Genomic DNA, 54,985 nt, shown 5'->3' on the forward strand with positions numbered 1-54,985 from the left:
CCGGCCCCGCGTGGGGCCGGGGGGGGCCGGCGGCGCGGCGATCTCGGGGCGGGGGCCCCCCCCCCCCCCCCCCATGACTTCCGGCAAAGCCGGAAGCGGCCTGCGGCCGGCCCATGCGGGACCCATCCGAGCCCCCATCAGCGCAATCGGCGAAATCGGTGGCGAAAAATCTTTTCAGTCCGTGAAGGCGCTGACGCAGAGCGGGGTCCGCTCCTGGCGGCGGCGCTCGGTGATGCGGTTGCGCTCGTCCACGAAGACCACCTTGGGCGCCACGGTCTCGGCTTCCTCGGCGGTCATCCAGCCGTAGGCGGCGATGATCACCAGGTCGCCCTTCTGGACCAGGTGGGCGGCGGCCCCGTTGATGCCCACCTCACCGGAGCCCGGGATCCCCGGGATCACATAGGTGGACAGGCGCGACCCGTTGGTCACGTCGTAGATGTCGATCTTCTCGTTCTCCATGAAGCCGGCGGCCTCGATGAGCAACGGATCGAGCGTGATCGACCCTACGTAGTCCAGATCGGCCCTCGTCACGGTGGCGCGATGGATCTTACCGAGCAGGAAGTGGCGCAGCATGCATCCTCCGGTCCAGGCTCTCAAGGGAGTCCCGGCCAACGCATAAGGATGGACCCAGGTGTACCCTGGGTCCATCCTCGATTTTTACCTGATCTAGTTGAACAGCACCACGTGGAGATCCACGCCCAGCCGGGGCGGAGCCACCGGGGGCGGGGCCACGGGCAGGCGGAAGGCGCCTTCCAGGTCCAGGCGGGCCCGGGGGTCGCGGATCTGGCGGAGCACCCAGCGGCCCTCGATGAAGACGTAGCAGCGGGAGGGATCACCGGGCACCAGGGCCACGTAGCGCCGGTCGTCGCCGGGGCGCCAGTATCCGTCCATCCAGACCGGTGCCCGGTAATGGCGCGGCCGGCCGCGGTCGTGGTCGCGGTCATCGTCGTCGTAGCGGTGACGCTCGTACTTGCGCGCCTCCTTGTCCCGCTCCTTCCAGTACTTGCGCTCGGCCTTGTCGCGTTCCTTCCAGTACTTCCGGTCTTCGCGGTCATCCCGGCGGTCATCCCTGCGGTCATCCCGCCGGTCGTCACGCCGCTCCTCCCGCTCACCGCGCCAGCCCCGGTGGTCATCGGGCCGGGCCGTGGCGGGTGGCGCAGTCAAGGTAACGGCCGCCAGGAGGGCGGCGCTCATCATGTGGCGAAGCATCCAACCTCCTCGCTAGTTGAACAGGGCGACGTGGAGGTCCACGCCCACCCGGGGCAGGGGCACCGGCGGAGGCGCGGCGGGCATGCGGAGGACATCGCGCACCTCGGCCTGGACGCCCACGGAGAATCCCTTGCGGAGCTCCCAGCGGCCATCGATGAGGAACCAGGCGCGGTCGGTGTAGCGGGGGTCCACGGCGATGTAGGGACGCTCGGGCAACCGGGCGCCGAACTTCTTGGCCAGGCCCGGGGGCATGCCGCCCTTCTTGGCCAGGCCTGGAGGCACACCATCCCCTCCGCGGGCATGCCCCGGAGGGCCATCATGGCCGTGCTTCCCATGGCCGCGCCCCTGGGGCATGGCGATGAGAGCCGCGGAAATCAGGATCGGGACGAGCATGGAACCTCCCGGAATGCGTCTCCGGACAGTCGCCCGGAGGACGCCGCCATTCTAACCTCCGGCCATGAGGAACGCCCCCATCCATGGGAGGAGGCGCGGATAGTCCGAAAGGTGAGGGGCTTTCTTGGAAAAGATGTTCTCGCCACCGGTGGCGCTGGTTTCAGTGATTAAAAAACGATTCGCGTCTCCCAGCGCAGCATGGGCCGCAGGCCGCTTCCGGCAACGCCGGGAGCGGCCTGCGGCCGGCCCATGTGGGACACATCCGAGCCCCAATCAGCCCCATCTGCGAAATCGGTGGCTGAAATGCCTTTGCCGAAATCCGTTCAGGCGCCCTGGCCCCCGCCGGTTCCCGTTCCGTTCGCCGGGGGGGTCAGGAGGACGTTGTCGATGAGGCGGGTGCTGCCCACGTAGGCGGCCACGCAGAGGGCGGCGGAGCGGTCCACTGGGCCCTGCAGGGGCTCCAGGGTCTGGGCGTCCACCAGCTCCAGGTACTGGATGGAGTCCGCCCCGGTCATGAGGGTCCGTGCGAGCTCCAGCAGCTTCGCCGGTTCCCGCTCCCCCTCGTCGAAGGCGGCCTTCGCGGCCAGCAGGCCCTGGCTGAGGGTCAGGGCGCGCTTCCGGCCATCCTCATCCAGGTAGGTGTTGCGGCTGCTCAGGGCCAGGCCGTCCGCCTCGCGCACCGTGGGCACCACCACCACGTCCACGGTGAGGTTCAGGTCCCGGGCCATGCGGCGGATCACCGCAGTCTGCTGGAAGTCCTTCTGGCCAAAGAAGGCCAGGTCCGGCTGCACGATGTTGAAGAGCTTCGCCACCACCGTGGCCACGCCCCGGAAGTGGCCGGGCCGGTAGCGGCCGCAGAGGGTGTCGGCCAGGTGGCCGGGCTCCACATGGGTCTGGAAGCCCGTGGGGTAGATCTCGGCGACCTCGGGCATGAACAGCACCGTGGCCCCGGTTTCCAGGCAGAGGTTCTGGTCCCGCTCCAGGTCCCGGGGGTAGCTGGCCAGATCCTCGCCGGGGCCGAACTGCGTCGGGTTCACGAAGATCGACACCACCGTGGCGTCGCAGCGGGCAGCGCTCTGGCGGATGAGGGCCCCGTGGCCCTCGTGCAGGAACCCCATGGTGGGGACGAAGCCAATCCGCTTGCCCTCGTCCCGCAGGGGTCTCAGGAGGGCGCGGAGATCAGCAATGGAACGGACGACTCGCATGGACAAAAGCGGGATCCTTCAGAAAGCGCCTGTCAGTTTACCAAGGGCGCGATCAGGGGTGCCACTGGGTCAGAACCGGACGAACGGCTTCTGGAAGCGTATAGGATTCCCGGTCGTCGGGGAACCCTCCGGAGCGGACATCCTCGGCCCAGAGGGCCAGGGCGTCCCGCAGGTCTTGGAATCCTTCGGCATAGCGGCGCACGAATTTCGGCGAGGTGCCCGGCAGCAGGCCCAGCACATCGTGAAAGACCAGCACCTGGCCCGAGCACCGGGGGCCGGCTCCGATGCCGATGGTGGGAATCTCCAGCGTTTCCGTCACCCTGGCCGCCAGGTCCGCGGGGATGCCCTCCAGCACCAGGCTGAAGCAGCCCGCGTCCTGCAGCTTCTGGGCGTCCTCCAGCAGGCGGATGGCATCGCCCTTGTGCTTGCCCTGCACCTTGAACCCGCCCATGGGGTTCACGCTCTGGGGCGTGAGGCCCAGGTGGCCCATGACGGGGATCTCCGCATCGATGAGGGCGTGGATCATAGGAAGGCGCTTGGCCCCGCCTTCGAGCTTCACCGCCTGGGCTCCCCGCTGGAGGAAGCCCCCGGCGTTCCGCAGGGTGTCCTCCACGCTGAGGTGGAAGCTCAGGTAGGGCATGTCCGCCACCAGCATGGCCGTGGGCTGGGTGCGGGCCACGGCCTCCAGATGGTGGTTCATCATGGCCATGCTGACGGGCAGCGTGTTCTCGAAGCCCAGGCACACGTTCCCCACACTGTCGCCCACGAGGATGAGATCCACCCCCGCCGCGTCCGCGATGCGGGCGGTCGCGGCGTCATAGGCCGTGACCATCACGAGCTTCCGTCCCGCGTGGTGCCAGGCGTGCAGCTGGGGAAGGGTGACGCGGGTGCGCGCGTCCGCAGGCAGGTGGCTCATGGGGTCTCCGCTGGAAGGTCGAAGCCGTGGGCCTCCATGTAACCACCAAAAAAGCCGGAACAGGATGAACAGGTTTCCTGGGGAGGCAGAGGCACGTTCATTGCAAAGCTTTGTTCGCCACCGATTTCGCTGATTTCAGTAATTTAAAAGCGATTCCTGGCTCCGACGCAGCATGGGCTTCATGGGGGGCGCCAGGGCCGCGATCTTTTGGGGGCTCGCGACCCTGGCGCCTCCCATGACTTCCGGCGAAGCCGGAAGCGGCCTCCGGCCGGCCCATGCGGGACCCATCCGAGGCGCCATCAGTGCAATCGGTGAAATCGGTGGCTAAAAAGCCCTTCTCACGATCCGTGAACCAGTCTCCGAACCTGAAGGCTTGGCCCGAAGTTCAGGAGCAGGCACACGGGTTTTCCACTGGCCTTGAGGTAGTTGAGGCTCTGGGCCATGTGGGCGTCCAGGATCCCCGTGACTGCCTTCAGCTCCACGAGAACCCGGCCCTCCACGAGCAGGTCCACCTGGAACTCACCCACCAGGGCGCCGTCGTAGTGGACCTCCAGGCCATGCTGCTGGATCACCTCAAGTCCCGCCTTACGAAGCTCGTGGGCCAGAGCGTTCTCGTAGACCTTCTCCAGGAAGCCGTGGCCGAGGGTGTTGGCCACCGTGAAGGCGCAGCCAATGATCCGCTCCGTCAGGGGATCGTGCTCCTGCATTGTCTGTCTCCATGTTGGAAGGAGAGACAGCTTAGCCCAGGGCTCGGCAAATCCGACGCCAAAGAAAAAGATATTTTTTGCCACCGATTTAACTGATTTCAGTGATTTTAAAGCGAATCCAACCCCCAGCCAGCATGGGCTCCATGGGGGGCCCATCCGAGGCGCAATCAGCGCAATCGGTGAAATCGGTGGCTAAAAAGGCCTTTCGCCGGAAGAAGCCTCACTCCCCTTCCGGCACCACGGGCAGGTTCATCTGGGTGGGGGTCCAATCCTGGAGGGGGTCGGCGCGGTCGGGGAGGATCCAGCGGAGGCCGGCGGCTTCGACGGCCTTGCGGAAGCGGTGCAGGTCCTCGCGGCCCAGGAAGGCGGTGCCCTGGCTCTCGGGCAGGTGGGACCAGAGCTCCTGGAAGCTGGGGAAGGCGTCCTGGAGGCGGGCCTTGGCGCCCAGCTTCTCGCCGCGCTGGAGGAGGAGCTGGGCGCCCTCGGCGCAGGCCTCCACCACCTGGGCGGGGAACTGGAGATCCCGGGCCGCGGCCAGGACCTCGCTCCAGGCCTCCAGCCCCTCCTCCGCCACGGCCTCCGTCGCGGGCACGGTGGAGAGCAGCAGGGCGTGGGCCCGGTGCCACTCCAGCTCCAGCCAGCGGGAGCCGGAGCCCTCCACGGGGGCCTTGAGGTTCTCGAGGATGGCCCAGCCCTGCTCCGGGGCTTCCTGCCGGGTGCGCTGGGATTCCCGGGAGAGCACCTGGGCCAGCCGGAGCTGGGCCAGCCGGTGGCGCCAGAGCATGCCGGAGGCCTCGAACTGGTCAGCCGCGGCCTTGAAGAGCCGGGCCGCGTCCCGCCAGGCGCCGCGGAACCGGGCCACGTCGCCCTGGAGCAGGGTGTGGTCGCCCTGCTCCTCCGGGGCCAGCAGGAGGCGCTGGGCGCCCGAGGAGGGGCCCTGGGCCTGGAACAGGGCATGGTCCGCGGTCACGGGATCGCCCATGGCGGCGAAGGTGCGCGCGCGCCAGATCTGGATCATGGCCACCTGGGGCGCGTCGCCCAGCCGCTGGGCCTGGCCCAGGGCCCGGTCCAGGTGCGTCAGGGCCGGCCCCAGGAACTGCTGGAGGCTCCGCACCGCCCCCAGGGCCAGGTGGCTCTGGCTCTGGAGGCCGAGGTCGCCCTGCAGCCGGGCGGTCTGGAGGGCTTCCTGCAGCAGGGCGATGCAGGGGCCGGCCTGGCCCTGGGCGAGGCGGACCTGGGCCAGGCCGATCTGGGCCGGCACGAGGCCGCGGAAGTCCTGCCCGTGCTCCAGCAGGCGCTGGGCGGATTCGAGGTGGCCGGCCGCGCGCTGGAACTGCCCCTGGGCGGCCAGGGCCCGGCCCAGGGCGGTGAGCAGGGCCGCCTGGTCCTGGGGCTGGGACCGGCCGCCCTGGGGATGGAGGCCTTCCTCCAGGGCGCGGATGCCCTTGGTCAGGTGGCCCTGCAGCAGGTGGAGCTGGCCCAGGGCCAAGCGCAGGCGGGGCTGCTCGGGATGCAGGGGGTGGTCCTTCAGGCGGGCGGCGGCCCCCATGACCGGTTCCTGAGCCTCGCCGGGGCGGTGGAGGTGGAGCAGGAGCATGGCCCGCTTCCGCAGCACCCGGGCCTCGGCCAGGCGGACGCCCTCGTGGAAGGCGGATCGCCCCAGAGCGTCCAGGGCGTGGTCGAGGGCCTCCAGGGCGAGGTCCGCCACGGGTCGCGCCGGGGTCTCGCCATCCGCCGGAGGCCCCTGGGAGCCGGCGGCCCAGGCATCCGCCAGGTGTTCGTGCAGGCGCGCCTCGTCCCAAGGCCGGGGCTGGAGCTGGAGGGCCTGCGTCACCATGCGCTGGGCCTCCTGGGGTGGCGCGGGCGGGTGGTGGTCGAGGGCCTCCAGCACGGCCGCCAGCGCGGTGGCTTCGTCGGAGGCGAGGGCCTGGAGCGTCACCGAGTGGGCCACGGGGCCGCCCTGCTCCTGGATGACCGCCAGGAGGGCGCGGGCCAGCCGCTTGAGCTCGGCCTGGGGCGTGTGGGCGAGCACCAGCTCGCGCCAGCGGGGATCGGGCATGAGGGCCTGGCCGCCCTGGAGCTGGACCAGGCGCGAACCCAGGGCGCCCTGCTGGGCATCCTCCAGCGCATCGCCCGCGAGGCCCAGCAGGCGGCCGAGGGAGCCGGCGGGCACGGGCCGGTCCGCCAGGGCCAGCAGGCGCACCAGGGTGGCGGCGGCGGGGGTGAGCCGCTGGAGGCGACCCAGGAAGACCTGCTGCACGAGGTCGGCCTGGGCCTGGAGGGTCGCGGGGCGGTCGGGCGCCAGGATCCAGTGGTCCTGATCCCAGGTCAGGGCGCCCTCCTGCTGGGCCAGCTCCAGGACGTTCCGCAGCAGGCCCGGGTTGCCCAGGCTCTGGGCCAGCAGGTCCGCCACGTAGCCCGGGGGCAGGGCGTGGCGGCCCAGCAGGTCGTCCAGGATGGCGCGGAGATCCTCGTCCTCCATGCGGTTGACGCCCACCAGGGCGGCGGAGGCCTCCTGCCGCAGATCGGCGATGAGGGGCTTCAGCCCGGCGCCCTGGGCGCCCGTGGTGAGGGAGAGCAGCCAGGGAAGGTCCGAGCGGTGCACCAGCTCCCGCACCAGCGACAGCACCTCCGGCGCGGCGCGCTCCAGGTTCGAGAGGTGGACGAGCCGGGGATGGAGGAGGCGGGCGAAGTCCAGGACCTCGAGGGCCGCCTTCACCTCCTCGGGCTCGGGGCCGGGATCCTGGCGGTTCCGGTGGCGGCCGCCGGTGAGGAAGGCGAAGGCGGGCATCCGCAGGGACAGGGCCCGGGCGGTCTCGGGACGCTGGGCGTAGAGGTCCGCCTCGTTGCCGGCGAGCAAGGTCTCCAGCAGCCGGCCCAGGAACCGCCCTGCGGATTCGTCCGCGGAAGCTTCGAGGGGGTGGACCCGGATGCCCTCGCCCTCGGCCACGGCGCAGGCCCAGGCCGCCAGGTGGGCCTTGCCGATGCCCTCCTCGCCTTGGAGGAGGACGATGCGCTCCATGGGGATGGGGGCGTTGAGGCCGAGCATGAGGGACTTGAGGTAGGGCAGCTCCTGGCTCCGTCCCCGGAGGGGCCGGGCGATGAGCTCCGACAGGTCCCGGGTGTGGGTCCAGGGAAGGTCGTCGGAGAGGGCCGAGGCGGGAACGGCCTCGGGCAGGAGACTGGCGAGCTTCGGCAGGACCCAGGGAGCCCCGCCGAGGACGCGCGGGACCTGGGTGAGCCCGGCGCGGAAGGAGATGACCTCCGGGTGCAGGAACCGCGGGTGGAGGTCGCGCGCGAGCTCTCGTGCGAGGTGCTGCGTCAGGGCGGCGCGCTGGGCCGCGCCCCAGGCCGGCCAGAGGCGGGAGAGGGGTGTTCCCTGGAGGGCCTGGAGGTGCCAGGCCTGGCCGTCGTCGAAGCCGAAGTGGCCGATGACCGGATCCAGCGGGTCGGCGTCGCGGAAGCGGGCCAGGAAGGTGTCGCGCAGCTGGTCCAGGTCACGCTCCGCGGGCAGCGGCGACCAGATCTGCGCCAGGAAGCGCGCGCCATCGAGTTCCCGCTTCAAGAGCTGGAATGCGCAACCCTCGCCCTGTCCCAGGTCCATGAGCCAGGCGTAGCGGTGCGTCCCGAGGAAGCGCGTCACATCCACGGACGAGGCTTTCGCGCGGGTTCAGCGGGGCGGGGGGGCATGGCGGGAAGTGTACCGCAGGGATCCGGGGAATGAGTTGGCCGGTGGTTTCAAAAGCAAAAGCCTTTTCGCCACCGATTTCGCTGATTTCAGTGATTAAAAACGATTCCCGGCCCCAGCGCGGCATGGCGCCACCCATGACTTCCGGCCCAGCCGGAAGCGGCCTGCGGCCGGCCCATGCGGAAAGCACCCGAGGCGCAATCAGCGAAATCGGTGGCAAAAAAGCATTTCGATCCGGCCCCGGCCGGGTCGCCATCAGCGGCTGAAGAAGGGATCCAGGATGACGGCGGCGGTGAGGACGAGGGCGAAGAGGTTGATGTTCATGAAGACGCGGCGGTAGAGGGGGGCATCCTGGCCTTCTCGCAGCAGCGGCAGCGAGCCGGCGATGAGCCACGCCGCGCCCAGGCCCAGCATGACTTCGGCGGGCCAGGAGACCAGCACCCGGAACATCGGCAGCAGGCCGCAGGCGGCGGCGGTGCCGCAGGTCCAGGTGAAGGTCAGCCTCGACAGCCGGGGTCGGCCGAAGACCGAGACCAGCGTGGGGAAGCCGGCTCTCTCGTAGCCCTCGGCGTGGAGGCCCACCAGCAGCCAGAAGTGGGGGACCTGCCAGATGAAGAAGACGAAGGCCAGGGCCAGGACCGAGGGATCCGCCACGCTGCCGCCGGCGGCGGTCCAGCCGATGGCCGGGGGCAGGGCCCCGATGAGGGAGCCCGGCACCACAGCGAAGGCGCTCACGCGCTTCAGGGGCGTGTAGAAGCCGTTGTACCAGCCCAGCGCCAGGGCGCCGAGGAGGGCCGAGGTGAGGTTGTGGGCGGCCCACAGGAGGCCGAACCCGGCCACGGCCAGGGTCACGGCGAGGACCGTGGCGGAGCCGGCGGTGATGTCCCCGTGGGGGATGGGGCGCGAGGCGGTGCGGGGCATCATCGCGTCGTAGCGGCGCTCCTGCACCTCATTGAGGGCGCTGGAGCCCATGGCGAGGAGCAGGATGCCGATGAGCGTGGTGATCAGGCCCGCGTCCACGCCGCGCAGGAAGGCCACGTAGCCCGCCGCCGCCGTGAACGTGGAGGCCCCGGAGATGCGCAGCTTGGTCAGTTCGAGGAAGGTCGAGACCGGGCTGGGCTTGGGAACGGGAATCGCGGCCACGCTCAAATCATCGCTCCTGGTTCAGCCGGAGCCCAGCTTGGCTGGGCGAGGGCGCGGGGGTCCCGGGGGTGTAGGGCGCAAGCCCGGTCCCCCGGATCATTAGAGGGTCTTGAGGTAGCGGACGACCTCGCTGAGCTCCTGCTCCGTCATCGGCGTCTGGGGCATGGCGGGCGGATAGCCGCGGACCACCTGCTCCATGGGGTTGGTGATGGCCCGGCGGACATAGGCCTCGTCCACGGTGACCTGGCGCATGGCGCCGGCCACGAGGACCTCCTGCTGCTTGCCGAAGAGGGCCTTGAGGGTGGGGCCCACCTTGGGCTTGCCGTCCACGGAGTGGCAGGCCAGGCAGCCCTTGGAGGTCAGTACGGCCAGGCCCGGCGGCAGGTCCTTCAGGTCAGGATGGGCCTCGGCGGCTCGGATCGCCTTGCCGGGCTCGGGGGCATCCTCGCCGCCGAAGTACCAGGCCTTGAACTCGTCCTCGGGCACCACGATGACCTTGCTCAGCATGAGGCTGTGGTCCACGCCGCAGATGACCGTGCACTCGATATCGTACGAGCCCAGCTTGGTGGCCTGGAACCAGGTGGTGTTGGTGCGGGCGGGCACGGCGTCGATCTTGAGGCGGAACGAGGGGATGAAGAAGCCATGCACCACGTCGGCGCTGTGGACCTCCATCTTCATGGGCTTGTTGATGGGGGCGAAGAGCACCTTGCTCTTCTTGCCGTTGGGGTATTCGAAGGACCAGCTCCACTGGCGGGCGGTGACCTTCACGGCCATGGCGTCCCGGGGGGCCTGGCGCATGTATTCGTAGTTGGTCCAGCCGTAGTAGAAGATCGAGAGGAACAGGACCAGGGGAATGGTGGTCCACAGGATCTCGAGGCCCGTGTGGCCTTCGATCTGCTCGGCCTTCGGGTGGCGCTTCTTGCTGTAGCGCACCACGAAGTAGATCATCAGCGCCGTGATGAAGATGAGGAACGCGACGGAGAGGCCGAACACGTAGAAGAAGACCGCGTCGGACTTCTGGGCCGAGAGGGCGGCTTGGTTCATCCAGTCCATGGGTGCCTCAGTGGAAAGCGACGTCGGAGAAGAGCAGGGCGAAGAAGATCAGCAGCGTGCCCAGGGTGACCAGGACCACGATCTTGAGCAGCGGCCCTTCGTACTTCAGGTGCATGAAGAAGTAGAAGACCAGGCCCGCCTTGAGGGGCGTCAGCGTGAGCAGGCCCCAGACGGCGTAGGTCTGACCCAGGTGGCTCACGCCCACCAGGGCGCCCGTGAGGATCAGCAGGGCCACCCACACCTTGATGAAGGTGCCGTAGCCGGGGTGGTCGCCCAGGTGCTCGGGCTGCGGGACGGTGTTGAGATCGGCGGAATGCACGTGTTCGCTCATGTCCTTCCCTTACGCAGCCAAGTAGAAGAGGGGGAGGAGGAAGATCCAGATCACGTCCACCAGGTGCCAGTAGAGGCCGCCGTTCTCCAGGTGGATGTAGCGGTCCTGGCGGATGCGATCCGTGGCCACCCACCAGAGCATGACGGCCAGCACCGAGAGGCCGGCGATGACGTGGAGCCCGTGGAGGCCGGTCATCGTGAAATAGAGCCCGAAGAAGACCTGCTCCCCCGGCGGCAGCGTGGCCAAGTGCGGAGCGTTGGGATAGAGGCCGTGATGGAACTTGGCGGCCCACTCGAAGGACTTGATGACCAGGAAGGTGAGGCCCAGAGCCAGGGTGGTGCCCAGGAAGGCCATGGCCCGCTTCTTCTCGGCCCGCTGAATGGCCACGATGGCGAGCACCACCGTGAGGCTGCTGGTGAGCAGCACCAGGGTGTTGATGACACCCAGGGTGGCATTCAACTCCATGCCGCCGTGGTGGAACTCGACGGGGTACTTGTACCGCATGTACGAATAGCCGATGAAGAGGCCGCCGAAGAGGACGATCTCCGTCACCAGGAACAGCCACATGCCGAGGCGGGATCCGAAGTCGTCGCGGTGGACGTGCGCACTCATTGGGACTCCTGCTCGAAGTGGTAGGGGCCGCGGGTGATGGTGGGGATGGTCTCGAAGTTCTCCAGGGGGGGCGGGCTGGGGATCGTCCACTCCAGCGTCACGCCGCCCCAGGGGTTGTCCTCGGCCTTCTCGCCCTTGAAGAGGGCGTAGATGAGCGTTCCGAAGAAGGCGAGGAGGCCCAGCACCAAGAACCAGCTGCCGACGGTCGCCACGACGTGCATGGTGTGGTACTGGGGCAGGTGGACGTAGTAGCGGCGGGGCATGCCCATCATGCCGAGGATCAGCATGCCGAAGTAGAGCATGTTGAAGCCGATGAACATGGGGAACCAGGAGGCGTAGATGGCCTTCTTGGAATACATCTTCCCGAACATCTTGGGGAACCAGTAGAGCAGGGCCGCGAAGAGGGCCATGCCGGTGCCGCCGAACATCACGTAGTGGAAGTGGCCCACGATGAAGTAGGTGTCGTGGATGTGGACGTTGATGGCCAGGGCCCCCTGCATGACGCCCGTGAGACCGCCGATGGCGAACAGGAAGATGAAGGTGAGGGCGAAGAGCAGGGGCGGCTGGAAGTCGATGCTGCCCTTGTAGAGGGTGCTCACCCAGTTGAAGACCTTGATGGCGCTCGGCACGGCCACGATCATCGTCAGCAGCGAGAAGACCAGGGTGGCCAGGCTGCTCATGCCCGAGGTGAACATGTGGTGGGCCCACACGAGGCTGCCCACGCCGGCGATGGACATGCTGGAGAAGGCGATGGCGTGGTAGCCGAAGATGGTGCGCTTGGAGAAGGTGGGGATGATCTCGGTGATGGCGCCCATGGCCGGCAGGATCATGATGTAGACCGCCGGGTGGGAGTAGATCCAGAACAGGTGCTGGTAGAGCAGGGGATCACCGCCCTTGGCCGGGTCGAAGATGCCGATGCCGAAGAACCGTTCCAGGATCACCAGCACCAGGGTGATGGCCAGGACGGGTGTGGCCAGCAGCTGGATCCAGGAGGTGGAGTAGAGGGCCCAGCTCATGAGCGGCATGCGGAACCACTTCATGCCGGGCGCCCGGAGGCGGTGGATGGTGGTGATGAAGTTGATGCCCGTGAGCATCGACGAGAAGCCCAGGATGAAGGCGGCGAATACCGCCAGGCTCACGTTGGTGCCCGTCTTCAGGCTGAAGGGGGCGTAGAAGGTCCAGCCCGTGTCGGGTGCGCCGCCGCCCGTGAAGAGCGAGAGCACGGCCAGGATGGCCCCTGCCATGAAGAAGTACCAGGAGGCCAGGTTCAGCCGCGGGAAGGCCACGTCCTTGGCTCCGATCAGGATCGGCAGGAAGAAGTTCCCGAAGATGGCGGGCAGGCCCGGCACCACGAACAGGAAGATCATGATCACGCCGTGGACTGTGAACAGGGCGTTGTAGGTCCGGGCCGTGACGAGGTGCTGGAAGGGCGTCAGCTGCACCAGGCGCATGACGAAGCCGATGCCCACGCCCACGAAGAAGAAGCTGATCATCGAGACGAGGTAGAGCACCCCGACCCGCTTGTGGTCGGTGGACGTCAGCCAGGCCATGAGGCCCTTGCGGGAGCCCGTGTCCACGAGGTAGCTCGGCTGCGCCGCAGGGTAGCCAGGCTGGGCGGTGGCGTGGGTGGTCATTCAGCCTCCTCGGACTTGGTCTTGCGGCCCCGGCGGATGAGGACGAACACGAAGATCAGGGCCGCCAGGATGGTGAGGGTGGCGCTGATGGCCGTGGTGTTCAGGACGTATTTCCGTCCCGCGGGGTCATAGCTGAAGCAGAACTTCAGGAACTTGTTGATGGTGGGCTGGGCCTCGCCGCGGGCGGCCTCCTGGGCCGCCAGCTGGAGGTCCGCCGGCAGGTAGGTGACGCCGTACATGTAGCGTGTGACCTTGCCCTGGGGGCTGATGAAGATGATGGCCGCGGCATGGACGAAGTCGTCGCCCACCTGCTTGTACCGGAAGCCCACGGCGTCGGCCAGCGCGCGGCTGGCGGTGGCGGGACCCGTCAGGAAGCGCCAGGCCGCCGGCGGGAAGGGCCGGGTGAGCTCGCCCAGGTAGTTGGTGCGCTTCTGCGAGGCCATCTCGGGCGTGTCACGCTCGTCGAAGCTGACCGTGAGGACCTGGAAGTCCTTGCCAGGGATGGCCTCGGTGCGGTTCAACACCTCGACCACCCCGTTGAGCTGGGGCGTGCAGATGCCGGCGCAACGGAAGTAGTTCAGGGTGAGGATGGTGGGCTTGTCGATGAGCTGGCGCAGGGTGACGGGCTGGCCGTCCTCGCCCTTGAAGGCCAGGTCCAGGGGCAGGGTGGCGCCGAGCTTCTCGTCGATGCCCACTTCCTGGGGTGTGAAGGCGGGGGCGGCCGGGCCTTCGACAGGCGCGGGCGCCTGGGTGGGAGCCGGGGCCGGCTTGGTCGCCTGGGCTCCGGCCGGGAGGCACAGGAGCGCCGAGGCGAGGGTCAGTGCGGAGAAGGAGGCGTGGAGCGGGCGGAGGGTCATGGCCGGCCTTGGGGATGGGCCTCGGCGTACTCCCGGCAGAGGATGTCCACGGCGCGGGAGACGGGGATGCGGTTGGGGATAACTTCACCGGCGCTGGCGAAGAGCTTCTCCATCGCGGCGGTGGCTTTCGGATCGCTCGCGCCGTGGTCGAAGGAGCCCAGCGACTGCACCACGTGGACGAGGGCCATGCGGTCCCGCTTGGAGAGGTCCGTGTAGGCCACCATGGAGCTGCCCTTGATGCCTTCGTTCAGGGTCTTGTAGATGTCCTCGACGCGGGTGCCGTTCTTCCAGCCCGCGCTCTGGGTGAAGTTGCGGGGCGCCGGGTTGAGGCCCTTCCCCGCCGGGCCGTCGCCCTTGCCCTCGGGGCCATGGCAGCTGGCGCAGGTTTGCGCGAAGATCGCCTTGCCCCGGGCCATGAGCTCGGGATTGGGCGTCATGACCGTCTTGGGGTCGATGGGCGGGATGACCTGCCGGGCCTGGGCCGGGTATTCCGTGGGGTCCAGCCAGCCGGTCTCGCCCTGCACCGCCTGGACGGGCACGGCATCGGGCTGTGTGTGGGCCTGGTAGCGCAGGCCGGGCAGCACGGTGAAGCCGAAGAAGGCGGCGATGAAGATGAAGCAGATCACCACCAGCAGGGCGGACAGCAGGCGCTTCAGCTCGTCCGGGGAGAGGTAGTCTTGGATCTTCATAGCCGGAACTCCAGGCCCTCGCGGAGGAAGGGATCGCCGACGGGCATGTCCTCGCCCTTCTGCATGGCGCCGCGGGCCCAGAGGAGGATCCCGCCCAGGAAGAAGAGGGCGAAGCTGAGCTCGGGCCAGGAGAACCTGGGGCTGGCGCCGAGGATGGGGAAGATGAGCCAGTAGATGTCGAGCACGTGCGCCCCGAGCATCAGGTAGGCCACGCGGCGCAGGCGCCGGGGGTCCTTCTTCGAGTCCCGGGTCACCAGGGCGAAGAAGGGCAGCACGAAATGCAGGCCCGCCAGTACCAGCGTGACGAGGTGCCAGGCGCCCTGGAGGCGCACCTTGTACCAGATGACCTCGTCCGGCAGGTTCGCGTACCACATGAGCATGTACTGGGCGAAGCCGATGTAGGACCAGAACACCGTGAAGGCGAAGAGGAAGCCGCCCAGGTTGTAGAGGTGGTCGCCCCGCACGCCCTCCAGCCGTCCCTGGTCCTGGAGGTGCAGGACCGCCAGGGCCGTGGCCGCGAGTCCGCTGAGGAAGGCGCCGGCGAAGACGTAGACGCCGAAGATGTCGCTGTACCACTCAGGCGTGAGGCCGGAGATCCAGTCGAAGGCCACCAGCGTCACCACCAGCGCGAAGATGGCCATGAAAGCGGGGGCGAACTTGCGGGCCCGGAAGTTGAAAGCCGGGTCCTTCGTGGCGTCCTGCTTGAGCGAGCCGCCCACCAGCACCCAGAGGCCCAGGAGGCAGAGGGCCAGGGCCACGATGGTGCGCGCGGAGAAGAATGGCAGGCTCAGCCAGAAGGCCTTGCCGGCCAGGAGGGGATGGTGGGCCGCCTCGGGCCGGGCCCCGGGATAGAGCACCGGGATGGCGCCCAGGGCGATGAGGCCGACGGGGATCGAGGGGATCAGCAGGGTGGCCAGACGCTCGGGGATGCGCCGGATGGGCACGCTCCACTTGGCGTTGACCAGGTGCTCCAGCGCCACGATGAACAGCGAGCCCAGGCCCAGCGTGAAGAGGAGCACGAACCAGAAGACCCAGTTGGCCCAGAAGCGCTCGGGGCCTGCGGCGGCGTAGCTGCCGAGGACGCCCAGGGCGCCCAGGGCCACGGCGCCCCAGAGCCAGGAGGCGGGGAGGTTGGAGGCGTTCTTGTCCTGGCTCATCGCGTGGCCACCTTCAGATCCTCGTCCTTGGCGTTCTGGGCGCGCTGGAGGGCGCGCACGTAATCCACCACGGCCCAACGCTCTCGCTCGGAGAGGTAGGGAGCGTGGGAGGGCATGGCGTTCTTGCCGTTCACGATGGCCCAGTAGATCTTGCCGTCAGGGTAGTCCAGGAACTGCTGGGCCTGCAGGTTGGCGGGCTTGGCCCCGTAGGCGGCCGTCAGGCTGCCCACGCCGTTGCCGACGGCGCCGTGGCACACTTCGCAGCGGTTGGTGTAGACCTTCTTCCCGAGGGCGAAGACCTCCGGCGTGCGCGGCAGCGGGTTCACCAGGGAAGCGGCTTCCTCCTGGGTGCCCGTGGCCGTGGGCAGGTAGCCCCGAGCCACGGTGCCCGCCACCGGCAGCTGCATCCCGTGGCCGTCCTTGAAGAAGCTGGAGGCCTTCTGGGCGTTGAGGCGGGGCTGCTCCTGCATGTATTTCATGGGTGCCAGCACGGGGAACCACTTGGTGGCGAAGTACATCGCCAGGCCCGCCACCACGCAGGCGGTGAAGATGCCGCCGAGGGTGCGGAGAACGTAGTCGCTGGTGAGGAAGGGGCTGCGGTCCGGGGCGGGCAGGGCCTCGACCTCGATGGCGCCGGCGGCCTGGAGGGCCCGGGCGGCGGCGGTGCTGTCGAAGGCTTCGCTCTCGGCCTCCAGGGCCAGGACGTAGCGGTCCCGCGTGATGCCCTTGATGGACTTGGACGAGAGCACGGGGTGGCCGAAGAAGGGCAGCTTGTTCAGGAGGAACAGCATCCCCAGGCCCGCGGTGAAGGTGGCGAAGAGCACCGTCACTTCGAACATGATGGGGATGAAGGCTTCCCAGGAGCCCGCGCCCTTGCCGCCGGTGATGATCGGGTAGTCGACGGCGCTGATCCAGTACTGGAAGCCGAAGGCAGTGATGGCGCCCAGGATGCCCATGACCAGCACCATGCCGCCCAGGGGCGACTTGCGGAGACCCAGGGCCTCCTCGATGCCGTGGATCGCGTAGGGCGTGTAGGCCTCCACGGCGCCGAGCTTGGCGGCGCGCACCTGGGGGATGGCCTTCATGAGGGTGTCGGGCGTCTCGAAGACGCCGAGGACGGCGTAGGACGTCTCAGGCATGGTGGTCGTCTCCATGGTGAGAGGGCTGGGCGCCGGGCAGGATCGCCTTCACCTCGGTGGTGGCGATGACCGGCAGGACCCGGGCGAAGAGCAGCACCAGGGTGAAGAAGATGCCGAAGGTGCCCAGGAGGACGCCAAAGTCGATCATGGTCGGCTTGTAGATGCGCCAGGCGGAGGGCAGGTAGTCCTGGTGCAGCGAGATCACGATGATCACGAAGCGCTCGAACCACATGCCGATGGTCACGCCGATGGCCACGAGGATCATCCAGAAGTAGCTGGTGCGGGCCTTCTTGAACCAGAGGATCTGCGGGATGAAGATGTTGCAGCTGATGGTCACCCAGCCGGCCCAGCCATAGGTGCCACTGATGATGTTCATGAAGCCGTGGTGGAGATACTCGTTCATGGAGTACCAGGCCGTGAAGCCCTCCATCATGTAGCTGTAGCCCATGATGCAGCTCATGGCGAGGATCACCTTGTTCATCACGTCCAGGTGGCGCATGGTGATCAGGTTCTTGAGCTGCATGGTCTCGCGCACGACCACCAGCACCATCACCACCATGGCGAAACCGGCGAAGATGGCGCCCGCCACGAAGTAGGGCGGGAAGATGGTCATGTGCCAGCCCGGCACCACCGACGTGGCGAAGTCGAAGCTCACCACCGAGTGCACGGAGAGCACCAGGCCCGTGGCCAGGCCCGCCAGCAGCAGGTAGGCCTTCTCGTAGTGCTGCCAGTGGGAGGCCGCCCCGCGCCAGCCCATGGCCAGCACGGTGTAGAGGACCTTCCGGATCTTGCTCGTCGTCCGGTCGCGCATGGAGGCGATGTCGGGGATGAGGCCCAGGTACCAGAACATCAGGGACACGGAGAAGTAGGTGTTCACCGCGAAGACGTCCCACAGCAGCGGCGACCGGAAGTTGGTCCACAGGGCGCGCTGGTTCGGGTAGGGGAAGAGCCAGTAGGCCAGCCAGGGACGGCCCACGTGGATGAGGGGGAAGATCACGGCGCAGATGACCGCGAAGATGGTCATGGCCTCGGCGAACCGCGCGATGGCGTTGCGCCAGCGCTTGCGGAAGAGGAAGAGGATGGCCGAGATCAGCGTGCCGGCGTGGCCGATGCCCACCCAGAACACGAAGTTGATGATGTCGAAGGCCCAGAACACGGGGCTGGTGTTGCCCCAGGCGCCGATGCCGGTGACGAAGACGTAGCCGATGCAGCCGACGCCGATGAGGAGAGCCGTGAGGGTGACGGCTAGGCCGAGGTACCACTGCTTCGGGGGCTTCGTTTCGGGGAAGGCCAGGACCTGGTCGTCCAGGCTGCCGGGAGTGACCACGCCCACGGTGAGCGCGGGCTCGATCAGGGCCTCCGGGATGTCGCCGGCGGACGTGGCGGCATCAAGCTTCATGGTGACCTCCCTCGGTCGACGCCATGGGCATGGCGGGATTCTTCAGATCGGCCAGGTAGGTGATGGCGGGCTTGACGCCCAGCTCCTCCAGCACGCGGTAGGCGCGGCTGGCGGCTACCAGCTGGGAGACCTTGCTCTTGGGGTCCTTCAGGTCGCCGAAGACGATGGCATCCGAGGGGCAGCCGGCCATGCAGGCGGTGGTGATCTCGCCGTCGAGGATGGCGCGGCCATCTCCCTTGGCGCGGATCTTCACGTCGTTGATGCGCTGCACGCAGAAGGAGCACTTCTCCATGACGCCGCGGGGGCGGACCGTGACCTCGGGGTTGTAGGCCAGGGTCTCGGGTTCGGTCTTGTAGGCGGTGTACTCGAGGAAGTTGAAGCGGCGCACCTTGTAGGGGCAGTTGTTGGCGCAGTACCGGGTGCCCACGCAGCGGTTGTAGGCCATCTGGTTCAGGCCTTCGGGGCTGTGGTTGGTGGCGTTCACCGGGCACACGTTCTCGCAGGGGGCGTTGTCGCAGTGCTGGCACAGCATGGGCTGGTGGACGACCTTCGGATTCTCCAGCTCGCCCTCGTAGTAGCGGTCGATGCGGATCCAGTGCATCTCGCGGCCCCGGGCCACCTGCTCGGGCCCCACGGTGGCCACGTTGTTCTCGGACTGGCAGGCCACCATGCAGGCTGAGCAGCCGGTGCAGGCCGCCAGGTCGATGACCATGCCCCACTTGTGGTCCGGGAACTTCTGGTCCTCGTAGAGGGTCACCAGTTCGGGCATGTGGTGGTGCCCCTGGGGGTTGTGGGCGAACTCGTCCATGGTGAGGGAGCGGACGAGGTCGCGGCCCTCCATGCGGTGGTGGCTCTGAGTGCGGGAGAGCTCCTTCCGGCCGCCGGCCTTGGCCAGCTTCGCGCCGCCGCGGGCGTGGGCGCTGGCGGGGTCCAGGCCCACCAGCGGGAAGGCGTTGACGCCCATGCCCTTGGCCACGCCGCCGGTGGTGCGACCGTAGCCCAGCGCCAGGGCCAGCACGCCCGGCGCCTGGCCGGGCTGGATCACGGCGGGCAGCTTGAGGGTGGCGCCATCGAGGGCGAGGGTGACCCAGTCGCCCTCTTCGAGGCCCAGGGCCTTGGCGTCCTGCACAGAGACAGCCACGGGGTTGTCCCAGGTCATCTTGGTGATGGGATCCGGCGTTTCCTGCAGCCAGCTGTTGTTGGCGTGGCGGCCGTCGTGCGTGGCGAAGCCGGGGAAGAGCACCAGCTCGAGTCCGTCAGCTTTCGCGGCAACGGCCTTCTTGGCCGCGGCGGCCACGGAGGCGCCCTTGAAGACGGGGGCCGAGGTCTTGGTCTCGCCCTTCACCAGGCCGTCGTGCAGGGCCTGCTCGAAGGAGGTGCCGAAGGGCAGCTCCTTCTTCCAGCGGACCTGCAGGTAGGCGTGGTAGCCGTCCGGAACGGTCGCGCCCAGGGCCTTCAGGACGCCCAGGAGGATGTCCTCGCCCTGGCGGGTGTCGTAGAGGGCCCCGATGGCGGGCTGCTGGAGCACGGCCGCGCCGGGCGTGGCGTAGTCACCCCAGCTCTCCAGCCAGTGGTTCTCCGGCAGCAGCAGCTGGCACTGGGCGGACGTCTCGTCCTCCACCTGGCCGATCCAGGCCCGGAAGGGCACCTTGGTCACCGCCTCCTTCCAGGCGGCAGCCTTGGGGAAGGTGTAGGCGGGGTTCACGTCCCAGAAGAGGACGGCGGCATAGGCGCCGGAGGCCATCTTCTGCGCGGCGGCCTCCAGGTCCTTCACCGTGGCCAGGGGCTCGGCGGCGCGGAGGGCCACGGCCTCGGAGCCCAGCATGGCGTTGAGCAGGTGGGCGGCCTGGTGGGCTTCGGCGGGCATCTGGGCACCGCAGAGCACCACGGCGTTCCGGCCGGCGGCCCGGAGGTCCTTCACCAGGCTGGACCAGATGGCTGCCGGGATGTCCGCGGGCGCGCCCGCGGACATCCCGGATAGATCCGTGCCGGTTGGCAGCGCCACGCCCTTGGCCGCCAGTTCCTTCGCCAGAGCGAAGGCCACGGCGCCGAGGCGGGAGGGGGAGACAGGCACGCGCTGATCGGCGTTGGTGCCGGTCAGCGTGAGGGGGCCTTCCAGCACCCAGAGACGGTTGATGGCCTCCTGCGCGTTCTTCAACCTCCGCTTGGCGCCCCAGGCGGCCTGGGCCTCGGGATCCTCGCCGTTCAGGAAGTCCGCACCGAGCGACAGGATGACCTTGGCCTTGTCCAGGCGGGGCTGGAGGTCCACGGCCTGGCCGAAGCTGGCCAGGGCGGCCACCTCGGCGGCGTCGCCCGCGGCGGGCTCATAGGCCAGGTGCTCCAGGGTGGGCAGGGCGGTCTTGAGGTCCGCCAGTAGGGCCTTGCGGCTGGGCGAGACCACGGCCCCGGAGACCAGCAGCACGGGCTTGCCCGCGGCCTTGGCGCCCCGGAGCGCTCCGTGGAGCTGGGCTTCCGCGTCCGCCCAGCTCGCCACATGGCCCTGGGCCTTGGGCGCGCGAAGGCGGTCGGGGTCGTAGAGGCGCAGCACGTCGGCCATGACGCGGGGGCTGGTCTTGCCCTTCACGCCGGGGTGCTCGTCGTTGCCGGTGAGGTGGATGGGGCGACCCTCGCGGGTCTTCACCAGCACGGGGTAGACGCGGCGGCCCTCGTGCGTGGCGCTGGCGTAGTAGTTGGCCACGCCGGGCACCACTTCCACCGGGCGCTTGGTGTAGGGCACCACGGTGCCCTGGCCTTTGCGGTCGCAGGCCACGGTGGCAGCGAGCGCGGCGGCGGCGCTCACCAGGCCCAGGAAGTCGCGGCGGGAGACGCCGCTCTGGGGCGGCAGGCCATGGACGTCGTCGTAGTCCGGGCCGGCCGGAATGGCGCCGGGGAGGAACTCGTCGTGGGCGGCCTGCTGGGCCTCGGGCGTCTCGATGCGCTCCTCGAGGGTGCGCCAGAAGCGCGGGGTCTCGAGGGGGCCGTGTTCGGGAAGTCGTGTCTTCATGAGGTCATCCGCGGCGCTTGATGGCGTGTTCGGGGGGCGTGATGGGGATGCGGAGCGGAACCGCCTCCGGCGGCGTCTCCGGAGGGGTCTCGCGGTCCGGCCGGAAGACCAGGCTCAGGGCCTCCCGGCCCAGGAGGAGCGGCCCCGCCACCAGGGCGGCGGCGCGGTCGAGCAGCGGCTTGCGGGTCTCGTCAGCCATCGTCAGAGCTCCTAGCGGTGGCAGGCGGCGCAGTTCTCGGCGCCCCGGGTGATCTTGGAGCCGGCGGGCAGGGCGGCGTGAGGGTCGCGGTGGCAGGCCAGGCAGTTGCCCATGCGCATGCCCATCTCGCGGGTGACCACCTTCATGGTCTGCACCTCGCCGTGGCAGCTCTGGCAGGTGATGCCGGCGTTCACGTGGGGCCGGTGGTCGAAGAAGACGTGATCCGGCAGCGTGTGGACCCGCTGCCAGAGGATGGGCTGGCCGCTGTTGGCGATCTGCGTCAGCTTCTGGATGGCGGGCCGGTCGGTCTTGGTCACTTTGTGGCAGCCCATGCACAGGTCCACGCTGGGAATGCCCGCCACCCGGGACTTGTCCACACCGGAATGGCAGTACTGGCACTGCATGCGAAGGGTGCCGGCGTGCAGCTCGTGGGAGAAGGGGATGGGCTGCTCGGGGGCGTAGCCCTTGGCGAAGCGGTCCGGCTGGGTGAACCAGCCCACGGTGAGCACCGTGAGAAGGACCGCCACGGCCCCGGCCGGCAGGACGAAGCGGAACGCTCGGTCGAATTGGTGCATGCACAACCCCTGGAAAGTTCGGATCCGCACAGTGGCCGGAGCCAGCGGGGACTGAAGGGACGGTTGGACGCGGGACGGATCAGAGGTGATGGCCAGGGATTCTGGCAGGTGCCGGGCGAGCCGGAAGGGATTCCTTCCGGGCGTCGGCGTCTCCGTCCAGAGAATGTCGGCCGAGCGGCGTCAGAGGTAAGACGACACTCATGTCCAGAGGACTTGGTCACACTGGGGCGACATTCGGCAAATTTGTGTCGCAAGTCACCATCATAGATCAGTGCCACAGGATTGTTTATCCCTTTTTTCTGAGGCAGATCCAGCGACTAAGGGGATTATCCGGTGTTCTATTTAGCCGCCCGTGAAGGTGGCGATTTCCTCCAGGCCAGGGGCCGTCGAGACGAGGCCGGCTCAGCCTCCGCACCCAGGGCGGGGCATAACCTCCCGGAACCTCTTCTTTGTCAGGGGTTTGGGATTTTTCGTGAGGTCTGACCACCCTACCTGGGGAAGCCCATCCAGGGTTTCAGGAGCCCCAACTGCAGGAAGAGGGCGCCCATGCGCTCCACGGGCAGGCCCATGACCGTGGAGAAGCTGCCCTCGACCCCCTCGATGAACAGGGCCCCGATGCCCTGGATGGCATACGAGCCCGCTTTGTCCATGGGCTCGTGGGTGCCGATGTACCAGCGGATCTGAGCCTCCGTGAGGGGGCGGAACACCACCTGGGCCGTGTCCACGAAGCTGTGGACCTGATCGTTCCGCTGGAGGCAGAAGCCGGTGTGCACCTGGTGGGCGCGGCCCTGGATCAGGCTCAGCATCCGCACGGCGTCCTCCGCGTCCAGGGGCTTGTTGAGCGTGTGATGGTCCACGGCCACGGTGGTGTCCGCGGCCATGACCCAGCGGTCGGGGTTGCGGCCGGCCACCACCTCAGCCTTCAGCTCCGCCAGGCGCAGCACCAGGTCGCCGGGCTCCTCGTCCAGCAGGGGCGTCTCGTCCACCTCGGGCGCCTGGATCTCGAAGGGGATGCGCATGGCCTCCAGCCAATGGCGGCGGCGCGGGCTGCTGCTGGCCAGGATCAGGGGCTTCAGGGCGGCCTCGGGAAGGCCGGGGAGGGTCTCGCTCACCGCAGGCCCCGCTGCTCGAGCTCGGCGATGCCCACCCGCATGTGGTAGCTGTCGACCTCCTGGCCCAGGCGGAAGCCGAAGCGGGGGTAGAAGTTGGCCGCGTCCCGGGTCTCCAGGACGAACCGCTGCACCTCGCCCGCCCAGGGGTGCCGCAGGGCCCACTTCACCAGTTCGGTGGCGATGCCCTGGCCCATCAGATCCTGCGCCGTCACCACGTCGTAGAGCTTGGCTTCGTAGGCGTGATCGGACCAGAGCCGGGTGGCGCCCACCAGGCGGCCGCCCCGGTGGCCCTCGGGCACCAGGCGGGCCGTCAGCAGGCGGGAGCATGCCAGCAGCCGCCGCCACTGCTCAATGGTGCGGTCCGCGGTCCAGTAGACCTCTTCCGCCTGGAAGAAGATCTGGAGCTCGCGGGGGTCCACGCTCCAGGTCTCGTCGAAGAAGGCCACGGTGCCGTGCGGGGTCGAAAGCGGCTCGGGTACGAGGAGATCGCGGTGCATCAGGCCTTCCGGGCTAGGGCTCTCCAGCCTAGCAGTACCGTTCCGAGCGCCAATCCCGCCATCAGCCCCGGCAGCAGCCAGGCGGAACGGGCGGGGGTGTGCACCGGCCGCCAGGTCAACACCACGGCGAAGGCTCCTTCGCTGAGAGGCTCTCCCCAAAGCTCGAAGTGGCCGTCCTCCCGGAACACGCCGGACTTCCCCGTGAGCGTGGCCCGCAGCAGGGGGACACCCAGTTCCGTGGCGCGGAGGCGGATCTGGGCCGCGTGCAGGTCCGTGGCGATGCTGCGGTCGAACCAGCCGTCGTTGGTGTGGTTGCTCAGCAAGTCCGCGTGGCCCAGCTCGAAGCCCTGGCGGGTGCGCTGGGTCAGGAGGGCTTCGCTGCAGATGAGCGGGTGCACGTGCAGGTCGCCGGCGGGCGTGGGCACGGCGAAGGCGCAGCCCTCCTTGAGTTCCCCGGCCTCCTGGGACACGAAGCCCATCTTCCCGTCCAGCCACCGTCGGAAGGCCTCGGGGCCGGGCGTGCGCTCGCCGAAGGGCATGGGCTCCGTCTTCGCGAAGATGAAGGGTGGCCGGCCGGCCGCCTCGCCCCGCACCAGGTTGTAGGGGCCCCCCTCGGTGCCGAAGAGCCAGGCCACGCCCCGGGACACGGCCTCGGCGGAAAGCCGCAGGTCCGGGTGGCGGTCGTCCCGGCCCAGCACCGAGCTCTCGGGCCAGAGCAGCAGGGTGGCGCGCCCCGCCCTCGGCCAGCCCCGGGCCTTCAGCAGCGCGTCGCTGCGCCGCCACATCTCCGCTTCCATCCCCGGCCAGCGCACCCCGGCGGGGAAGTTGGGCTGGATCATGGCCACGTCGAGGGTCCGTTCCCCCTCCCGCGGCAGCAGGTGCCAGGCGCCCCCCAGCAGGAGCATCAGGCCCACGGCGAAGCCCGGCCCCGCCAGGATCCGCCGGGGAGAGGCGCCCTGGGCCAGGTGGGCGGCGGTCCAGGCCCCGGCGCCCCAGGCCAGGGCCGACAGGCCCGAGGCGCCCAGGAACGCCGCCGAGCGCGCGGGCCAAGGCAGGGAGCCGAAGGCGGCGCCCCAGGTCCAGGGATAGACGTGGAAGCCCCAGGTCTCCCAGCCCATCAGGAGGAAGGCGGCCACGCAGGCGGCGGCCAGGGGCCCGATGCGGCGGAAGGCCCAGCGCGACCCCAGGGCCACCAGCCAGAGTCCCGTGGCTTCCCAGAGGCTCAGCAGGACCATCCCCAGGAGGGCCAGGCCGAAGGGCAGCCCGCCCTTGGAGGCCAGGGTCTGGGGCACCCACTGGTAGAGCAAGAGGAGGCCGCCCAGGAGCGCCGTCCAGGTCCAGACCGCGTGGCGCCCCTTGAACAGGCCTTCCAGCAACAGCACGGGGAAGAGCAGCGCCAGGACCGGCTCCAGCCAGCCCCCCAGGGCGCCGGGGAAGCGGAAGGCGAGCATGAAGACGCACGCCAGCACGGCGGTTTCGAGGGGACGGAGAAGCCAGCCGCGGGTCATCGCCCCGGCTCCCGATCCAGCTCCCGGCCCAGCCTCCGCGCCGCCTCGTAGCACGCGATGCCCGCGGCCACGGCGGCGTTGAGGCTCTCCACGCCCTGGATGGGGATGGCCAGGCGCCGCACGGCCGGGGGCAAGTCGACTCCCTGCCAGCCATGGCCTTCGCTACCCACCCAGAGGCGCAGGGGGGCCGAGAGGTCAGCCTCGGCCAGAGACACCGCGCCGGGGCCGCCATCCAGGGCGTACCAGTGGCCCCCGTCCGGCTCCAGGCTCGCGGCCCGGCGCAGGGGCATCAGGAAGGCGGCGCCCATGCTGCCGCGGAGGGCCCTGGGATGGAAGGGATCGGCGCAGCCCGGGCCCAGGAGGGCCTCCTGGAAGCCGAAGGCGGCGGCGCTGCGGAGGAGTGCGCCGAGGTTGCCCGGATCCTGGATGCCCCAGGCGCCGATGACCCGCTCGGCCAGGGGGCCGGCGGGCTCGGGGCCCAGGTCCATCAGCAGGGCGTGCTCGGGCGGACTGCCCGCGTCGGCCAGCTCCCGCATGAGGGCTTCGCCGAGCACCTGCGCGTCCAGGCCCAGGGCGGATTCCAGCGGGTGGGGGACGGCCTGCTCCAGCCTCAGCCAGAGGGCCGGCGCGAGCCGTTTACCGGCGGGCGTCCGCCGGGCTTCGGCCCAGGCCTCGATGAGCTTCGCGCCCAGCAGGAGCGTGGCCCCGCGGCGGGCGCCCCCCGGGCGGAGGCGGGCCAGGAGCTCCTTGAAGCGCGGATTGGCTTTGCTGGTGAGGGTGGGCATGGGGACCGGGTCCGGGGACATCGCGGGGACGCCCCCACCCTGGGGATGGCAGCGCCAACATGAGCATCATGCCAGGGAGCCGGGCCGCCTCATTTGAAGAAGACCATGGCCGCGCCGGGATACCCTGGCGAGATGGACGACGACGCGAGGGACCCGGCCCCCGGGAGATCAGGCACGGGCCGGGGGCTGGGCTTCCTGCTGGTGGCCGTCTCGGGGGTCTGCTTCGGCCTCCTTCCCATCTTCAACCGCCAGGCGGCGGCCCTGGGCCTGAGGCTCCCCACCTTCCTGGCGGTGCGCTTCCTCGTGGCTGGAGGCGCCCTCTGGCTGTGGCTGCTCCTGCGGGGGATCCGCTTCGCCCTCACGCCGGCCCAGATCGCCGGCTTCGTGGGCATGGGCGCCCTCTATGTGGTGGAGAGCGGCTTCTATTTCGCCAGCTCCCGACGGATCCCCGTGGCCCTGACCGCCCTGCTCCTCTACCTCTACCCCGCCATGGTGGCCCTGTGGGAGGTCCTGGCCGGGCGGCACCGCCTGGCGGGCCGCGACCTGATCGCCCTCCTCGCGTCGCTGCTGGGAACGGCCCTGGCGGTGGGCGCCCCGGGCCGGGGCACGGATGTCCTGGGCCTCGTCATGGGGCTCGCCACGGCCTTTGGCTACACTGCCTACATCCTGCTGGGCGCGCGCCTCCAGAAGGGGGTGCCCTCGCTGGTCGCCAGCGCCTGGATCATGTCCAGCGCGGGACTCATGTACCTGATTCTGGCCCTGGGTTCGCACCAGTGGGAGCCGGCGCTGGCCCTCCGCGCCTGGAAGCCCCTGCTGGGGCTGGCCGTGGTCGGCACCCTGCTGCCCATCCCCCTCCTGCTGGCGGGCATGGCCCGGGTGGGTGCCGCCCGGGCCTCGGTCGTCAGCACCCTGGAGCCGCTGGCCGCCTGCCTGTTCGGGGCCCTCTTTCTCCGCGAGATCCTGCTGCCCTGGCAGTGGGTGGGCGCGGCCCTGATCCTCGGGGCGGTGATCCTCCTCTCCGTGGAGCGCCGGCCGGACGAACCCCTGGCGGAGCGATGATTCCGCCTGGTGGTCTGTCGGACCCTCTCCGGGCGGGATGAGAAGCGCGTTTTCCCGGGGTCGTCTGTCGGGAGGCGGGCCTCCGGGGTGCCCGGGAGCCCAGGTTCCCCGTGGGATCTGGGATGGATCAAACAGCGATGTATTAGACTATCCGCTCCATCCGGCCTTTCTTTCCATCCCTCTGCGCCTTTCCAGGAGCACCGATGCAACCTTTTGTCCCCTCTGACCAGAACCTGCGGGAGTTCTCCCTGCGGGCGGTGCTCATCGGCCTCGTCATGGCCGTGGTGCTGGGTTCCGCCAACGCCTACCTCGGACTGAAGGCCGGCATGACCATCGCCGCCACCTACCCCGCGGCGGTCATCGGCATGGCCCTCATCAAGCTGATGAAGGGCACCATCCTGGAAGAGAACATGGCCCGAACGGTCGGCAGCATCGGCGAGTCCGTGGCCGCCGGCGCCATCTTCACCGTCCCGGCCTTCGCCATCAGCGGCATCTGGCCCAAGTTCTTCACGGCCGGGCACTATGTCACCAGCTCGCTGATCATGTTCGGCGGCGGTGTGCTGGGCATCATGTTCGTGGCCCTCCTCCGCCGCGTGATGGTGGAGGACGCCGAGCTGCCCTACCCCGAGAGCGTGGCCGCCGCCGAGATCCACAAGGCTGGCGCCCGCGGCGGCAGCGGCACGAAGTTCCTCTTCGGCGCGATGGGCCTCGGCGCCGGCATCCAGGCCCTGGTGCAGATCTCCGTCTTCGCCAGCACCTGGGAGCGGTTCGTGGCCTTCAAGACCACCACCATCAACCTTGTCGGCACCTGGAAGGCCAAGGTGGCGGGCGGCATGCTGCTCAGCTCCCCCGGCATCAGCCCCGCCTACATGGGCGTGGGCTACATCATCGGGCCCAAGCTCGGCGCCCTGAACTTCTCCGGCGGCATCATCGCCTGGGGCCTGCTGGTGCCCATCATCACCTACTTCCTGGCGCCCGGCGTCCTGCCTGAGGGCGCCTCCCAGGGCGACTGGATCGCCCTGTCCTACTCGGTGTGGAAGTTCATCGTCCGCCCCATCGCCATCGGCGGCATGCTCGTGGGCGCCGGCTTCACCCTCTTCAAGATGCGCAAGAGCCTGGCCACGGGCCTGACCCGCTCGGTCTCGGACATGAAGAAGGCCGCGGCCGGCGAGCACGTGGTGGACCGCGTCAACAAGGACCTGCCCTTCACCAACGTCCTCTTCGGTCTCGGGTTCGCGGCCCTGGTCACCTTCTTCATCACCTGGCGCATCTTCCAGGTGAGCCCGCTGGTCTCCTTCGTGGCGGCCCTGGTGGTGGTGATCCTGGGCTTCTTCTTCGCGGCCATCAGCGGCTACCTGGTGGGCATCATGGGCTCGAGCAACAACCCGATCTCCGGCCTGACCCTCACGGCCCTGGTGATCACGGCCCTCGTGATGGTGCTCCTCGGCGTGAAGGGCCAGGAGGGCGTCGCGGCCGTGCTGGGCGTGGCGGCCATCGTCTGCGTCTCCGCCGCCGTGGCCGGCGAGATGCTGCAGGACCTCAAGGCCGGGCACATCCTCGGCGGCACCCCCTGGCGCATGGAGATGGGCGACCTCATCGGCGTGGCCCTGGCCTCCGTGGTGCTGTTCATCCCCCTCATGGTGCTGCACGAGGGCGACATCTCCGCCCAGGGCACCAAGCGCATCGCCGAGCTGACCGCCCAGCAGGTGCAGATCGTCACCGCCCCCGATGGCAAGACCTACACCCTGGACGAAGTGAAGAAGCTGCCGGCGGACCAGAAGAAGGCCGTGCTCTCCCTGGACGCCGGCTTCGGCTCCAAGCAACTGGCGGCGCCCCAGGCGGGCCTCATGGCCCTGCTCAGCAAGGGCATCGTGGAAGGCAAGATGGCGTGGCCGCTGATCATCGTCGGCATGATGATGGGCTTCGCGTTCATCCTCATGCAGGTCAAGAGCCCCATGCTGGTGTCGGTGGGCATGTACCTGCCGCTGGAGACCACCTTCGCCATCTTCCTGGGCGGCCTCATCAAGGGCGCCGTGGAGATGATCGGCGCCAAGCGCGGCCTGAACGAGGCCCAGAAGGTGCGGGTGGAGAACAACGGCGTGCTGCTGGCCGCCGGCCTCATCGCCGGCGAAGCCCTGGTGGGCCTGCTCTTCGCCTCCTTCGCCTTCTTCGAGGTGAAGTACAAGATCTTCGCCGACCCCGGCATGTTCTGGATCAGCCTGCTGATCCTGGCCGGCATCGCCGTCTACCTGGTGAGGGTGCCCCTGGCCAACGCCGGCGAAGCCGACGAGCCGGCGCCGCCCAGCGCGAATTTCTGATGCTGTCCGGGGGTTCGGCGCTGCGCGCACCCCCCCGGGCCCCCACGAGAAGGCCCGGCCAAGCCGGGCCTTCTCTATCCTCTCCCTTGAGATGTATGGATCCCCATGAGCACCTTCCCCGACGAATCCTTTCTCGCCCTCGTGCCGGTCCAAGCCGTGGCGGCCGAGCCCGGTGAGGGGGACACACTGGTCTTGATCCGGCCCAAGATCCTCTCCCCGCGCTGGGGCTGGGTGCTGAAGCTGATGCGAAAGCCCGTCTTCCGCGTGAAACTCGACGCCCGCGGCACGGCCCTGTGGCAGGCCTGCGACGGGACGCGCACCGTGGCGCAGGTGATGGAGGCCATGACCCAGGCCCAACCCGGCGAGCCCGATGCCGGCTTCCGGGCGGCCCTGTTCATCCGGGAGCTGGCCCGGGGCGGGTTCGTGCGGCTCAATCAGCTATCCTGATGCCCCGGAGGCGTCATCCATGGCCAGGCAACCGAAGGAGGCGGGCCAGGTCCTCACCCGCCAGCGGGCAAAGGGGAAGGAGCCCGGGCTGTGGAAGGTGCTCCTCCACAACGACGACTACACCACGCAGGAGTTCGTGGTGTGGCTGCTGAAGACGGTCTTCCGCAAGGCGGAGCCCGAGGCCACGGCCATCATGCTGGCGGTGCACAAGGCCGGCGTGGGCGTGGCGGGCATCTACACCAAGGACGTGGCCGAGACCCGCGCCGAGCGCGCCCGCCAGTTGGCGGAGCGCGAAGGCTTCCCCCTGCTGCTCACGGTGGAGGCGGAAGATGCCTGAATCCCCCCAGATCAGCACGGACCTGAACCAGGGCTTCCAGCGGGCCTTCGAGCTGGCCAAGGCTCGGCGCCACGAGGACGTGGCCCTGGAGCACCTGCTGCTGGCCCTCCTGGACGAGCCCCACGCGGCCCGGGCCCTTCGGGGCTGCGGGGTGAAGCTGGATGCCCTGCGGCATGACCTGGAGGCCGCCCTGGAGCGGCTGTTCGAGCCGGTGCCGGAGGGCGAGGAGGTCCAGCCCCACAGCACCCTGGGCTTCGTCCGGGTGGTGGAGCGGGCCCTGGTCCATGCCTTCAGCTCGGGGCGGAAGGAGGTTCGCGGCGGCGAGGTGCTCCCGGCCTTCCTGGAGGAGGAGGCCAGCCACGCCCGGCACCTGCTGGAGAAGCACGGCGTGAAGCGCCTGGCCCTGCTGAAGGTGCTCAGCCACGGTCCCGCGGCTCCAAAGGCCAGGACACCGGCGAAGAAGCAGGCGGAGGAAGAGGAGGAAGAAGGCACCGTGGCCGAGAACCCCCTGGAGGCCTACGCCACGGACCTGGTGGCCCGGGCCGCGGCGGGGCGGCTGGACCCCCTGGTGGGCCGCGACGCCGAGATCACGCGCATGGCCCAGGTGCTCTGCCGGCGCCGGAAGAACAACCCCCTGCTGGTGGGCGAGCCCGGCGTGGGCAAGACCGCCATCGTGGAGGGCCTGGCCCGCCGCATCCACGAGAAGCAGGTGCCCGATCCGCTCAAGGCCGCCCGCATCTTCGCCCTGGACCTGGGCGCCCTGCTGGCCGGCAGCCGCTACCGGGGCGACTTCGAGGAGCGGCTCAAGGCCGTGCTGAAGGCGCTGGCCGACGAGCCCGGCGCCATCCTCTTCGTGGACGAGCTGCACACCCTGGTGGGCGCCGGGGCCACCAGCGGCGGCGCCATGGATGCGGCGAACCTGCTCAAGCCGGCCCTGGCCTCTGGCGACCTGCGCTGCATCGGGGCCACCACCTTCCAGGACCTCAAGGGCTCCCTGGATCGCGACCGCGCCCTTTCCCGGCGCTTCCAGGTGGTGGAGGTGAGCGAGCCCACCGCGGCCGACGCGCTCGCCATCCTGCAGGGGCTCAAGGCCTCCTACGAATCGCACCACGGCGTGGCCTACTCGGACGAGGCCCTGGAAGCCGCCGTGCGCCTGGCCGCCAAGCACCTCACGGACCGCAAGCTCCCCGACAGCGCCCTGGATGTGGTGGATGAGGCCGGAGCCGCGCAGAAGCTGCTGCCGAAGAAGGCTCGGGTCAAGACGGTCGGCCCCGCCGAGATCGAGGCCGTGGTGGCCCGCATGGCACGGGTGCCCGTCAACTCTGTCAGCGCCGACGATCGAGAAGCATTGCAGACGCTCGAAGCGCAGCTCCGGGCGCAGATCTACGGCCAGGACGCCGCCTGCGAGACCGTCGCCGGCGCCATCAAGCTGGCCCGCTCCGGCCTGCGGGATCCGCTGAAGCCCATGGGCTGCTTCCTCTTCGCCGGGCCCACGGGCGTGGGCAAGACGGAGCTGGCCAAGCAGCTGGCGAAGGCCCTGGGCATCGCGTTCCTGCGCTTCGACATGAGCGAGTACCAGGAGAAGCACACGGTGGCCCGGCTCATCGGGGCGCCGCCGGGCTATGTGGGCTACGAGGAGGGCGGGCTGCTCACGGACGCCGTGCGCAAGCAGCCCCATGCCGTCCTGCTGCTGGACGAGCTGGAGAAGGCCCATCCCGACCTCTTCGGCATCCTCCTCCAGGTGATGGACCACGCCGCGCTCACGGACAGCCACGGCCGCAGCGCGGACTTCCGCCACACGGTGCTCGTGATGACCACCAATGTCGGCGCGCGGGAGCTGTCGGCCCGGCAGGTCGGCTTCGCCGAGGCCGGGGCCCGGAAGACGGCCACCGGGGCCCTGGAGAAGGCCTTCAGCCCCGAGTTCCGCAACCGCCTGGACGCCATCCTGCAGTTCGCGCCCCTGGGCCGCGAGTCCATGCTCCGCGTGGCGGACAAGCACCTCCGTGAGCTGGAGGAGCAGCTCCAGGAGAAGGGCGTGGCTCTGGTCTGCACCGAGGCGGCCCGCGCCTGGCTGGCGGGAAAGGGCTACGACCCGGCCTTCGGCGCCCGCCCCATGGCCCGGCTCATCGAGCGCGAATTGCGCCGCCCCCTGGCCGAGGCCATCCTCTTCGGGCCCCTGGCCAAGGGGGGCAAGGCCACCGTGGACCTCAAGGACGGCCGCCTGTGCCTGTCTTTCGGCTGACGAAGGCCCTGGTCTTCCCGGATCCTGAGCTGGCGGAGGACGGGCTGCTGGCCATTGGCGGCGACCTCAGCGAGGCGCGTCTCCTGCTGGCCTACCGCAGCGGCATCTTCCCCTGGTACGGCGAGGGCGATCCGCTGCTCTGGTGGTCGCCGCCGGAGCGGGCCCTGCTGCGCCCCGGCCACCTGCACCTCTCCGCCCGCACCCGCCGCAGCCTGCGCCACCGTCCCTTCGAGGTGCGCTTCGACACGGCCTTCGAACAGGTCATCGGCCACTGCTCCGCCGTACCGCGCCCCGGCCAGGACGGCACCTGGATCACGGCGGACATGCAGGAGGCCTACGTCGCCCTCCACCGCGCGGGCCACGCCCACAGCGTGGAGGCTTGGCGGGACGGCGAGCTGCGGGGCGGTTTGTACGGCGTGTCGCTCGGCCGGGCGTTCTTCGGCGAGAGCATGTTCAGCCTGGAGCCCGAGGCCAGCCGCGCGGCTCTCCAGGCCCTGGACGAGCGACTGAAGGCCTGGGACTTCGCCCTGATCGACGGCCAGCTGCCCCACGAGGGCCTGAGGGGCTACGGGTTCCAGGTCGTGCCCCGGGCCTTGTTCCTGGCGGAGCTGGCGGATGCGCTCCGGAGGGAAGGCCGGCCCGGCTCCTGGTCAGGCGCCTGACCGGAGCCCCTCCGGAGAAGGCTCCGCCGACCGCAGGCGGATCAGACTGATCTCGCCCCGCCGCCACAGGCGCATGCGCGGCCCCCAGGTGCCCGTGCCGCGGCTGACGATCAAGGTCATGTCCCCCACCTGGACCCGTCCGGCCAGGGTGGGATAGACCCTTGCCACAAGGTGTCCGAAGGGCCAGATCTGGCCGGCGTGCGTGTGGCCGGAGAGCATGAGCCCCACGCCCGAGCGGGCCGCCGGCTCCAGCTGGGTGGGCCTATGGGACAGCAGCACCAGGGCGCCGGCCGGGCGCTCCCGGGGAACGACCCACGCAGCCTGGCGGAGGCTCCGGCCCGCGTCCGCCCGGCCGGCCAGGACCAGGCCGGGCGCGGGACTGGCGAGGGCGTCCCGCAGGACCTGCACCCCCGCCACCTCCAGGGGGGCCCCGGCAACGCCGTAGTGCTCATGGTTGCCGTCCACCCCCCAGACGCCCAGCGGGGCCCGCAGGCCCTCGAGGGCCCGGATCGCGCGAGGGTCGGGTCGGCCGTGCCCCTCGAAGACATCCCCCAGCAGCACCACCAGGTCCGGCCTCAGGGCCTGGACCTGCGCCACCCGCGCCGCCAGCCAGTCCGGCCCCAGGATGGCGCCGATATGGAGGTCCGACAGGGCCACCATCACGAGGCCGTCCCGTTCCGGCGGCAGGCCGCGCAGGTCCACCTCGTAGGCCACGATCTCGGGCGGGCGCAGGCCCTGGACGGTCGCGACGGCGGCCAGCCCGAGGCTGGCGAGGAGGGCCCACCCTCGCAGGCGCGGCGCTGCGGCGCGGAGCCACAGACCGAACCCCGTGGCCAGGTCCACGGCCAACAGGCAGGCGGAGGCGAGGAAGAGGAGGCCCAGCACGGTCATGCCCGCGAGGGCCGCCCCGCCCGCGCCGGGAAAGGCGGCCTCGTGTCCCAGGAGCCCCCCGACCACCATCAGGCCCCAGGCTCCCGCGAAGATCATCCAGAGGCGCCGCCGCGACCCGCGTGCGAACCAGGGAACCGAGGCGGTGCGCCAGGCCACGTAGGCCAGCACCAGGGCCGAGACCAGGAGGAGGAGGCCGATGAACATGGCTCAGCCTCCGGCCGGGGCGGTTCGGTGCCGCAGGAGCTTGAAGGCCTCGAACCAGAGGATGCTGGCGAAGCCCACCCCCAGGGCCAGCGGGACATCCAGGCCGTGCAGCGGGGCGAAGTGGAAGAGGCGCTGGGCCACGGGCCAGGCGAGCACCAGGGTCAGGCAGGCGGTGGTGCCGCCCAGCACCCACCAAAGGGCGGGGTTGGGGCTTCTCAGGCTTCCGAGGATGCTCCGCGACCAGGACCGGTTGGCCAGGATGATGGCCAGGAACGAGGCCACGAGGCCCGCGAAGGTGAGGGCGCGCGCCGCGTCGTGGCCATGGGTGGGCCGGGCCAGGAGGTAGACCGCCACACAGGCCGCCAGGGCGGTGATCCCCTGGAGCACGGCCAGCCCGGTGGCCCTCAGGCTGAACAGGCGCTCCTGGGGGTCTCTGGGCGGGCGGCGCATGACGTCGGGCTCTGCCGCCTCGGCCTCGAAGATCAGGGTGCAGGAGGGATCGATCACCAGCTCCAGGAAGACGATGTGGACCGGCAGCAGGAGCAGGGGCCAGCCAAGGAAGACCGGCAGCAGGGACAGCCCGGCGATGGGGATGTGCACGGCCAGGATGAAGGCCACGGCCTTGCAGATGTTGTCGAAGATGCGCCGGCCCATCCGGACGGCGGCCACGATGGAGGAGAAGTCGTCGTCCAGCAGCACCAGGTCGGCGGCCTCCCGGGCCACGTCCGTGCCCCTTCCCCCCATGGCCACGCCGATGTGGGCGGCCTTGAGGGCGGGGGCGTCGTTCACGCCGTCGCCCGTCATGGCCACCACCTCGCGGTTTGCCTTGAGGGCGGCGACCAGGCGCAGCTTCTGCTCGGGCACCACCCGGGCGAAGACGTTCACCTCCCGGATCCGCGCCGCGAGAACCGCGTCGCTCATCCGGTTCAGCTCGGGCCCGGTGAGGACCCGCTCGGGGTGGGGCAGGCCCGCCTGCCGGGCGATGCTGACCGCGGTGGCGGGGTAGTCGCCGGTAACCATCACCACCCGGATGCCCGCGGTGCGGCACTCCGCCACGGCGGCGGGGACACTGGATCGCACGGGGTCCTCCAGCCCCAGCAGACCCACGAAGTCGAGGTCCAGGTCGTGGTGGCCCTCCGGCAGGTCGGCGGCGCCGTAGCGGCCCCGGGCGACGCCCAGGACGCGCAGACCGTGGGAGGCCAGCTCCGCCACCCGCGCCTCCACCCGGGCCTGGCGGTCCACGGGCAGGTGGCAGAGGTCCATGACGGCCTCAGGGGCGCCCTTGGTGGCTACCGCGACCTGGTCATCGCCACAGCTCCAGGCGTGGGTGACGGCCAGCAGGCCCGGCGTCAGCGGGTACTCCCTGGCCAGGGACCAGTCCGGATGCAGGTGCTCGGTCTCCATCAGCCAGGTCTTCCCGGCGGCGTGGAGGGCCCGCTCCATGGGGTCGAAGGGATCCTTCCGGCTGGCCAGGATGGCGTACTCCATCAGCTCGTGGACCGGCTCGGGAAGCTCCGGCCCGGTCGTCGCCAGATCCTGGGTGTGCCCCTCCACGTCCAGCCGCCGGAGGGTCATCTGGTTGAGGGTCAGGGTCCCGGTCTTGTCCACGCACAGGACGGTGGCCGCGCCGAGGGTCTCGATGGCGGGCATGCGCCGGGTGAGGACCCGGTGGCGGGAGATGCGCCAGGCGCCCAGGGCCAGGAAGACCGTGAGCACCACGGGGAATTCCTCGGGGAGGGTGGCCATGGCGAGGGCGATGCCGGCCAGCAGGCCCTCCTTCCACACCTCGAAGTCGCCGCCCCGGGTCAGCGCGTAGAGGACCACCACCGTCACGCAGGCGCCCAGGCTGAGCAGGGCGAAGGTGCGCACCAGCCGGCCCGTCTCCCGCTGGAGGAAAGTGGCTTCCGTCCCCACCTGCTGCAGGGCCCGGCCGATCCGGCCGAGCTCCGTCCGGGGGCCGGTGGCCAGGACCTCGGCCACGCCCTGGCCCGCGGTCACCAGCGTGCCTGAGAACACGGAGGGCAGGTCGTCTCCGCCCGGGGGCGCCATGGCGCGGGCTTCGGCGGAGACAGCCTTGCGCACCGGCACGGATTCGCCGGTGAGCAGGGACTCGTCCACGGACAGGTGGACGCCGGCGCGCAGGAGGCCGTCCGCGGGCACCCGGTCGCCCTCGGCCAGGACCAGGATGTCCCCGGGCGCCACCTCGCGGCCCGGAATGCGGCGCTGCCGGCCGTCCCGGATCACCAGGGCCCGGGGGCTGGAGAGGTCCCGCAGGGCCTCCAGCGCGTGTTCCGTGCGCCGCTCCTGGATGATGGTGATGCCCATGACCACGAAGACGAAGCCGAGCAGCATCGCGGCGTCCCCGTGCTCACCCATCAGCAGGTACAGCGCGCCCGCCGCGACGAGCATGATGAACATGGGCTCCCGGGCCACCTCCCAGGCGATGGCCAGAAAGCCGCGCCGGTCCCGGGAGGGCAGCTCGTTGGGGCCTTCGCGCGCCAGGCGAAGCAGCGCCTCGGCTTCGGAGAGGCCGGCAAAGCCCTCCAGGTCGAGGCTGGACGGTCGATGGATGCGAGCTTCGGCGGTCATGGGATCCCCGCGGATCCGCTGGGCCCATGCCTGGAGCACGGGCCGATCCCCATCACCTTAGTCCCGCTCCGGCGTGGACGACGAGGGGAAATCGCTCCCCGACAGCCTCGGCGGCCCGTACGGCCATTCGATGGGCGGCCGCGCCGTCATTCGATGGGCAGTCGCGCTGTCACTCGATGGGCAGCCGCCCTTGGCCCAGCCGGATGATGGCGGGCACGTGGAGGTCGTCGTTGCCGCCGGGCAGCTCGCCGCTGGGCGTGGGAGCCTGAGGCAGGAGGCGGGTGGGGGTGGGCCCCTGCTCGCTGGCGGGCACCTCGCCGTAGACCCGGCCGCTGGGGCCGTTCACGGGCAGGAGGGCCTGGCCGTCCACAGGCTGGATCCCGGCGGCGACCAGCGTCGGCGCGGCGGCCTCCGCGGCTCCGGCCAGGTTCAGGCTGTGGCGGCGGTCCTGCAGGAGCTTGTCCTCGCCGTCGAAGCCGCTGGCCAGGACGGTGACCAGCACGCGGTCCTCCATGCCCTCGCCCTCCACGGTGCAGGCCTTGATGTCGGGACGGCCGTTGTAGTGCTCCTGCAGGTAGTTCATGGCCGTCTCGATGGCCGAGGCCTCCATGACCTCCCAGTCGGCGGTGATGGACACCATGACGTTGGCGGCGGCGCCCGTCTGGGCGCGCTCCAGCAGGGGGCAGGCCAGGGCCTTCTTGAGGGCGTCCATGACGGCCTCTTCGCCGCGGCCCGCGCCGGTGCCGATGAGGGCCTCCCCGCCATCCCGCAGCACGGCCTCCACGTCCGCGAAGTCGCCGTTGATGATGCCGGGCTTGAGGATGAGGTCCGCGATGCCGCGCACGCCCTGGATGAGCACGCCGTCGGCCACGCGGAAGGCCTCCTTCATGGTCACGCGGGCATCGCAGACGGCCTTCAGGCGCTCATTGCTCACGACGATGACGGTGTCGGCGGTCTCCCGCAGGTTCGACAGGCCCTGGAGGGCCAGGTCGCCCTTCTTGCGGCCCTCCCAGGCGAAGGGCGTGAGCACCACGGCCACGGTGAGGGCGCCCAGCTCCCGGGCGAAGCTGGCCAGCACCGGCGCCGCGCCCGTGCCCGTGCCGCCGCCCATGCCGCCGGTGATGAAGACCATGTCGGCGCCCTGGAGGGCAGCGAGGACCTCCTCGCGGCTCTCCTCGGCGGCCACGGCGCCTCGCTCAGCGCTCCCGCCCGCGCCGAGGCCCCGGCTGCTCTGGGGGCCCAGGGGCAGCTTCAGGTGGGCCTTGCTCAGGGAGAGGCTCTGCTGGTCCGTGTTCATGGCGATGAACTGCACGCCGGTGACGCCGCTCTCGATCATGCGGTTGATGGCGTTGCAGCCCGCGCCGCCCACGCCCAGCACCTTGATATTGGCGCCGGGAAGGCTGTGGGGGCAGGGGAGGAAGGGGATCTCGGACATCGGGGCTCCCGGAGGGGTGGTGCTAGAACAGCTTCTTGAAGCGGCCGAGGAAACCGTCTCCCCGGTCCTGCTTGCCGCGGGTCTCGCTCATGTCCCGGGCGAGGGACTTCACCGCGCCCAGGGCGTTCACGAAGTAGGGGTTGCCGGTGGCCTGGGGCAGGCCGGAGACGCCGATGATGCGGCCCAGGACGACGCGCGGCCGCCCGAGGATGGTCTGGGCGAGGATGGCGAGGTGGGTGAGGAGGGCGCCGCCGCCCACCAGGTGCACGCCCCCGTGGATCTCGTGCATGAGGCCCGTGCGGCCCATCTCGGCCAGCACCAGGTTGAGCAGCTCCGCCGCCCGGGCCTGGAGCACCTCCGCGATCTCGCGGCGGGAGACCAGGCGGCCCTCCTCTTCGAGCTCGATGGATTCCTCCGCCGGCACGTGGTTGTGCAGCACGGTGCCGAAGCGGATCTTGATGCGCTCGGAAGCCGCGATGCCGCCGAGGTGCTTGGTGATCTCCAGGTCGCGGGTGAAGTGCATGCCGCCGATGGGGATCACCGCCGAGTGGAACAGGGTGCCGTGCAGGAAGATGCCCAGGTGGGTGAGGTGCTCGCCGATGTCCACCACCACGGCGCCGTTCTCGCGGTCCTCGCGGCTCAGCACGGCCTCGGCGCTGGCCAGGGGCGAGTACATCAGCTCCGCGCCGTGCAGGCCGGCGTTCTTCAGCGCGAGCTGGATGTTCATGATGACGGGGCTGGGGGCCACGATGATGCGGACCTCGGCCTCCAGCGATTCGCCGAACATGCCCACGGGGTTGCGGATGTCCCGCTGGCCCTTGATGTGGAACATCTGGGGGATGCGGTGGAGGACCAGCTCCTCCTTGGCCAGCTTGCAGCCGTTGGTGGCCTGTTCCAGCACGCGGTCGCGGTCCGAGGCAGTGATGATCTTGTCGCTGCTGCTGATGGTGATGGAGTCGCGGAGGTTCTCGCCCTTGAACTGGATGCCGTCCACGGCCACGCGGATGCCGTCCACCTTGGTCTGGCCGGCCGTGTTCATGGCCTCTTCCACGGCGCGCACGACGGCGCGGGTGCAGAGGTCCATGTCCGTGATCTGGCCCTGCGTGAAACCGCCCTGGGGGGAGGCCTGCCCGGTGCCTGTCACGTTCAGTGTCCCGTCTTCCTCCTGGACGGCCACCACCGCCACCACTTTGCTTGCACCGAGGTCGAGGCCTAGGAGAACGGCACGCTGAGGCATGAAGATCCTTTTCCTTGCTCTAGGTTTACACCAGTTCCGTGCCGGGTTCGAGCCTTTGCGCACGGAAAAAACGCCGCTTTCTTCCCCTGCGGGTCAGCGTGGCGTCTTGACGCCGGCCGGGGCATCCTCGGGTTCCCCCACGGCGACCTCCTCGTCCCAGCGCAGGTCGATGTACCGGAGCCGGGCCAGATCCGGCCGCTGGGAGAGGCGGTCGACGAACAGACCCTGGAAATTGGGCACGTTTTTCGTCACATCCTGGCGGGACAGGTAGATCGGGGCCGGAAGGCCCTCGATGTAGGCCACGGGCCCCTTGGGGCTCCAGCGGAACTCGGTCACCCGATCGTAAAACCCGGCCTGCTTTTCCCTCAAAACCCGTGCGGCGCTCACGAGCCGGGCCAGACCCTGGTCCGTCTGGCTGGCGGGATCCACCACGACGGGAATGGGACTTAGGTTCGCCTGGTTGACACGATCCAGGAGGATGCCGTCGTCGGAGACCAGGAACACGCCGTTGCTCCGCACCAGCCAGAGGACGGGCCGCCGCTCCTCCACCACCAGACTGAGGCGGTCGGGAGGGTCCTTCCGGATCTGGAGGTTCCGCACCCAGCGCTTGGCCTCGATCCGGGACCGGAGCTCCTCCGCGTCCAGCCAGAAGAGGGGCTTGCCCAGCGCCAGCTTCTCCGCCAGGGCCTGGATCTCGGCCTGGCGCTCGCCCCGGCAGCCGCTCACGTTCACCTGCTCGATGGTGAGCTTCTGGAGCCCGAGGTACCGCGTTCCCAGCTCCATCAGGGCCCAGGCCCCGCCCCCCAGCACCACCAGCGTGATCCCCGCCCGCACCCAGGGGAACCAGGGGCGCTTGGGGCGGGTGCGGGGGAGCATGGACATGGGGGTCAGTCTACCGCCTGGAGGCGGTGGCCTGGATGGCCTGGAAGCCTTCCATATCCTCCAGGGTCTGGGAGGATGCCCCATGGCTTCCATCGCCCCCGGCGGCATTCCGGATTTCCTCGATTCCCTCTTCCGTTCGGAATCGCGGCGGATCCTCGCCACCTTGATCCGGCTGCTCGGTGACTTCGACCTGGCGGAAGACGGCATGCACGATGCGTTTGCGGCCGCCCTGGAGGCCTGGCCCATGGACGGGGTGCCGGACCATCCCCGCGCCTGGCTGGTGTCCACGGGACGCTTCAAGGCCGTCGACCGCCTGCGGCGATCCGCCCGGTTCAGCACCTCGCTCGAGACTCTGGCGGAGCTGCCCGACGAGGGGCCGTCAGGATGGGCGGAGGAGGAAGGCGTCGAGGACGACCGCCTCCGGCTCATCTTCACCTGCTGCCATCCGGCTTTGCCCCTGGAGGCCTGCACGGCGCTGACGCTCCGGGAGGTGTGCGGCCTGACGACGGAGGCCATCGCCCGGGCCTTCCTCACCGCCCCGTCCACGCTGGCCCAGCGGATCGTCCGCGCCAAGGCGAAGCTCCGCGACGCGGGCATTCCCTTCGAGATCCCCGCCCGGGCCGACCTGCCGGGCCGGCTGGACGCCGTGCTGAAGGTCGTCTACCTGGTGTTCAACGAAGGCTACTCCGCCTCCTCCGGGGAAGCGCTGACGCGTCCGGACCTCTCGGGCGAGGCGATCCGCCTGGGACGGCTGCTCCTCGAGCTGATGCCGGACCCTGAGGTGAAGGGCCTCCTCGCCCTCATGCTGCTGCAGGAGTCCCGGAGGGCCGCGCGGGTCTCGCCGGAGGGGGACCTGGTGCTGCTGGAGGACCAGGACCGCTCCCGCTGGGACCGGGCCCTGATGGCCGAGGGGAAGGCCCTGGTGGACCAGGCGTTGGCCTCCCGCCGGGTGGGGGCCTACACCCTCCAGGCCGCCATCGCCGCCGTCCACGCGGAGGCGGCCGAGGCCCCAGCCACGGACTGGGGCCGGATCCTCGGGCTGTACACCCTCCTGGCCCGGGTGGCGCCTTCGCCCGTGGTGGAGCTCAACCGGGCGGTGGCGGTGGCCATGCGGGACGGCCCCCAGGCCGGGCTGGACCTCACCGACGCCCTCCTGGCCCGCCGCGACATGGCGGAGTACCACCTGGCGCACGCGGTCCGCGCGGACCTCTGCCGTCGCCTGGGACGAACGGAAGAGGCGCTCGCCTCCTACCGCCAGGCCCTCGGGCTGGTCCAGCAGGGGCCCGAGCGGCGGTTCCTCGAGCGGCGGATGGCGGAGCTTCAAACATAGTTCCGGCCATGGGCTTACCCCCGCCTGGAATGATCGAACCGCGAATGACGCGAATCGCCCTGCGGGCGCGCGTTTCGCGCCCTTTCGCGTCATTCGCGGTTCCTTGTTTTTCTGGCTGAGTCAGGCCGATCACAAAAAATCTTCGGTTCCCTGTCGAAACAGCCCCTCCCCGAACGACCAGGGGGTGAAGGCGGTCAGGACGACCCCCCAAAAGGAGCCACCCATGAAATACATCTGCTTCGGGTACCTCGACGTCCAGCAGTGGGCGACCCTCTCCCAGGACAAGCAGAACGCCATGATCGACGCGTGCTTCGCCTACGACGAAGGCTTGAAGAAGGACGGCCACTGGGCCGGCGGGGAGGGGCTGCAGGGCCCGGACACCGCCGTCATGGTGCGCCTCGAGCAGGGCAAGGCGTCCGTAACGGACGGTCCGTACGCCGAGACCAAGGAGCTGCTGGGCGGCCTGCTGATGCTGGAGGCCCGGGACCTCAACCACGCCATCCACCTGATCTCGAATCACCCGGGCTTGAAGATGGGGCCCTGGGAGATCCGGCCCGCCGCGGATCTGGACCAGATGATCCGCGAGAGCGAGCGGCGGCGTTCCGCCGCCAAGTAGACGGGACAGGCTCGGGCTGATCCTCCAGGCTCAGCCCCGCCAGATCTCCACTTCCGGCTCCAGGGCCACGCCCCAGCGCTCCAGCACCACGGCCCGCACCCGGTCCATCAGCTCCGCGAACTCGGCGGCGGTGGCGCGGCCGTGGTTCACGAGGAAGTTGGCGTGCTCGGGGCTCACCTCCGCGTCGCCCACCCGCAGGCCCTTGAGGCCCGCCTGGTCGATGAGGCGTCCGGCGCTCTGGCCCGGCGGGTTCTTGAAGATGCAGCCGGCATTGCGCTTCGACAGGGGCTGGCTGGTGCCGCGCCTGGCCCTGTACTCGGCCACCTGGATGCGAATGGCGGCCGGATCGCCCACCGCGAGCTGGGCCGTGGCAGAGAGCACCACGCGGCCCCCGGTGAGGAAGCTCCAGCGGTACTTGAACTCGCCGGGTTCCGGTGCCTTCTCCACCAGCTCGCCCTCAGGCGTGAGGAAGCGGTAGCGCGTGAGTACGTCCACCCACTCGCGGCCGTAGGCGCCCGCGTTCATGCGGATGGCGCCGCCCAGCGAGCCCGGGATGCCGCTGGCGAATTCCAGGCCCGACAGCCCTGCGGTCGCGGCGGCCTCCGCCAGGGCGATGTGGCCGTGGCTGGCCGGCGCCGTGAGCCGCCTGCCGTCGAGCTGGACCACCTTCGGCAGGGCGAGCCGCAGCACGGGCACGTCGATGTCGCCCAGCACCACGAGGTTCGACCCGCCCCCCAGCACCCGCCAGGGCAGGCCCTCCCGGGCGCAGGCCCGCACGAAGGCCTGGGCCTCAACCTCCGTCGTGGGCTCGAAGAGCCAGCGGCAGAGGCCGCCCACGCCCAGTGTGGTGAGCCGGGCGAAGGGCACCTCGCGGCGGTGCGGGACCTTCAGCAGATCATCGGGGAGGGGGCGCGTCATCGATTCCAGTATGGACGAACCGGCTCAGCTCCCGGCTTCCGGCGCAGGCTGGAGGGAGGCCAGCACCATCTCCAGCAGGCCGTCGATCATGGCGCGGAGTTCGTCGGCGTCCTTGGCGGATTCCTTGAAGCCGTGGACGGCGCGGGTGAGGACGCGGGCGATCTGGCCGGGGGGAAGGGCTTTCGCAGGGGCGCCCGCACTCAAGGGCGCGAGGATGCCCACCAGCTCGGCCTCGAAGGCAGCCACGGCCTCGTCGATAGCCCCCTTGGCGAAGGCGAGGCCCCCGTGAAGGGGTTCCCGCAGCTCCGGCGAGGCTTCGAAGAACCCGAAGGGGCGCACGGCCCAGAGGTCGAAGGCGAAGCGCAGCTTCTCCAGGGGGGTGGGGCGGGCCTCCAGGCCCTGGCGGACCTCCTCCAGCGTGCGGGCGGTGAAGGCCCGGAGGACGGCCTCGAAGGCCTCCTCCTTGTTGCAGAAGACCAGGTAGAGGGCCGGTCGGGACATGCCCGCGGCGGCGGCGAGGTCACCCATGGTGGTCCGCCGGTAGCCGAAGCGGAGGAACACGGATTCGGCGGCCTCCAGGACCCGGGCCTTCTTCTCGTTTCCCATGAAAAGAGTATTGACAAAATTTGTCCAAATGTCAACACTGGCTATCTGACATTATTCGTCATGATGTCAAATTGTCCATGGAGCGCAACATGACCCTGGAATCTTGGACCTGGGCCCAGGTGCCCGATCAGCGAGGCCGGGTGGCCGTGGTCACCGGGGCCACCTCCGGCACCGGCTTCGAGGCGGCCCGCATGCTGGCGGCCTGCGGCGCCACCGTGGTCCTGGCCTGCCGTAACCTGCCCAAGGCCGAGGCTGTGGCGCAGCGCATCCAGGCGCTGCATCCCGGGGCACGGGTGGAAGTCCAGGCCCTGGACCTGGCGTCCCTGACCTCTGTGCGCAGCACCGCCGCGGACCTCCTGGCCCGCTTTGACCGCCTGGACCTGCTGCTCAACAACGCCGGCGTGATGGTTCCGCCCTACGGCAGGACCGAGGACGGGTTCGAGCTGCAGCTCGGCACGAACCACTTCGGCCCCTTCGCGCTGACGGGTCTCCTGATGGCGCGCCTGATGGCCACCCCGGGCTCCCGGGTGGTGACCATGAGCAGCAATGCCCACCGGATGGGCCGCATCTACGCCGACGATCTGGACTTCGAGCGCGGCTACCGGGCCTGGGCCGCCTATGGCCAGTCCAAGCTGGCCAACCTCCTCTTCGCCTTCGAGCTGCAGCGCCGCCTGGAGGCGGCCGGAGCGACGACGCGTTCCCTGGCCGCGCACCCCGGCTGGGCCAGGACAGAGCTGCAGCGCCACGCGGGCTGGATCCGCTGGCTGCGAACCGTGGGCCTGGAGGCCCTTCTGAGCCAGGATGCCTTCGGTGGTGCCCAGCCGCTGCTGCGGGCCGCCACGGATCCCGCGGCAGAAGGCGGGGGGTACTACGGTCCCTCAGGCTTCCAGGAGATGAAGGGAGCCCCCGTGCCGGTGCGGTCCGACGCCCGCTCGCGGGACGAGGGTCTCCAGCGCTGGATGTGGCGCCTCTCCGAGCGCCGCACGGGGGTGGTCTATCCGATCTGACCGTTTCAGCCGCCGCCTCCGGAAGGCCGGAGCCCTGCTCGTCGCCGCGACGGTGGCGGGGGGCTTCTGGGCCGCCGGCTCCTCTCCCGATGTCTTCAGGAGTCCCCGCATGAACCAATCCCCGCAGTGGCGCGATGGGCGCTTCCGCAACCCCCAGCCCCTCTGGAACGACACCTGGGGGGCCCTCTCCGCCATGGTTCGGCGGGACCCGAACGCCAACCCACAAGCCCCGCTCCCCGTGGTCCATCCCACCGGGGCCGAGCTGGCGGCCGACGCGCCCTCGGGCCTGCGGGCCACCTGGCTGGGCCACTCCACCGTATACCTGGAGGTGGACGGCACCCGCATCCTCACGGATCCCGTGTGGGGCCTCCGGGCCTCGCCCTTCGGCTGGGCCGGGCCACGGCGCTTCCACGCGCCCCTCATCCCCCTGGAGGAGGTGCCGGTCCCGCAGGTGGTGGCCATTTCCCATGACCACTACGACCACCTGGACGAGGGCACCCTGCGCCGCCTGAAGGACTGGGACACGCACTTCGTGACACCCCTGGGCGTGGGGGCGCGCCTGGTGCGCTGGGGCGTGCCCGCGGCCCGCATCACGGAGCTGGACTGGTGGGAATCGGTGCAGGTGGGCGGCCTGGAGGTGGTCCTCACCCCGGCCCGGCACGCCTCGGGCCGGGGCCTGCGGGACAAGGATCGGACGCTCTGGGGCGGCTTCGCCTTCCGGGGTCCCCGGCACCGGGTCTACTACTCCGGCGACACGGGCCTGTTCCCGGGCCTGGCCGACATCGGCGAGCGCCTGGGGCCCTTCGACCTGGCGATGATCGAGGCTGGCGCCTACAACCCCGCCTGGCCCGACTGGCACCTGGGTCCCGAGCAGGCCGTGCAGGCCTTCGGGATGGTGCGGGGACGGGTGCTCCTGCCCATCCACTGGGGCCTCTTCAACCTGGCGGCCCACGGCTGGACCGAGCCCGTGGAGCGGGTGCTGGCGGCAGCCGGCCCCCAGGGGATCGCCGTGGCCCTGCCGCGGCCCGGCGAAGGCTTCGAGCCCGGCGGATCCTTGCCGACCCAGCGCTGGTGGCCCGTGCTGCCCTGGAAGACGGCGGCAGAGGTGCCCGTCCGTGCCAGGCTGAATGGACAACCCATGCTTCCCGAAGGAGGCCTCCCATGAAGGTCCTGATCTTCGGCGCCACGGGCATGGTGGGGCAGGGCGTCCTGCGCGAGTGCCTGCGGGACCCCGGGGTCACGGAGGTGGTGGCCCTCGTGCGGCGGCCTTCCCTTCCCGCGCACCCCAAGCTGCGCGAAGTCGTCCACGGGGACTTCTTCGACTACCGGGCGGTGGAAGCCGACCTCGCGGGACTGGACGCCTGCTTCTTCTGCCTGGGTGTGTCGTCGGCGGGCCTATCGGAGGCCGAGTACCGGCGCCTGACCTTCGGCCTGACCCTGGCGGCGGCGGGGACGCTGGCCCACCTCAACCCGTCCCTGACCTTCGTCTACGTGTCCGGTGCGGGGACCGACAGCACCGAGCGGGGCCGCACCATGTGGGCGCGGGTGAAGGGGGAGACCGAGAACGCCCTGCGGCATCTGCCCTTCAAGGCGGTGTATCTCTTCCGCCCCGGCCTCATCCAGCCCCTCCATGGCATCCGCTCGCGCACGGGCTGGTACCAGGCCGCCTACACCCTGATGAAACCTGCCCTCCCTCTGCTGCGGCGGCTCTTTCCCAATTCCATCCTCACCACGGAGGCGCTGGGCCGGGCCATGCTCCGCGCGGCACGGGACGGAGCGTCGAAGGCCGTGCTGGAGGCCGCGGACCTCATCGCCCTGGGGGCGTCTCCAGGGCCAGCAGGCGCGCCTTGACCTCGGGCGATCCGAAGGCGCTCCAGCCGCCGGGGCCGTTTGCGGCCACCACGCGGTGGCAGGGCACGAGGATCAGGATGGGGTTCGCCTTCACGGCCTGGCCCACGGCCCGAGCCGCGCCGGGCCGGCCTGCCAGGAGGGCCACCTCGCCGTAGGTGAGGATCTGGCCGGGGGCGGTGGCCCGCAGCACCTCGGCCACGCAGCGCTGGAAGGGCGCGAGGCCGGACAGGTCCACGGGAAGGTGGGTCAGGTCCTGCGGGCATCCTGCCAGGTGGGTCATGAGGCGCCGCACGGCCTCCAGCACCCAGGCCGGCGCCTCCCGGGCCTCCTCGTGGTCCAGGGCGTCCGTGAAGCGCAGGAGGCAGATCCCCTCCGCCGTCCAACCCAGCCGGATCCGGCCCAGGGCCGTGGCGAAGGTGAGGATGCGCCGCGTCATGGGGCTAGGATGGCAGGATGCGCTGGCTCGCCATCGACCACGGCACGAAGAAGCTCGGCCTCGCCTTCTCGGACGAGCTGGAGATCCTGGCCTCGCCCTTCGAGGTCTGGCCCCAGGAGGAGGCGCGCACCCTGGATCGCCTGGCGCGGCTCTGCAAGGAGGAGGGCGTGCAGGCCCTCTGCGTGGGCCTGCCCCGGCACAAGGACGGCGCCGAGAGTGCCACGGCTCCGGCGGCCCGGGCCTTCGGCGAGGCTCTCGCGGCACGCGCGGGACTGCCCCTGCGCTTCGTGAACGAGCACCTCACCAGCGCCGAGGCCGACCGCCTGCTGCGGGAGCGGGGTGTGAGAGCCGACAAGCGGAAGCTCCTGCTGGACGCCGCCGCGGCTGCGGTCATCCTGAACGAGCTGCTGGAAGACCGGCGGGCCAAGGGGATCCCCGCCAGCCGTCTGGATTGATCCCCTGACGGGAGGGAGCCATGCGCATCGCATTCCTGGGCCTGGGACGGATGGGTGATCCCATGGCGCGCCGGCTGGTGGGCGCCTTCGAGCTGACGGTCTTCAACCGGGACATGGCCCGGGCCCGGCCCTTCGGGGCGCTGGGGGCGCAGGTGGCGGGCTCCGTGCGGGAGGCCGTGGCGGGGGCGGAGGTCGCCATCACCATGCTCTCGGACGACGCCGCGGAAGAGGCCATCACCTTCGGTCCTGGTGGCCTGCTGGAGGTGCTGGCCCCGGAGGCCATCCACGTCTCCATGAGCACCATCGGCATCGCCACCTCCGCCCGCCTGGGGGAAGCCCACGCCGAAGCCGGGCAGGGTTTCGTGGCGGCGCCGGTCTTCGGTCGCCCGCCCGCGGCGGCCTCGGGCCAGCTCTGGATCCTGGCCGCCGGTCCCGACGACCAGGTGGCCCGGTGCCAGCCCCTGTTCCAGGCCCTGGGCCAGGGGACCTTCCCGCTGGGGGGGCGGGCCTCCACGGCCCACGCCATGAAGCTGGCAGGCAACAGCCTCCTCGTCACCGCCGTGGAGGCCCTCAGCGAGGCCTTCGCCTACGGCGAGAAGGCGGGGGTCGCGCCGGAGACCACCCTGAAGATCCTCAACACGGCCCTGCTGAGGTCCCCCCTGGCCGACGCCTACGGGGGCGCCGTGGTGCGGGGCGACTTCGAGCCCGCGGGCTTCGCCCTGCGCCTGGGGCTGAAGGACGTGAGCCTGGCCCTCCGCGCTGCCGAGGCCTACCAGGCCCCCCTGCCCATCGCCAGCCTCCTGCGGGACCGCCTCCTGTCCGCCGTGGCCAAGGGCTACGGCGAGCAGGATCTGGCCGCCCTCTCCCGCCTCAGCCGGGAGGACGCCGGGCTGGCGTGAGGGGATCGAATTTTGATATTTGTCTTTTTTTGCCCATTTGACTTCAGGAAATATGAAAGCTTTATGGGGTTGAATGCAGGGCAAACCGCCGCATGATGGATGGGGTGGGGACCGCCTCCGGGTCGCTCCGAGGATTGTCGCCTCTGACTCCAAGGGGCAAGGCATGGCAGGTTCCCGCAGCTCTTTCCGCCCCGTCCTCGGGAAGACGGGTGCCGTCTTTGGGGCTGTTTCCGCCAGAGCCGCCAGGTCTCGAATTCTGCAAGGATCCCGCCTGTGAACTTGAGGGAGGCCAGGGGGCCAGGCGGCGGCCCCACCGGTGAGGCCCGGTCAGAGGCCCGGCGGGGCCGGCGGTTCGAGGACGCCATCACCAGCTTCCTGCCCCAGATCGGGCGGATGGCCAAGGTGGGGGGCTGGAGCTTCGAGGTGGATTCAGGCGAGGGCTGGTGGACGGAAGAGGTGGCCCGCATTCACGACCTCGATCCCTCGACGCCGACCTCCGCCGCCCTGGGCCTGAATTTCTACACGGCCCAGTCCCGTCCCCTGATCGAGCGGGCCATCCAGGAGGCCATCGAGAAGGGGCGTCCCTACGACCTGGAACTGGAGCTGGTGAGCGCCACAGGGGCGCGCAAGTGGGTGTGGACCCAGGGCCAGCCGGTGGTCGTGGGAGGGCGGGTGGTCCGCATCCAGGGCACCTTCCAGGACATCACCGAGCGCAAACGTACGGAACTGGCCCTCCGCGAGAGCCAGGAGCGCCTGCAGATGCTCATCGACCACGCCCCGGCGGCCCTGGCGATGTTCGACCGGGAGATGCGGTACCTCGCGGTGAGCCGGCGCTGGCTCAGCGACTTCCACCTGGGCGAGCAGGTCATCCTGGGGCGCTCCCACTACGAGATCTTCCCGGAGATCCCCGAGGCCTGGCGGGAGGCCCACCGGCGGGGACTGGCGGGGGAGGTCCTGCACTCGGACGAGGACCGGTTCGTCCGGCAGGACGGGACGGTGTACTGGCGGCGCTGGGAACTCCGGCCCTGGCATGCCGCCGACGGGACCGTGGGCGGCATCGTGATCTTTTCGGAGGACATCACCGAGCGGGTGGAGGCGCTTCAGGCCCTGCGCGAGAGCGAGCAGCGCTTCCGCCTGGCCCTGCGGAATGCGCCCGTGTCGGTGGCCGTCCAGGATCGGGACCTGCGCTACGTATGGGCCTACAACCAGCGGACCGCAAGGCCCGAGGACATGGTGGGCCGACGCGACGTCGACCTGTTCCCCCCCGACCAGGCGGCCCGGCTGGATGAGCTGAAGCGGAGGGTGCTGGAGGAGGGCGCGGAGATCCATCAGCAGATGTGGCTGGACCGCCCGGGACGTCGCCTGTTCCTGGATTTCTACTGCGAGCCTGTGCGGGACGCAGAGGGACGGATCACCGGCGTGGGCACCGCGACGGTCGACCTGACGCCGGTCCGCGAGGCCGAGGAGGAGCGGCGGCGGCTCGAGGCCGAGGTCGCCCACGGGCAGAAGCTGGAATCCCTCGGCGCCTTGGCGGGAGGCGTCTCCCACGACATGAACAACGTGCTGGCGGCCATCATGGCGGTGGCGTCCATGCTCAGGGAGAAGCGCCCGGACGATCCGGACTTGGTGAAGTCCATGGACACCCTGCTCCATGCCGCAGGCCGGGGCCGGGACCTGGTGAAGGGGCTGACCGACTTCGCCCGAAAGGACCTCCCCGAACCCCAGCCCCTGGACCTCAACGAGGTGGTGAGGAAGGAGGCCGCCCTCCTCCAGCGGACCACACTTCAGAAAGTGGGCGTGGAGCTGGCGCTGGCCGAGGGCCTTCCCCTGGTGATGGGCGATCCCAGCGCCATCTCCAACGCCCTCATGAACCTCTGCGTCAACGCCCTGGACGCCATGCCCGAGGGGGGCCGCCTGCGCCTCGCCACCCGTTCCGGAACGGGCGGAACCGCGGAGCTCGTCGTGGAGGACTCGGGCCACGGCATGGCGCCGGAAGTGCTGGCCCGTGCCCTGGAGCCCTTCTTCACCACGAAGCCGGCGGGCAAGGGCACCGGCCTGGGCCTGGCCCTGGTCTATGGCGTGATGAAGGCCCATGGTGGTCGCGTGGACCTCCGCAGCACGCCGGGCCAGGGCACGGAGATCACCCTCGTCTTCCCGACGTACCAGGCCGACCTTCCCTTCGAGGTGGGAATCCCCCCGGCGGACGAAGCGAGGGGTCGCCGCCTCCGCATCCTGCTGGTGGACGATGACGAGCTCGTCCGGGGCACCGTGCCGGTCATGCTCGAGGCCCTGGGACACGAGGTGCTGGCCACGGCCGGGGGAGCCCAGGCCCTGGACCGGCTGGAGGCTGGCTACGTCCCGGATCTCGTGATCCTGGATCTCAGCATGCCGGGCATGGACGGCGAGGAGACCCTGAGGCGGCTCCGGGTCCTGCGGCCTGACCTGCCGGTCCTGCTGGCCACGGGCTACCGGGACGAGCGGGGCGACCGGATCCTCGAGCAGGGCGCCCACGTGGGACTGATCCTGAAGCCCTTCACGCTCATGGACCTCAAGCTGAAGCTGGGGCAGATGGCCTGAGCCCGCCTCGGCTCACCCGAGCCGCACCGTCCGCATGCAGCGTTCCGCCAGGCCCGGGTTGTGGGTGACCAGCAGGGTGGTGGGTCGCAGCTCGGCATGGAGGTCCATCAGGAAGCCAAATACCTCCTCGGCCGTGGCGGGGTCCAGGTTGCCCGTGGGCTCGTCCAGCAGCCAGAGGGCGGGCTTGCGCACCAGGGCGCGGGCCAAGCCTGCCCGGGCGGCCTGACCGCCGGAGAGCTGGCCGGGCAGCCGCTCGCCGAGATCGCCCAGGCCCACGGTGGACAGCAGCTGTCCGATCCAGGCCTCGGCCTCGGCCGATCCGTCGCCGTCGATGAGCAGGGGCATGCGGAGGTTCTCCCGCACCGTGAACTCCGGCAGCAGGTGGGGCTGCTGGAAGGCCAGGCCCACCCGGCGGCGGCGGTAGAGGGCCCGGGCCTCGGCGCCCGCGGGCACGGGGCCGCCGCCCACGGCGATGCTGCCGCCCTCCCAGTGGTCGAGCCCGGCCACGCAGTTCAGGAGCGTGGTCTTGCCCACGCCGGAGACGCCCACCACGGCGCAGAGGCTGCCGGCCTCGACGTCGAGGGAGAAGCCGTCGAAGACCGGATGGGCATTGCCGGGGTAGGTCTTGTGCAGGTCCCGGATGGAAAGGGGTTCTCCGATCATTCGGCCCTCAGCGCGTCGACGGGGTCCAGGGCCGCGGCCTTCTTGGCGGGGTAGCGCGCGGCCAGCCAGGAGACCAGCAGGGGGAAGACGGCCACCAGCACGACATCCAGCACCTTGAGCCGGAAGGGCATGTAGGTGATGAAGTCGTAGACCGCGGCGGGCAGCTTCAGGAGCCTCCAGTGGTCGAGGATGAGGCACAGCGGCACGCTGACGCCCAGGCCCCAGGCGGTGCCAACGGCGCCGATGCGCAGGCCCTGCAGCTCGAAGAGCCGCTGGATCTGCTGCGGCGTGGCGCCCAGGGCCAGCAGCACGCCCAGGTCCCGGCGCTTCTCCGTCACCAGGAGGACCAGGGAGGCCACGATGTTGAAGGCGGCCACCAGCACGATGAGGCCGAATACGGCGGCGAATCCCCATTTTTCTAAGGCCAGCGCGGCAAAGAGCGTCTTGTTGGACTCCCGCAGGTCGGTGGCCATGTAGCCAGGGCCCAGGGTCTCGAGCACTCGGGTTTTCACTTCATCGATGAGGTTGATGCCTTGGGCACGCACTTCGATCATCTCAGCCCGGCCGTCGGACCGGGCGATCCGCATGGCGTCCGCCAGATGGATGAAGGCCCAGGCCTTGTCGTATTCGGAGCTGTGGCTGTAGAAGGTGCCCGCAACCCGGAAGGCCGCCACCTTGGGTTGCTGCCCGCCTAGTCCAAGTTCCAAGCGAAAGAAAGCCAGGGCCACCGTGTCGCCGACTTTCAGGCTGAGGCGCTGGGCCAGCTCCTTGCCCAGCACGATCTCGCCCTCCTTCAACTGCTCTACCGGGATGGGCTTCATGGAATCGAAGATGCTGGACGTCCCGTGGGCTGTTGCGGGATCCACGGCCTTGATGATCACGGGCTCCGGAGGCATGTCGCTGTCCGTGCGCCGCAGCAGGCCCTTCTCCAACCGGATGGGCGAGACGGCCTGGACGCCGGGCACCGCACGGATGGTCCTCAAGGCCCCCTCGGTGTCAGGTATATCACCGGCCAGGTGATACACCGTGAAGTGGGCCGTGGCGCTGTAGAGGGTGGCCTGGATCTCCTCGCGGATGCCATTCATCAGGGCCAGGGTCACCACCATGGCGAAGACGCCCAGGGCTGTCCCGAAGCGGGTGAGGATGACCATGATCCGCACGAAGGCCCCCTTCCGGTGGGTCTTCAGGTAGCGGTCGGCGATGGTGCGTTCAAACAGGGCCATGCCACCAGGGTAGCCGGGACTTGATTCTTGCCCTCGGGCACGGCAGCTTTGGCTCATGGCCGAAACCCCGCTCCGCTGTCTGCTCATCGCCCGCCAGGGCCCCGAGGACCGGGAGGACCGCATCGAGGACCACCTGCTGGAGCTGGTGGAGCTGGCCCGCAGCTGCGGCTTCGAGGTCTGGGCCCACCGCCGCCTGAAGCGGCCCCAGATCGCCCCCCGCACCTTCTACGGCTCCGGCCAGCTCCAGGCCCTGGCGGACGAGGCCGCCCGGCAGGGCGTGCGCCACCTCATCTGCGACGACGAGCTGAGCGGCAGCCAGGTGAACGCCATCGAGAAGCTCACGAACCTCACCTGCCTCGACCGCACGGGCCTCATCCTCAGCATCTTCGAGCAGCGGGCCCAGACCCGGGAGGCCAAGGCCCAGGTGGAGCTGGCCCGGCTGGAGTACGAGCTGCCCCGCCTCAAGGGGGCCTGGACCCACCTGGAGCGCCAGGTGGGCGGCGTGGGGGTCCGCGGGGGCCCCGGCGAGACCCAGATCGAGGTGGACCGCCGCATGATCCGCACCCGCATCAGCCAGCTCAAGCGCGAGCTCACCCACCTGGAGCGGGTGCGGGAGACCCAGCGCCAGGGCCGGCCCCAGGGCCTGCCCCGGGTGGCCCTGGTGGGCTACACCAACGCCGGCAAGACCACCCTCCTGAAGGCGCTGACGGGCGAAGGCGAGCCGCGGGACCTGCTCTTCGCCACCCTCGACACCACCACCCGCAAGGCCTGGCTGGGCCAGGACTTCGACCCCGGGACCGGGGAGGGCAGCCTGGAACCCAAGCACTGCCTGGTGGCCGACACCGTGGGCTTCATCCGCAAGCTGCCCCACCAGCTGGTGGCGGCCTTCCGCAGCACCCTGGGCGAGGTCCGTACGGCGGACGCCCTACTGGTGGTGGCCGACGCCGCCCACCCCGACCTGGAGGATCACCTCAAGGTGGTGGGCGCCACCCTGCGGGAGATCGGCTGCGCCCCCGAAGACGGTGACGCCCAGCCCCGCCTGCTGGTGCTGAACCAGGTGGACCGCCTGCACCGGCCCCAGAAGCTGGACCTGAAGAAGCGGCACCCGGGGGCCGTCCAGGCTTGCGCCCTCCACAGCACAGGGATTCCCGAGATCCGCGCCTGGCTCCGGGAGCTGATCCCCGGTCCGCCCAAGCCCCGGGAACTGGAGGACTGGGAGCTGCCGGACCCCGCTCCGGCGGTCTGATTCCAGGGTGCGTTCAGTTCCAAAGGAGGCCGAAAGGCCAACGCGAAGCGCGCGAAGGGGTGTCCGGGATGAGTCGAGTTCCCTTCGCGTATGTCACGTTCCTCTTTTGTGGTTGAGGCTTGCCGTTCATCAGGCGATCTCATTCTTTGAACGCAGAAGCGCCGGACCCGCACCCTGCTGGTGGAGGCCGACCTTGCCAACCGGGACCGGGCCTTCCCGGCGGGAGGCTTCGTCCATGTGGCGCTGAGGGTTGCCGCCGTGAGCCGCTTCGCGGTGCCTGCCGAGGCCGTGGTCCCGCGGGAGGGCAAACCCCCGGCGGGCATCATGCAGGCCGATGGCTGGGTGCGCTTCCAGGCCCTCCACCCCGGGGGCACGGTGGGGCTGAATCCGCCCCTCGGCCAGACGGATGGGGACTGCGTTCAGGCCGAGGGGGCCTGACCCTTCCGGGGGAGCCTCCCCACGGTGGCCGCCAGGCCCAGAGCCAGCAGGATGCGCAGGAAGAAGAGGTTGCGGCTGAGGCTGTGGGCCTTGTTGTAGGCCACGCGGTCCGCATGCTCCGGCGCCAGCGTCTCGATGGGCGCGTCGATGCGGGCCCGGATGGCCCGGACCTTGGGCGTCACCACGAAGGTGCTGGCCAGGCACATGAGCATGGCCACCAGCCAGGCGGCGCTCCAGAGGCGGATGGGGCCGATGAGGTCCTCCTTCACTTCGGCGATCCACCGAGCGCCCCAGCTCAGTCCCGCCAGGCCGAAGACCGTCCAGGCGGCCCAGTCCAGGCGGCCAAGGATGAGGCCGGCGATATGGCCCGCCACGTCGCGGCTGGGCAGCTCATGGAAGAAGACCGGCGCGGAGAACACGCCGAAGCCCAGCGCGGCGCCCGCCCAGAGCAGCAGGAGGGCGGTGGTGATGCGGTCGAGGCGGTGCAGGGTGCTGGGGCTCATGGGTTCCCGGGCTGGAAGCTGAGGACTGAGGACTGGAGCCTGAGGATTGCCCTACCACTCGTTGTAGGGGATCTGGTTGGTGGGGCTCTTGTCGGCGGAGCC

53 protein-coding genes (1 of these 53 running past the window's edge) are annotated in these 54,985 nt (G+C 70.1%); 17 read left to right on the plus strand and 36 right to left on the minus strand.

Annotated elements, in window-relative coordinates:
- Nucleotides 1–174: 174 nt before the first annotated feature.
- The 7 genes from panD to MLJ35_RS15745 form a co-directional block, all read right to left on the minus strand.
- On the minus strand, nt 175–573 hold the full coding sequence (panD, locus tag MLJ35_RS00015) for an aspartate 1-decarboxylase (protein WP_243295665.1): 399 nt from the start codon (nt 571–573) through the stop codon (nt 175–177).
- 93 nt (nt 574–666) lie between these two features.
- Nucleotides 667–1,209, minus strand: coding sequence for a hypothetical protein (locus MLJ35_RS00020; RefSeq protein ID WP_243381885.1), 543 nt, complete (start codon nt 1,207–1,209; stop codon nt 667–669).
- Between the two features lie 12 nt (nt 1,210–1,221).
- On the minus strand, nt 1,222–1,602 hold the full coding sequence (locus MLJ35_RS00025; protein WP_243324105.1) for a hypothetical protein: 381 nt from the start codon (nt 1,600–1,602) through the stop codon (nt 1,222–1,224).
- A gap of 323 nt (nt 1,603–1,925) precedes the next feature.
- Nucleotides 1,926–2,807, minus strand: coding sequence for a pantoate--beta-alanine ligase (gene panC, locus MLJ35_RS00030; RefSeq protein ID WP_243381888.1), 882 nt, complete (start codon nt 2,805–2,807; stop codon nt 1,926–1,928).
- A gap of 52 nt (nt 2,808–2,859) precedes the next feature.
- The gene (panB, locus tag MLJ35_RS00035; protein WP_243317499.1) at nt 2,860–3,723 is read right to left on the minus strand and encodes a 3-methyl-2-oxobutanoate hydroxymethyltransferase; all 864 of its coding nucleotides are present in this window, start codon (nt 3,721–3,723) and stop codon (nt 2,860–2,862) included.
- Between the two features lie 338 nt (nt 3,724–4,061).
- Nucleotides 4,062–4,430: a GxxExxY protein gene (locus MLJ35_RS00040; RefSeq protein WP_243381890.1), complete on the minus strand. Its 369-nt coding sequence runs from the start codon at nt 4,428–4,430 to the stop codon at nt 4,062–4,064.
- A gap of 220 nt (nt 4,431–4,650) precedes the next feature.
- Entirely contained in the window at nt 4,651–8,079 is a 3,429-nt protein-coding gene (locus MLJ35_RS15745; protein ID WP_275976272.1) for an ATP-binding protein, read from the minus strand.
- Nucleotides 8,080–8,150: 71 nt separating this feature from the next.
- Here MLJ35_RS15745 and MLJ35_RS00050 point away from each other — a divergent pair, with 71 nt between their 5' ends.
- Complete coding sequence (locus MLJ35_RS00050) at nt 8,151–8,384, plus strand: hypothetical protein (protein WP_243381893.1); 234 nt, start codon at nt 8,151–8,153, stop codon at nt 8,382–8,384.
- On the opposite strand, the gene MLJ35_RS00055 is transcribed toward MLJ35_RS00050, so the two are convergent.
- From MLJ35_RS00055 to MLJ35_RS00135, 17 genes are all read right to left on the minus strand, one after another.
- Complete coding sequence (locus MLJ35_RS00055; RefSeq protein WP_243381896.1) at nt 8,374–9,261, minus strand: protoheme IX farnesyltransferase; 888 nt, start codon at nt 9,259–9,261, stop codon at nt 8,374–8,376. The two genes, MLJ35_RS00050 and MLJ35_RS00055, sit on opposite strands and share 11 nt — an antisense overlap.
- 99 nt (nt 9,262–9,360) lie before the next feature.
- Nucleotides 9,361–10,314, minus strand: coding sequence for a cytochrome c oxidase subunit II (gene coxB / locus MLJ35_RS00060; RefSeq protein WP_243319423.1), 954 nt, complete (start codon nt 10,312–10,314; stop codon nt 9,361–9,363).
- Nucleotides 10,315–10,321: 7 nt separating this feature from the next.
- Nucleotides 10,322–10,645 carry a cytochrome C oxidase subunit IV family protein gene (locus MLJ35_RS00065; RefSeq protein WP_243381901.1) on the minus strand — a complete coding sequence of 108 codons (324 nt, stop codon included), beginning with the start codon at nt 10,643–10,645 and terminating at the stop codon, nt 10,322–10,324.
- 9 nt (nt 10,646–10,654) lie between these two features.
- The gene (locus MLJ35_RS00070; RefSeq protein ID WP_243381904.1) at nt 10,655–11,257 is read right to left on the minus strand and encodes a cytochrome c oxidase subunit 3 family protein; all 603 of its coding nucleotides are present in this window, start codon (nt 11,255–11,257) and stop codon (nt 10,655–10,657) included.
- On the minus strand, nt 11,254–12,891 hold the full coding sequence (locus tag MLJ35_RS00075; RefSeq protein WP_243381907.1) for a cytochrome c oxidase subunit I: 1,638 nt from the start codon (nt 12,889–12,891) through the stop codon (nt 11,254–11,256). The genes MLJ35_RS00070 and MLJ35_RS00075 overlap by 4 nt, the downstream gene beginning before the upstream one ends.
- Complete coding sequence (locus MLJ35_RS00080; RefSeq protein WP_243381912.1) at nt 12,888–13,748, minus strand: SCO family protein; 861 nt, start codon at nt 13,746–13,748, stop codon at nt 12,888–12,890. Before MLJ35_RS00080 ends, MLJ35_RS00075 begins: the two co-directional genes overlap by 4 nt.
- A complete protein-coding gene (locus tag MLJ35_RS00085; RefSeq protein WP_243381915.1) occupies nt 13,745–14,437 on the minus strand; it encodes a c-type cytochrome in 693 nt (230 codons plus the stop codon). Before MLJ35_RS00085 ends, MLJ35_RS00080 begins: the two co-directional genes overlap by 4 nt.
- Nucleotides 14,434–15,594, minus strand: a complete 1,161-nt coding sequence (locus MLJ35_RS00090; RefSeq protein ID WP_243381919.1) for a hypothetical protein — start codon at nt 15,592–15,594, stop codon at nt 14,434–14,436. The genes MLJ35_RS00085 and MLJ35_RS00090 overlap by 4 nt, the downstream gene beginning before the upstream one ends.
- Entirely contained in the window at nt 15,591–16,733 is a 1,143-nt protein-coding gene (locus tag MLJ35_RS00095; RefSeq protein ID WP_243381922.1) for a quinol:electron acceptor oxidoreductase subunit ActD, read from the minus strand. Before MLJ35_RS00095 ends, MLJ35_RS00090 begins: the two co-directional genes overlap by 4 nt.
- The gene (nrfD, locus tag MLJ35_RS00100; RefSeq protein ID WP_243381925.1) at nt 16,726–18,132 is read right to left on the minus strand and encodes an NrfD/PsrC family molybdoenzyme membrane anchor subunit; all 1,407 of its coding nucleotides are present in this window, start codon (nt 18,130–18,132) and stop codon (nt 16,726–16,728) included. Before nrfD ends, MLJ35_RS00095 begins: the two co-directional genes overlap by 8 nt.
- Nucleotides 18,122–21,136 carry a TAT-variant-translocated molybdopterin oxidoreductase gene (locus MLJ35_RS00105; protein WP_243381927.1) on the minus strand — a complete coding sequence of 1,005 codons (3,015 nt, stop codon included), beginning with the start codon at nt 21,134–21,136 and terminating at the stop codon, nt 18,122–18,124. Before MLJ35_RS00105 ends, nrfD begins: the two co-directional genes overlap by 11 nt.
- Nucleotides 21,137–21,140: 4 nt before the next feature.
- Nucleotides 21,141–21,335: a hypothetical protein gene (locus MLJ35_RS00110; protein ID WP_243381930.1), complete on the minus strand. Its 195-nt coding sequence runs from the start codon at nt 21,333–21,335 to the stop codon at nt 21,141–21,143.
- An 11-nt stretch (nt 21,336–21,346) separates the two neighbouring features.
- A complete protein-coding gene (locus tag MLJ35_RS00115; protein ID WP_243381932.1) occupies nt 21,347–21,910 on the minus strand; it encodes a cytochrome c3 family protein in 564 nt (187 codons plus the stop codon).
- A 488-nt stretch (nt 21,911–22,398) separates the two neighbouring features.
- On the minus strand, nt 22,399–23,022 hold the full coding sequence (locus tag MLJ35_RS00120) for a Maf family protein (RefSeq protein ID WP_243319448.1): 624 nt from the start codon (nt 23,020–23,022) through the stop codon (nt 22,399–22,401).
- Nucleotides 23,019–23,519, minus strand: coding sequence for a GNAT family N-acetyltransferase (locus MLJ35_RS00125; RefSeq protein WP_243381936.1), 501 nt, complete (start codon nt 23,517–23,519; stop codon nt 23,019–23,021). The genes MLJ35_RS00120 and MLJ35_RS00125 overlap by 4 nt, the downstream gene beginning before the upstream one ends.
- On the minus strand, nt 23,519–25,027 hold the full coding sequence (gene lnt, locus MLJ35_RS00130; protein WP_243381939.1) for an apolipoprotein N-acyltransferase: 1,509 nt from the start codon (nt 25,025–25,027) through the stop codon (nt 23,519–23,521). Before lnt ends, MLJ35_RS00125 begins: the two co-directional genes overlap by 1 nt.
- Nucleotides 25,024–25,812, minus strand: coding sequence for a TrmH family RNA methyltransferase (locus tag MLJ35_RS00135; protein WP_243381942.1), 789 nt, complete (start codon nt 25,810–25,812; stop codon nt 25,024–25,026). Before MLJ35_RS00135 ends, lnt begins: the two co-directional genes overlap by 4 nt.
- 105 nt (nt 25,813–25,917) lie before the next feature.
- Here MLJ35_RS00135 and MLJ35_RS00140 point away from each other — a divergent pair, with 105 nt between their 5' ends.
- The 6 genes from MLJ35_RS00140 to aat all read left to right on the plus strand — a co-directional run bounded on the left by MLJ35_RS00140 (nt 25,918) and on the right by aat (nt 32,877).
- Entirely contained in the window at nt 25,918–26,871 is a 954-nt protein-coding gene (locus MLJ35_RS00140; RefSeq protein ID WP_243381945.1) for an EamA family transporter, read from the plus strand.
- Between the two features lie 203 nt (nt 26,872–27,074).
- Nucleotides 27,075–29,189: an OPT family oligopeptide transporter gene (locus MLJ35_RS00145; RefSeq protein ID WP_243381948.1), complete on the plus strand. Its 2,115-nt coding sequence runs from the start codon at nt 27,075–27,077 to the stop codon at nt 29,187–29,189.
- Between the two features lie 105 nt (nt 29,190–29,294).
- Nucleotides 29,295–29,636 carry a PqqD family peptide modification chaperone gene (locus MLJ35_RS00150; protein WP_243381951.1) on the plus strand — a complete coding sequence of 114 codons (342 nt, stop codon included), beginning with the start codon at nt 29,295–29,297 and terminating at the stop codon, nt 29,634–29,636.
- 19 nt (nt 29,637–29,655) lie between these two features.
- On the plus strand, nt 29,656–29,973 hold the full coding sequence (locus MLJ35_RS00155) for an ATP-dependent Clp protease adaptor ClpS (RefSeq protein WP_243381954.1): 318 nt from the start codon (nt 29,656–29,658) through the stop codon (nt 29,971–29,973).
- On the plus strand, nt 29,966–32,215 hold the full coding sequence (clpA, locus tag MLJ35_RS00160) for an ATP-dependent Clp protease ATP-binding subunit ClpA (protein WP_243381956.1): 2,250 nt from the start codon (nt 29,966–29,968) through the stop codon (nt 32,213–32,215). The genes MLJ35_RS00155 and clpA overlap by 8 nt, the downstream gene beginning before the upstream one ends.
- Nucleotides 32,197–32,877 (plus strand): leucyl/phenylalanyl-tRNA--protein transferase, encoded by a 681-nt coding sequence (gene aat, locus MLJ35_RS00165; protein WP_243381959.1) that lies wholly within the window; start codon nt 32,197–32,199, stop codon nt 32,875–32,877. The genes clpA and aat overlap by 19 nt, the downstream gene beginning before the upstream one ends.
- Here the strand turns inward: aat and MLJ35_RS00170 are convergent.
- The 5 genes from MLJ35_RS00170 to MLJ35_RS00190 all read right to left on the minus strand — a co-directional run bounded on the left by MLJ35_RS00170 (nt 32,866) and on the right by MLJ35_RS00190 (nt 40,115).
- Nucleotides 32,866–33,972, minus strand: a complete 1,107-nt coding sequence (locus MLJ35_RS00170; RefSeq protein ID WP_243381963.1) for a metallophosphoesterase — start codon at nt 33,970–33,972, stop codon at nt 32,866–32,868. The genes aat and MLJ35_RS00170 overlap by 12 nt on opposite strands.
- 3 nt (nt 33,973–33,975) lie before the next feature.
- Nucleotides 33,976–36,600: a cation-translocating P-type ATPase gene (locus MLJ35_RS00175; RefSeq protein ID WP_243381966.1), complete on the minus strand. Its 2,625-nt coding sequence runs from the start codon at nt 36,598–36,600 to the stop codon at nt 33,976–33,978.
- 130 nt (nt 36,601–36,730) lie between these two features.
- Nucleotides 36,731–37,996 carry a cell division protein FtsZ gene (gene ftsZ, locus MLJ35_RS00180; RefSeq protein ID WP_243381970.1) on the minus strand — a complete coding sequence of 422 codons (1,266 nt, stop codon included), beginning with the start codon at nt 37,994–37,996 and terminating at the stop codon, nt 36,731–36,733.
- A 22-nt stretch (nt 37,997–38,018) separates the two neighbouring features.
- Entirely contained in the window at nt 38,019–39,233 is a 1,215-nt protein-coding gene (gene ftsA, locus MLJ35_RS00185; RefSeq protein ID WP_243319473.1) for a cell division protein FtsA, read from the minus strand.
- 93 nt (nt 39,234–39,326) lie between these two features.
- Nucleotides 39,327–40,115, minus strand: coding sequence for a cell division protein FtsQ/DivIB (locus MLJ35_RS00190; RefSeq protein WP_243319474.1), 789 nt, complete (start codon nt 40,113–40,115; stop codon nt 39,327–39,329).
- An 82-nt stretch (nt 40,116–40,197) separates the two neighbouring features.
- Between MLJ35_RS00190 and MLJ35_RS00195 the strand changes: the two genes are divergently transcribed.
- Nucleotides 40,198–41,445: an RNA polymerase sigma factor gene (locus tag MLJ35_RS00195; RefSeq protein WP_243381973.1), complete on the plus strand. Its 1,248-nt coding sequence runs from the start codon at nt 40,198–40,200 to the stop codon at nt 41,443–41,445.
- A 223-nt stretch (nt 41,446–41,668) separates the two neighbouring features.
- The gene (locus tag MLJ35_RS00200) at nt 41,669–42,061 is read left to right on the plus strand and encodes a YciI family protein (RefSeq protein WP_243381977.1); all 393 of its coding nucleotides are present in this window, start codon (nt 41,669–41,671) and stop codon (nt 42,059–42,061) included.
- A gap of 30 nt (nt 42,062–42,091) precedes the next feature.
- Here MLJ35_RS00200 and murB read toward each other — a convergent pair whose 3' ends face one another.
- Together murB and MLJ35_RS00210 are read right to left on the minus strand one after the other, a co-directional pair.
- Entirely contained in the window at nt 42,092–42,979 is an 888-nt protein-coding gene (murB, locus tag MLJ35_RS00205) for a UDP-N-acetylmuramate dehydrogenase (RefSeq protein ID WP_243381980.1), read from the minus strand.
- A gap of 24 nt (nt 42,980–43,003) precedes the next feature.
- Nucleotides 43,004–43,585 (minus strand): TetR/AcrR family transcriptional regulator, encoded by a 582-nt coding sequence (locus tag MLJ35_RS00210; RefSeq protein ID WP_243381983.1) that lies wholly within the window; start codon nt 43,583–43,585, stop codon nt 43,004–43,006.
- Between the two features lie 89 nt (nt 43,586–43,674).
- On the opposite strand from MLJ35_RS00210, the gene MLJ35_RS00215 reads away from it, so the two are divergent.
- From MLJ35_RS00215 to MLJ35_RS00225, 3 genes are all read left to right on the plus strand, one after another.
- Nucleotides 43,675–44,592: an oxidoreductase gene (locus tag MLJ35_RS00215; RefSeq protein WP_243381986.1), complete on the plus strand. Its 918-nt coding sequence runs from the start codon at nt 43,675–43,677 to the stop codon at nt 44,590–44,592.
- A gap of 109 nt (nt 44,593–44,701) precedes the next feature.
- Nucleotides 44,702–45,757 carry an MBL fold metallo-hydrolase gene (locus MLJ35_RS00220; RefSeq protein ID WP_243381989.1) on the plus strand — a complete coding sequence of 352 codons (1,056 nt, stop codon included), beginning with the start codon at nt 44,702–44,704 and terminating at the stop codon, nt 45,755–45,757.
- On the plus strand, nt 45,754–46,443 hold the full coding sequence (locus MLJ35_RS00225; RefSeq protein WP_243381993.1) for an NAD(P)H-binding protein: 690 nt from the start codon (nt 45,754–45,756) through the stop codon (nt 46,441–46,443). Before MLJ35_RS00220 ends, MLJ35_RS00225 begins: the two co-directional genes overlap by 4 nt.
- Here MLJ35_RS00225 and MLJ35_RS00230 read toward each other — a convergent pair.
- Complete coding sequence (locus tag MLJ35_RS00230) at nt 46,400–46,879, minus strand: methylated-DNA--[protein]-cysteine S-methyltransferase (protein WP_243381995.1); 480 nt, start codon at nt 46,877–46,879, stop codon at nt 46,400–46,402. The genes MLJ35_RS00225 and MLJ35_RS00230 overlap by 44 nt on opposite strands.
- Before the next feature lie 17 nt (nt 46,880–46,896).
- Here MLJ35_RS00230 and ruvX point away from each other — a divergent pair, with 17 nt between their 5' ends.
- The 3 genes from ruvX (at nt 46,897) to MLJ35_RS00245 (ending at nt 50,810) form a co-directional block, all read left to right on the plus strand.
- The gene (gene ruvX, locus MLJ35_RS00235) at nt 46,897–47,334 is read left to right on the plus strand and encodes a Holliday junction resolvase RuvX (RefSeq protein WP_243319495.1); all 438 of its coding nucleotides are present in this window, start codon (nt 46,897–46,899) and stop codon (nt 47,332–47,334) included.
- A 20-nt stretch (nt 47,335–47,354) separates the two neighbouring features.
- Entirely contained in the window at nt 47,355–48,233 is an 879-nt protein-coding gene (locus MLJ35_RS00240; RefSeq protein WP_243381998.1) for an NAD(P)-dependent oxidoreductase, read from the plus strand.
- Nucleotides 48,234–48,506: 273 nt separating this feature from the next.
- Entirely contained in the window at nt 48,507–50,810 is a 2,304-nt protein-coding gene (locus MLJ35_RS00245) for a hybrid sensor histidine kinase/response regulator (RefSeq protein ID WP_243382000.1), read from the plus strand.
- A gap of 12 nt (nt 50,811–50,822) precedes the next feature.
- Here MLJ35_RS00245 and MLJ35_RS00250 read toward each other — a convergent pair whose 3' ends face one another.
- Nucleotides 50,823–51,473: an ABC transporter ATP-binding protein gene (locus tag MLJ35_RS00250; protein WP_243319502.1), complete on the minus strand. Its 651-nt coding sequence runs from the start codon at nt 51,471–51,473 to the stop codon at nt 50,823–50,825.
- The gene (locus MLJ35_RS00255; protein WP_243382004.1) at nt 51,470–52,696 is read right to left on the minus strand and encodes an ABC transporter permease; all 1,227 of its coding nucleotides are present in this window, start codon (nt 52,694–52,696) and stop codon (nt 51,470–51,472) included. Before MLJ35_RS00255 ends, MLJ35_RS00250 begins: the two co-directional genes overlap by 4 nt.
- Before the next feature lie 55 nt (nt 52,697–52,751).
- Between MLJ35_RS00255 and hflX the strand changes: the two genes are divergently transcribed.
- Complete coding sequence (gene hflX, locus MLJ35_RS00260; RefSeq protein ID WP_243382006.1) at nt 52,752–53,942, plus strand: GTPase HflX; 1,191 nt, start codon at nt 52,752–52,754, stop codon at nt 53,940–53,942.
- Between the two features lie 180 nt (nt 53,943–54,122).
- Nucleotides 54,123–54,380 carry an efflux RND transporter periplasmic adaptor subunit gene (locus MLJ35_RS00265; RefSeq protein ID WP_243382009.1) on the plus strand — a complete coding sequence of 86 codons (258 nt, stop codon included), beginning with the start codon at nt 54,123–54,125 and terminating at the stop codon, nt 54,378–54,380.
- Here MLJ35_RS00265 and MLJ35_RS00270 read toward each other — a convergent pair.
- On the minus strand, nt 54,362–54,883 hold the full coding sequence (locus MLJ35_RS00270) for a DUF4149 domain-containing protein (RefSeq protein WP_243382012.1): 522 nt from the start codon (nt 54,881–54,883) through the stop codon (nt 54,362–54,364). The genes MLJ35_RS00265 and MLJ35_RS00270 overlap by 19 nt on opposite strands.
- 51 nt (nt 54,884–54,934) lie before the next feature.
- On the minus strand, nt 54,935–54,985 hold the 3' end of the coding sequence (locus MLJ35_RS00275) for a type II secretion system protein (RefSeq protein WP_243286864.1). The gene runs 354 nt beyond the window's last position; 51 of the gene's 405 nt are visible here — the last part of the coding sequence; its start codon lies beyond the right edge, outside the window; it ends in the stop codon at nt 54,935–54,937.

This window comes from Geothrix alkalitolerans, from assembly GCF_022808885.1.
GTDB classification, from domain to species: Bacteria; Acidobacteriota; Holophagae; order Holophagales; family Holophagaceae; genus Geothrix; species Geothrix alkalitolerans.

Excerpts from the sequence above, each read along its gene's own strand:
- panD (WP_243295665.1), bottom strand. The coding sequence starts at position 573 with ATGCTGCGCCACTTCCTGCTCGGTAAGATCCATCGCGCCACCGTGACG.
- MLJ35_RS00020 (WP_243381885.1), bottom strand. The coding sequence starts at position 1,209 with ATGCTTCGCCACATGATGAGCGCCGCCCTCCTGGCGGCCGTTACCTTG.
- MLJ35_RS00025 (WP_243324105.1), bottom strand. The coding sequence starts at position 1,602 with ATGCTCGTCCCGATCCTGATTTCCGCGGCTCTCATCGCCATGCCCCAG.
- panC (WP_243381888.1), bottom strand. The coding sequence starts at position 2,807 with ATGCGAGTCGTCCGTTCCATTGCTGATCTCCGCGCCCTCCTGAGACCC.
- panB (WP_243317499.1), bottom strand. The coding sequence starts at position 3,723 with ATGAGCCACCTGCCTGCGGACGCGCGCACCCGCGTCACCCTTCCCCAG.
- MLJ35_RS00040 (WP_243381890.1), bottom strand. The coding sequence starts at position 4,430 with ATGCAGGAGCACGATCCCCTGACGGAGCGGATCATTGGCTGCGCCTTC.
- MLJ35_RS00050 (WP_243381893.1), top strand. The coding sequence starts at position 8,151 with ATGAGTTGGCCGGTGGTTTCAAAAGCAAAAGCCTTTTCGCCACCGATT.
- coxB (WP_243319423.1), bottom strand. The coding sequence starts at position 10,314 with ATGGACTGGATGAACCAAGCCGCCCTCTCGGCCCAGAAGTCCGACGCG.
- MLJ35_RS00065 (WP_243381901.1), bottom strand. The coding sequence starts at position 10,645 with ATGAGCGAACACGTGCATTCCGCCGATCTCAACACCGTCCCGCAGCCC.
- MLJ35_RS00070 (WP_243381904.1), bottom strand. The coding sequence starts at position 11,257 with ATGAGTGCGCACGTCCACCGCGACGACTTCGGATCCCGCCTCGGCATG.
- MLJ35_RS00075 (WP_243381907.1), bottom strand. The coding sequence starts at position 12,891 with ATGACCACCCACGCCACCGCCCAGCCTGGCTACCCTGCGGCGCAGCCG.
- MLJ35_RS00080 (WP_243381912.1), bottom strand. The coding sequence starts at position 13,748 with ATGACCCTCCGCCCGCTCCACGCCTCCTTCTCCGCACTGACCCTCGCC.
- MLJ35_RS00085 (WP_243381915.1), bottom strand. The coding sequence starts at position 14,437 with ATGAAGATCCAAGACTACCTCTCCCCGGACGAGCTGAAGCGCCTGCTG.
- MLJ35_RS00090 (WP_243381919.1), bottom strand. The coding sequence starts at position 15,594 with ATGAGCCAGGACAAGAACGCCTCCAACCTCCCCGCCTCCTGGCTCTGG.
- MLJ35_RS00095 (WP_243381922.1), bottom strand. The coding sequence starts at position 16,733 with ATGCCTGAGACGTCCTACGCCGTCCTCGGCGTCTTCGAGACGCCCGAC.
- nrfD (WP_243381925.1), bottom strand. The coding sequence starts at position 18,132 with ATGAAGCTTGATGCCGCCACGTCCGCCGGCGACATCCCGGAGGCCCTG.
- MLJ35_RS00105 (WP_243381927.1), bottom strand. The coding sequence starts at position 21,136 with ATGAAGACACGACTTCCCGAACACGGCCCCCTCGAGACCCCGCGCTTC.
- MLJ35_RS00110 (WP_243381930.1), bottom strand. The coding sequence starts at position 21,335 with ATGGCTGACGAGACCCGCAAGCCGCTGCTCGACCGCGCCGCCGCCCTG.
- MLJ35_RS00115 (WP_243381932.1), bottom strand. The coding sequence starts at position 21,910 with ATGCACCAATTCGACCGAGCGTTCCGCTTCGTCCTGCCGGCCGGGGCC.
- MLJ35_RS00125 (WP_243381936.1), bottom strand. The coding sequence starts at position 23,519 with ATGCACCGCGATCTCCTCGTACCCGAGCCGCTTTCGACCCCGCACGGC.
- lnt (WP_243381939.1), bottom strand. The coding sequence starts at position 25,027 with ATGACCCGCGGCTGGCTTCTCCGTCCCCTCGAAACCGCCGTGCTGGCG.
- MLJ35_RS00135 (WP_243381942.1), bottom strand. The coding sequence starts at position 25,812 with ATGCCCACCCTCACCAGCAAAGCCAATCCGCGCTTCAAGGAGCTCCTG.
- MLJ35_RS00140 (WP_243381945.1), top strand. The coding sequence starts at position 25,918 with ATGGCCGCGCCGGGATACCCTGGCGAGATGGACGACGACGCGAGGGAC.
- MLJ35_RS00145 (WP_243381948.1), top strand. The coding sequence starts at position 27,075 with ATGCAACCTTTTGTCCCCTCTGACCAGAACCTGCGGGAGTTCTCCCTG.
- MLJ35_RS00150 (WP_243381951.1), top strand. The coding sequence starts at position 29,295 with ATGAGCACCTTCCCCGACGAATCCTTTCTCGCCCTCGTGCCGGTCCAA.
- MLJ35_RS00155 (WP_243381954.1), top strand. The coding sequence starts at position 29,656 with ATGGCCAGGCAACCGAAGGAGGCGGGCCAGGTCCTCACCCGCCAGCGG.
- clpA (WP_243381956.1), top strand. The coding sequence starts at position 29,966 with ATGCCTGAATCCCCCCAGATCAGCACGGACCTGAACCAGGGCTTCCAG.
- MLJ35_RS00170 (WP_243381963.1), bottom strand. The coding sequence starts at position 33,972 with ATGTTCATCGGCCTCCTCCTCCTGGTCTCGGCCCTGGTGCTGGCCTAC.
- ftsZ (WP_243381970.1), bottom strand. The coding sequence starts at position 37,996 with ATGTCCGAGATCCCCTTCCTCCCCTGCCCCCACAGCCTTCCCGGCGCC.
- ftsA (WP_243319473.1), bottom strand. The coding sequence starts at position 39,233 with ATGCCTCAGCGTGCCGTTCTCCTAGGCCTCGACCTCGGTGCAAGCAAA.
- MLJ35_RS00190 (WP_243319474.1), bottom strand. The coding sequence starts at position 40,115 with ATGTCCATGCTCCCCCGCACCCGCCCCAAGCGCCCCTGGTTCCCCTGG.
- MLJ35_RS00195 (WP_243381973.1), top strand. The coding sequence starts at position 40,198 with ATGGCTTCCATCGCCCCCGGCGGCATTCCGGATTTCCTCGATTCCCTC.
- MLJ35_RS00200 (WP_243381977.1), top strand. The coding sequence starts at position 41,669 with ATGAAATACATCTGCTTCGGGTACCTCGACGTCCAGCAGTGGGCGACC.
- murB (WP_243381980.1), bottom strand. The coding sequence starts at position 42,979 with ATGACGCGCCCCCTCCCCGATGATCTGCTGAAGGTCCCGCACCGCCGC.
- MLJ35_RS00210 (WP_243381983.1), bottom strand. The coding sequence starts at position 43,585 with ATGGGAAACGAGAAGAAGGCCCGGGTCCTGGAGGCCGCCGAATCCGTG.
- MLJ35_RS00215 (WP_243381986.1), top strand. The coding sequence starts at position 43,675 with ATGACCCTGGAATCTTGGACCTGGGCCCAGGTGCCCGATCAGCGAGGC.
- MLJ35_RS00220 (WP_243381989.1), top strand. The coding sequence starts at position 44,702 with ATGAACCAATCCCCGCAGTGGCGCGATGGGCGCTTCCGCAACCCCCAG.
- MLJ35_RS00225 (WP_243381993.1), top strand. The coding sequence starts at position 45,754 with ATGAAGGTCCTGATCTTCGGCGCCACGGGCATGGTGGGGCAGGGCGTC.
- MLJ35_RS00230 (WP_243381995.1), bottom strand. The coding sequence starts at position 46,879 with ATGACGCGGCGCATCCTCACCTTCGCCACGGCCCTGGGCCGGATCCGG.
- ruvX (WP_243319495.1), top strand. The coding sequence starts at position 46,897 with ATGCGCTGGCTCGCCATCGACCACGGCACGAAGAAGCTCGGCCTCGCC.
- MLJ35_RS00240 (WP_243381998.1), top strand. The coding sequence starts at position 47,355 with ATGCGCATCGCATTCCTGGGCCTGGGACGGATGGGTGATCCCATGGCG.
- MLJ35_RS00250 (WP_243319502.1), bottom strand. The coding sequence starts at position 51,473 with ATGATCGGAGAACCCCTTTCCATCCGGGACCTGCACAAGACCTACCCC.
- MLJ35_RS00255 (WP_243382004.1), bottom strand. The coding sequence starts at position 52,696 with ATGGCCCTGTTTGAACGCACCATCGCCGACCGCTACCTGAAGACCCAC.
- hflX (WP_243382006.1), top strand. The coding sequence starts at position 52,752 with ATGGCCGAAACCCCGCTCCGCTGTCTGCTCATCGCCCGCCAGGGCCCC.
- MLJ35_RS00270 (WP_243382012.1), bottom strand. The coding sequence starts at position 54,883 with ATGAGCCCCAGCACCCTGCACCGCCTCGACCGCATCACCACCGCCCTC.